The following is a 57,671-nucleotide window of genomic DNA, read 5'->3' on the forward strand; positions in this document are numbered from 1 at the left end:
TAAGCCAGCGCGAGATAACGATTATTGGGTGATATACGCATTAAGCGAACCCTGCCATTAAATTCATCGGCGACCAAACGCAGATCGGTACCATCGGTTTTAATGCTCCATACTTTATCGCGCCGCTCATAAAGATCTTTTGAAACATTGCTGCCATTGTCCCAGCGGAATACCACACGCGGTAGATCGTACGAGTCTTGGTTGTTGAGATCTTCTCGGGGCCACTCTTTGGCCTTGTAAATAGCGTAACTTGGTTTCCCTGTGTCTGGATCGTAAGTAACGTAGTTATGCTCTGTTATATACACCCGACCATCGTCCCATTGCTGGGCATTTTTGGCCGCGATCCGCTCTTCAACCGTTAGCGGTGGCGCAGCAACAGACTGCGGGGGTTGTGGTGGTTCGACGCTGGCCGTTGGCTTGGGCTGCGTTTCTTGCCACTTGCACCCTGCCAGTAAAACCAACCCCAGCAAGGGTAAGATTGAATGCGCTTTCATCATCGCCTCTTTATGGTTGTTGCCCGCGCCCATGCATTATGATTCCTCGGCCAACGCCACATCAGATTGAGATGCCAACAAGTCACTCAACGTTTTGTTGCTGAAGATCTCCGTTTGGTTGTTGCGCTTATGGCGGCTTTGTCCGAGATACACTCGCACTAAATCGACATTTTTCACCTCAGCAGGCCAACCTGAAAACTGGATAGAGCGAATCCCTTTTTGGTGGGCAACGCAATCTTTTAAGTAGTGGCGCTGACACCAGTCACCTTGGGTATCTCGTAACTCAAAGTAGTCGTCAAGCTCATCCACCGTCGTATCCATTGGATAAGTGAAGGTTAACTTGGACTTTGGTCCATTGATATAGGTACCTGCTATCGTTTTATCTACCTGATTGGCCAGCACTAAATATCGCCTGATTTGCTCTTGCGACACTTCAGGCATCACTAAGGCTCTTGTCACGCCCTCTGATTGTTTAAAACTTTGCGTACTGCTGTAGTGTTCGATATCGGTCAGTTCAGTCGCTTGACTTGGGTCCGACTCAAAGGCAGCCAACTGCTGTAAGCTCAGTTGGGTTTCGCTGTAGTAGAGTGACACACTCTGCTGTTCGCCAAGAATTTTGTAAGGTATCCATATATGCGGTAATGGGTGACCTTCGGCTTCACGGTAGTTCGGGGTTGCCCCAGTGAATGGGCTGGGCTTGGTGGTGATTTTTACCACTCGATGAGGGTCAAAATCGGTCAGCACCACTTCAATCTCTTCTTGAATGATATTGAAGACACGCGCTTCGCCGACATCATTAAGCCTTCCCTTATAAATCACGCTGCCATCGACACGGACTTGAAATGGCTCGTAGCAGTACGGGCTGCCTGTTTCTGGATGAGTAAGACGAATATCGGCGTGTCGTTTCGGTTTCTGTTCCCCTGGCTTGGCATAACGGTAATAGTCAACATCGATATCTAAAAAATAGCCACTGTCATTAATCTCTAATTCGCGCCAAATCTTATCTTTCCACAGCACGTAAATGTAACCCTTCATATGACGTGCAGCGGATTTTTCCGACTTTTCATCATTGACAAAATACATCGGCACCACAGGCACCAAGACATTATCCCATTCGTCCTTCTCGACGCTGCGATCCACAGGCTCGACACCTTTTGCCAGTAACAGCTTGAGTGGTTGTGGTAAGCCACGCATCGGCAGGGCCAAATACAGGTTTCTTGGGCTTTCATCGAGATCATCAAAAACGGAAAGGCTGCGATGGCGATTGTGAGGGTCTTGCTTCGGTTTGGCAGTTTTTTGATAATGAAACTCTGTCTTAGACAACATCAGATTCGCGGCATGATTTGGCAGCTGTCCGGCAACCTCAACCACGATCTTTTTGTCTGGAGAAGGTTCAACTGGGGTAACCTTAGGATTAGGGGCTAAATAAACGTCATCGCTGACAGCATCGTAGCTGGCTTTGAGGAATTTCTTAGCTGGTTTCGCCGCCAGCGCTTCAACACGCTTCTTGAGCATAGGGTAAGCGATCAGTTCTGCTTCTGAGAGCGGGTGTTGTCGCCTAAATGTTGAGAGCGCCAACCAGTCAGCACGCGCGAGGTGCTGTTTAATATGTTCCAGTAGGCGGTAGCTGTCTTTGTGGGCCGATTGAGGAATAGCATCAGATAGGGGCTTAGGTAGTGCTGCGAGTAAGTCCTTTGGACTGTGGGCACGCGACAGCTGCCCGATGCATTCATCTGGCGAGAGTAAGTAGTCCAGCATATCACGAGAAGCCGTGTATCCCGGCACAAATTTGCAAACCAATAACATTGTGAGTCCTCCACAACCCTTAATGTTTTTAAAGCGATAGCCAATAAACCTGAGGTTTATATAAGGATTTGGTGAACAACAAACTAATGACTATGTGGTTAAAATTCAACCACACAAAGGCAAGTAAGTTATAATGCACAGCAAAATGGTTAGAAGCACTATGATTAATGGCGGTTTTGCTGGTAAATGCGCGCTCGTGATAGTGCATTTTAGTGGCATGCGTTCGGTGCTCGCGAAGCGAGATAACCATACCACTAAAACACAGCCTGACTTCGTCGCTGGCGTAACCCGTTATGCCAAGCTTGACCATTAATGGTTATTCTACTTTTCGTTATCTGAGCAGTGCAACCTAAGCACAGTTTCTCGCTTAAACATCACATCAATATTGCCGCCATTATGGCGATATGACTCGAAAAGCGGAAGCGCACCGTCGATAATACCTCTTATGTCACTGGCAAACAGTGAGACAAATTCACTTATTCCTCATCCACTTATGCTGCGTACCTTTGCCTACCTTAATCATCGATGCTTAAGTAAACAAACTCATATTCTAAGTTCAAATTTCATTCACAAAATACTTATATTGATCTCACTATTGAGCTACATTCAACTAGAAGCTATGAAATTTGACTAATTTGCTCGCACTATATCTTGTTAGCAATCGGTATTGAGAAGTTCATTGGCTGTATTAAACAGCACATTAACGCACTGTCTGCATTTAACAGTGCAAAGTTAACGGGCTACAAATCAACAACAAAAATACGGCACTTTTAAGATGGTATAAACGTAAAGACGCGACAACAATTGGGGGAGAGGAACCAATGTATAAAAATGATGCAATTGCGAGTCTAAAACAATACAACAAACTGGACGAGGTTGACGTAGAACCCGGAGACGTACTGATATTCAAAGTCTTTCCCGGGTGGGCATTTGGTAAAATCGAACTCGGAATTACATGGGGACAAAAACTTCTTCATAAAAAATCAGCGGACGAGAAATTTGGCATAAAACTAAGAGGTTCATCATCGTCTGAGCATGCCGCCATTGGTTTGGAAAATGACACGGTCGCTGAGGCTTGTGCAGAAGTGCATGAGGTTCATGAAATAGAAAATAACCCAGCGATTGTATTTAAATGTAAAAACAAAGAATTGGCTAAAGGCGCGGTGGCGGTATCCAAGGCGTTATGTCGAATCGAGGTCGACACCAGACCCAAAGGTAGGACCATTCATAATGGGTATTATGATATGGATGGAGCCAAAAAATCTTTGTTCAAAGAAAGAGAATTTAAGTCAACGACCAATCAGTTTATCGAAGAAATTGTCGATTTCGTTTATGGTACCAGCAATACAATCCCTAACATGTTTTGTTCACAGCTCGCTGTCGCCGCCTATGAGGGTGCCTCTGTTGCCATCTATGGAAAAACGTGTTTCGGCTCAGACCCTCGAGGCGTCACCCCGAAATATTTGGAACACCTGCTGAACACCAACGGGAATTTTTATCTCGCAGGAAAGCTGAAAATCCCTCCTCTGATCCTCCACACTCATAAAGTGATAAAAAAATATGAGCATGCAAAGAAGTGGAAGCAAAGTGAAGCGTCTAAAGAGCTGATCGAAGTTCTAGAAGCGGCGTGGAGTTTGCAGGGAGACGAAAGAGGAACCGGTTACGGCCTACTCCTCGATATTTATGAGCGCTATTTCGGACTGAATGTAAAGCCAGAGTATCGGGATGACATGCTCGAACTGTCTGATGAATATCTAGATCAGTGTCCTGCAATGAAAGCAATGGCTATGAAACCAAAAAGAAGCGGCCGCTTATACAAAATGGTGTTTAAAGAGATTGCTCCGTTAAAATACTTTTTATGATACCAATGATGGTTGGGCGCTAAAGCGGTTCTGACCTCCAAAGTAACAGGTAATGCGTAACCATCATTGGGTTGCGCATTTTTTTTAGCTGCTCTAACAAGCAGCATGAGTTCGTCATTGGTCACACCAACCTAGAAGTAAAGGCAACCACAGCAAACAACTTCAGCGGCCAATTCGCAAAAGATGTTGCTTACGCTTTACCCTTTACTCCACAACCTTTGATCACTAACTGGGTGATAAATTCAGCGGCTTGTTGGTAATCATCATTATCAAGGCTATCTTTCTGCATAACGGTACCGATCTGCCAGCTAAAATCAGCGTAGGTCTGCGTCGCCGCCCAGATGGTGAACATTAGGTGGTGGGCAGGGACTTTATCCATCAGACCTTGTTCACTCCAAGTCGCGAACTTATCCAAAATCATCTGTGACTGCTTAAATAGCTCCTGCCCGATATCTTGTGGCAGCGCCTTAGCACCGGACATCACTTCATTAGCGAACACCTTGGACGCGTGTGGGTGGTCGCGTGAAATGCGCAGCTTAGCTTCAATGTATTGAGTTAAGGCTTCGACTGGGTCGTCGAGTTCTTCAATCGGGCGAGAGGCTTCCAGCAACGGCTGAGTCACCGTCTGGAGTACGGCATAGTAGAGCTTGTCTTTGCTGCTGAAGTAGTAGAACACATTGGGTTTAGGGATATCCGCGGCTTTTGCAATATCCGCCATCTTTGTCGCTGCGTAGCCATGGCTGGCAAATTGTTCACTCGCGACATCGATAATCAATCCCTGATTTTTCTGCCTGATACGAGACATTGTTATTCCCTATACATCTGGTGTAACAACATACTAAACAATATGTTAAGAGAGACAAAGTGATGAGGCTAAAAAATCCCGAAGTAAGCACACCAGAAGCCTGCAATGTGGAGCCCGAGGAAGGGACAACTCCAACCTGCTGTGTTACGACGGGAACGCGTGTAAAAGGAGACGAAAAACGACGCGGTTTAGTAATGAGTCATTTAGGAACGGCGACTACAGATTCAAGCCATGCGAGAATCAGTTAGGCCGCTACCCCATGGAAGGATACGGGAGAAGAATCCACATCGTCCCGACAGGAATTAGTCCCTTATTGAGTGGCCTGAGCGTTTCTCGATCGCTTTAATCAACGCAGAGTGATCCCAGTTCTGACCGCCCATTGCCGCACAATCTTCAAACAGCTGCTGAGCATTGGCGGTGTTGGGCAATGCGACATCCAACGCTTTAGCGCCAGACAGTGCAAGGTCGAGATCTTTCTGGTGCAGAGTAATCTTAAACCCTGGGTCGAATGTGCCTTCCACCATGCGCTCACCGTGCACTTCAAGAATCTTTGAGTTAGCAAATCCGCCAAGCAATGCCTGACGTACACGCGCTGGATCGGCGCCCGCTTTTGACGCAAACACTAACGCTTCAGATACCGCTTCAATGTTCAACGCAACAATGATTTGGTTAGCGACTTTACACGTCTGGCCCGCGCCATTTTCACCCACTAGCGTAATGTTTTTACCCATCACCTCAAACAGTGGACGCGCTTTATCAAACGCCGCTTGCTCACCACCAACCATAATGCTCAGCGACGCATTAATAGCCCCCACTTCACCGCCTGATACTGGGGCATCGAGATATTGCGCGCCGCTTTCATTGACACGTGCTGCAATAGCCTTGGTGGCGATGGGTGAAATCGAACTCATGTCGATAACCAATTTGCCAGCTGCGGCACTTTTGTTGAGGCCCGCTTCAACACCGTTGTCGCCGAATAGTACATCTTCTACCTGTGGTGTGTTGGGCAACATAAGAATAATCACGTCAGCCAGACGCGTTGCCGCTGCCGGGGAATGGCAAACCAGCGCACCCGCTTCTACGATCTCAACCGGTGGCTGATTAAAATGATCGGTCAGCACAATATCGTAGCCCGCTTTTTGCAGGTTGATCGCCATTGGCTTACCCATGATACCTGTACCAATAAATGCAATTTTCATTCGTTGTTCTCCATAACGTTAACCGCGCTTAGCGGTAGAGGTTTAGCCAATCTAAGCCTTCAGTTGTGGTGGTTTTTGGCTTGTATTCACAGCCCACCCAGCCTTGGTAGCCCAGTTGATCCAGATGTTTGAGGACAAACGGGTAGTGAATCTCTCCCGTTCCCGGTTCATGACGGCCTGGGTTGTCTGCCAGCTGCACGTGGGCGATCTGGCCGATGTTGTCACTCATGGTTTGCGCTATATCTCCTTCCATGATCTGCATGTGATAGATGTCGTACTGAATGAATAGGTTGTCACTGCCTACTTCTTTGATCACGGCTTTGGCCTGCTCAGTGGTGTTGAGGAAAAAGCCCGGAATATCACGAGTGTTAATCGCTTCAATCACCAGTCGAAGCCCCGCTTCCTGTAACACCTGAGCGGCATATCTGAGGTTAATGACAAAGGCTGCATGCGCATCCTGTTGGCTGACACCGGCAGGGGGAATCCCCGCCAAACAGTTAACCTGCGTATTACCTAACACCATGGCGTACTGGATGGCTAATGCCACACCAGACTGAAACTCTTCGATACGTGATGGGTCACATGCAATGCCGCGATCGCCAGCATCCCAATCCCCCGCTGGTAGATTGAACAACACCTGTGTCAGGTTGTTTTGCTCCAGCTTCTGTTTGATTTGCTCAGCATCAAAGGCGTAAGGAAAGAGGTATTCCACGCCGCTGAATCCAGCTTGAGCAGCAGCGTCAAAACGCTCAAGGAAATCAACCTCGGTAAATAACATGGATAAATTTGCAGCAAACTTTGCCATAGCGATGTCCTTTTCTTGCAGCCCTTTTAAGCTGCTTCAGTATTTTGTGATAAACGGATGATTAATTGGCAAGCGCAGTGGGTGCGTCATCAATGTTGTCTGCCAGAGGTTCGAACTCGTTGATGGCATCAATCTCGACACCCATAGCAATGTTGGTCACAGGCTCAAGAATCACTTCTACCACAACCGGTACTTTGTGTTTGGTCATCAACTCTTTCGCCTGCGCAAACGCGGCCTGCATTTGCTCTGGGTCTGTGACACGAATCGCCTTACAGCCTAGGCCTTCAACCACTTTCACGTGGTCTACACCGTAGCCATCCAGCTCCGGCGCGTTTTGGTTTTCAAACGCCAACTGAACACAATAGTCGATATCGAACTGGCGCTGTGCCTGACGAATCAATCCTAGATAGGCATTGTTCACCAATACGTGGATGTATGGCAGGTTGAATTGAGCGCCTACTGCCAATTCTTCCATCATGAACTGGAAATCGTAATCTCCTGAGATTGCCACGATGTTGCGGTTTGGATCCGCAGCGCGTACGCCTAGCGCGGCTGGTATTGTCCAGCCAAGCGGCCCTGCTTGACCACAGTTGATCCAGTGACGTGGTTTGTAAACATGAAGGAACTGCGCCGCTGCAATCTGAGACAGACCAATAGTGCTGACATAACACGTATCGCGGCCAAAGGCTTTGTTCATCTCTTCATAAACACGCATTGGTTTGATTGGCGCGTCAGTGTAGTGCGTCTTACGCAGCATGCTCGATTTCCGCTGCTGACATTGCGCCACCCAAACGCCACGGTTAGGCAATTTACCTGCGTCACGCCACTCACGAGCGACTTCAACCAGCAATTCCAGCGCTGCTTTGGCGTCAGAAACAATACCAAGATCCGGACAAAACACGCGACCAATTTGAGTGGGCTCAATATCGACGTGGACAAACGTGCGGCCCTTGGTGTAGACATCCAGTGAACCAGTGTGACGGTTGGCCCAGCGGTTACCAATGCCGAACACAAAGTCCGATTCCAGCATAGTCGCATTGCCGTAACGGTGCGCGGTCTGTAGCCCGACCATGCCGGCCATCAGTTCGTGATCATCCGCAATAGCACCCCAGCCCATCAAGGTCGGGATGACTGGCACGCCAGTCATTTCCGCGAACTGTTGCAGTAACTCTTCCGCACCAGCGTTAATGACACCACCTCCAGAAACAATGACTGGGTTTTCAGACTCACACATCATCGCCATTGCTTTCTCAATCTGTGCACGTGTCGCTTTGGGCTGATACGCTGCTAGCGGCTGATAGGTGTCGATGTCGAATTCAATTTCCGTTAACTGAACATCCAGTGGCAGGTCGATAAGAACCGGGCCTGGACGGCCAGAGCGCATTAAGTGGAATGCCTGCTGGAACGCTCGCGGCACCTGAGCGGGCTCAAGAACCGTCGTCGCCCATTTGGTGACGGATTTAGCAATGGACTCAATATCCACGGCCTGAAAATCTTCTTTGTGCAGTCGAGCTCTTGGCGCCTGCCCCGTAATACATAAGATGGGGATGGAATCCGCCGACGCTGAATACAACCCAGTGATCATATCTGTCCCAGCTGGGCCAGATGTACCGATACAGACACCAATATTGTCTTGACCAGTACGGGTGTAGCCCTCCGCCATGTGCGAGGCACCTTCTACATGTCGTGCTAACACATGATCAATACCGCCAAGCTTTTTCATTGCCGCGTACATAGGGTTGATGGCAGCGCCTGGAACGCCGAAGGCAATGTCTACGCCTTCCTTTTTCAATACTTCTACCGCTGCTTCGATTGCCTTCATCCTTGCCATACGAACCTCCATTTAAATTGTATACAATTTTAACTCACTTTGAATACTATGTGAGAGTTTCTAAATATAGCAACCCCCTATTGCGATATTTTTTCAACATAGAATATTTACCCTAAGTGATTGCTAACCCGATAAGACCAAGAAATCATTACTTTATATAAAATATCTTTACGTAAAAATAATTTATCAAACATGCAAATGAAAAATAAATGTTAAATACTCTTTGATTGTTTACAAATTTTCTCATATAAGTATTCATGCAAAGACATTTTGTACACAAAATCGATCAATATTGTTTAAAGGAGACGAACAATGAATTTGAACGATCCAGCCGAAAGAGAAGACACTGCCTGTCTGGAGGTTGTCAGTCATACAGACAAACCAGGCTATAAGGAGATCCTGTCAGATGAAGCCCTTTCTTTTCTGACCGTATTGATACACAGATTTGGCGCCCGTCGTAACGCTTTACTGCAAGCACGCGAGGAACAGCAAAAGCAATACGATGCAGGCGCATTGCCAGATTTCAGAACCGACACGCAAGCGATTCGTGATGACACATCGTGGAAAGTGGCCCCACCACCACCAGAGCTATTGGATCGCCGCGTAGAAATTACCGGCCCAGTTGATAGGAAAATGGTCATCAACGCTCTGAATTCCGGCGCAAAAGTCTTTATGTGCTGCTTTGAAGATGCTTCTTCTCCAACATGGGAAAACATGGTCGAAGGACAAATCAATCTCAGAGACGCCAACGCAGGCACCATCAGCTACTTTGACGATAAAAAAAATAAGCAATATAAGCTGAATGCCAACCCTGCCCTACTGATCGCTCGTCCACGCGGCCTGCACCTGCCAGAGCAATCAATCCAATTCAATCAGCAAGCGATTCCAGGCTGTCTAATGGATTTCGCTTTGTACTTCTATCACAACTACCTTACCCGAGCGCAACAAGGGCTGGGCGTTTACTACTACATTCCTAAGCTTGAAAGCATGGAAGAAGCAGCGTGGTGGGAGGACGTATTTACTTTCACCGAAGATCACTTCGGCGTGGCTCGTGGCACGATCCGCGCGACGGTACTGATCGAAACCCTGCCTGCTGTGTTCCAGATGGAAGAAATGCTCTATGCCATGCGCGATCATATTGTGGCGATGAACTGTGGCCGCTGGGATTACATTTTCAGTTACATCAAAACGTTGAAAAACCATCCAGATCGCATCCTGCCGGATCGTCATGTGGTCGGTATGGACAAAGAATTCCTCAATGCTTACAGCCAGTTATTAGTCAGAACCTGCCACCAGCGTGGGGCGTTAGCCATGGGCGGCATGTCGGCCTTTATTCCAACCAAAGACCCGCAGGAGATGGAACGCGTTACCGCCAAAGTGATCGAAGATAAAGAACGCGAATCGCGCAATGGTCACGATGGCACTTGGGTGGCTCACCCTGCTTTGGTCGACTTGGCGATGTCTGTGTTTGATAAAAATCTTGCAGGCAAAGTCAATCAACTTGATTTTGTCAGCCCTACGCACGAGATCAGCGCAGACCTGCTGCTTAAACCGTGTCAAGGCTCGCGTGACGAAGCGGGTGTGCGCAAGAACATTCGCATTGCCCTGTACTACATTGAGGCATGGATTCAGGGTTCAGGTTGTGTGCCTATCTATGGCCTGATGGAAGACGCCGCAACCGCCGAAATCTCACGCGCAAACATCTGGCAGTGGATTCATCACGGCGTCAAGCTGGATGACGGCCAGACCTTCAACAAACAATTATTCCACACGTGGTTGTATCAGGAACTCGACACTATCAAACAGGAAGTGGGTGAGGCTCGCTATGCGGCAGGCCGCTTTGAGCAAACTGCTGACCTTTTCTATCAGTTGTCTACCGCAGAAGCGTTCGCCACCTTCCTGACCTTACCGAGCTACGAGCTTCTGCAAGGAGCCGCGTAAACAGAAAATCAGGAGATAACATGGGAAGTTTAACTCTAGAACAAGCACTAGCCGTTATTGACGGTACATTTCAGGCTGGACAAAAGAGCCACAGCGCTCCTCTGACGGTCGCTGTACTCGACAGCGGCGGCAAGCTGATTACGTTGCAACGACAAGATGGCAGTAGCATGATGCGGCCAGACATCGCAATCGCCAAAGCTTGGGGAGCGCTCGCGCTCGGCTGCTCTTCCAGAAAGCTCGCTCAAGACGCAGACAACCGCCCCGCGTTTATCTCCGCTGTAAACGTTCTGGCGCACGGTAATATGGTCCCTGTTCCGGGTGGCTTACTGATCCGTGACGCGGAGCAAAACCTCCTTGGCGCAGTGGGTGTCAGTGGCGATATCTCTGACCTCGACGAAAGCTGCGCCTTGCGTGGTATCACTCACGCCGACCTGTTCTGTGACGAGAACGCGGTATAACTCTTGATAAAAAAGCGGCTCCGGCCGCTTGTTTTGTTATCACTCTTAACGGTCAACCACGATACCACCCCATCACTGCTGACGAAACAACATAACAAACTAGCGTCTGCCCTTGTTATAGAAGCATCACCCATGACCTAGGTCGTCTGACAAACATTAACATCGCCATAGATTAACAAACTAGCGTCTGCCCTTGTTTAAGAAACGATTCTTGTTTAAGAAACGATTTAAAAAAGTCAGCCTAGAGGGTGGTAATGTAAAAGCCATCATTATCATAAACACCAACGCAATATAGCTATACAAATCCGTAAAGGCTGAGTTATCTGTCTCGAATATGAATAACCAGTTTCTTACAAAGGTTTTGTAGAAGGTTAAGGAGTAGTGTTGACTACCGAATTGACCACCAACAAAAAGATAGATAATAAAGAAAATCACTTTGTCTTTGCGCAGATACAGTTCAGAGAGATAGTGGCAAATAATCACACCGAATAAACTGACAAATATGTACAGCCAAATAGACATTATTGTTCACCATTGGTGTAAACGCGGGCCAGCATCAGAGAATGGCTAGCCTTGTTATCACAACCAGTTACTTTCATCATCGCGACCATAGAGGATAGAAGCATCATCCATGATCTAGGTCGTCTGACAAACATTAACATCACCATAGATTAACAAACTAGCGTCTGCCCTTGTTTAAGAAACGATTTAAAAAAGTCAGCCTAGAGGGAGGTGTTGTCAGGAGCATAACTATCACGAACACCAATGCAATATAGCGATACAAATCCGTAAAGGTAGAGTTGCCTGTCTCGAATAAAAATAACCAGCTATTAAGGAAGGCTTTGTCAAATGTTAAAGAGTAGTGTTGACTAAAAAAGTTAACAAAAACAAAAAAATAAACAATAAAGAAAATCACTTTGTCTTTGCGCAGATACAGTTCAGAGAGATAGTGGCAAATAATCACACCCAGCAAACTGACAAATATGTACAGCCAAATAGACATTATTCATCCCCTTCAAGATAGGGGCTCATCGCAGATATAGCGGTTACCGTGTTTGCTCCCGACTCAAACCATAGCGATCCTTTTGACATCGAACGCCACCCTTTAGCGTAATCTCGTTTAAAGTATCGAAATAACAAAAGTTGTTCAGAGTCTGGCATATTGGTCCATTTTTGAACGACTCGCTTTTTAGAAACAAGGCCATATCCGCTTGAAGCGAGATCAACCACGGCATAAGCAGCGTCACCCTCTCGTTTACTGAAGCCGAGAGATGATGCAGCCTTGTGATATTGTTTGCGCAACATGCTATTCCGATTTCTATAGCTGCCGGTGAACTCCCCTTTCCAGTTTTGAATTACATTTCCTGCAATATTGTGTGAGTTTTCATAAATATTGTTACCACCATGCGCCATCATTGGCATGCCTACCGTACTACACCAAGATGCCCCCGCAATAGAGAAAATCGAGCTGGTAACACACCCCCCATAACCGACCGACAGTTGCCCAATCCCCGCCACTAGACCTAGACCATACACACCTAGCTCCAAGGCTTGATCAATCAGGCTTTGACGTTCTCGTCTGACTAGTCGGACAACCCTCTCTCCAACTAAAATACCATTCTCGTAGTCTCGCAATAGACATTTTCCAAGTAAACGATACTGCTCTCGGAACTCATGCTGAATGGTTGGGTCAGACAAGTGCGTCAGACTGTACGTGTTGGCTTGTTGAAGCAGCCCACGGACAATCATTTTCACCTCATCTTCGCCGATTTGACCTCGACTTGAGCTCATCGTTCGTCCTTCTCCCTAACGTCTGAGAATGCTTGAAGCCATGAGGAAAAAGCTCCAGTATTTGCTCCTATATGCCTCCAACTGATGTCTCGGTACGAGATCAGCATGGTTTCATTCATTTCGTTGTCGTTGAAATCAATAACATGCGGCATATGTGTCGATAAAGAACGTATCAGCGCCCCTGTCAGCTTAACTTCGTAAAACAGTTCGCTGCCACCTTTAGAGCTTGGACGGTAGAAATTTAAGCAACATTTTAGTTCATCGCCATCAGAACAAGCCTGAGCGAGAATTGGACTGGCCTTATCTATCTTTTTCACTATTTGAATCGGGTGATGAATAGCCTTGTTATCGTAATCGATGGAATGAGAGAAAGACAAAACGGTGATCTGATCTTCATGACCAGATTGGTAGCTGTTCCCCATAGATAGGGGGGTATTACAAGCATGAGACAGACATCCGTTGTCGACACTCTCTATTGAAAGAAAAGCTCTTGTTGACATGTTATACCTCCGATAAAAAAATAAACGTACCAAACCTGGTTAAAAATCGCACTATTGCATATCGAACCTAAAAACGGTCAAAAAACAACCAAATCTTAATCGATGACAGTATTTTGTACTGAAAAGCTAGATTTAATGCCGCTATTGACTGGTATATCGACAGATAGAGCCCAGCGGTGACGAAATTAATATCTTTCGGTATGTGATGCCCAATCAAAAAAAAGATTGAAATTACACCAATTCGAGGGAAATATGCGCCACGTGTCATTCTTGATATCATGCACGCACGGCTCAAAGCGCGAGTAACCGAAGGCAAGTTGGTCTTCCCTTATCTCGAGCATCGCAGGTGCGAAGAGGATAGCAGCATCATCCATGACCTAGGTCGTCTGAGAGAGTCGTGGTAAGTAAAACTGGCTAAGATTAACCCGATGAACATCCATCGGGTTGCGATAGGAGGTTATTCGAACTGAGTCTGCCAACCTTTGAGGATTTGATTAATCTGACGCTTCTGGTTTGAGTTCATGCCTTTTACTAGTTTCTGCTGAACTTGAGCATGCTCTTCAATGATTTTATCAATCAAGGTAAATCCTTCATCTGTCAGTTGCACGGTGACACTGCGACGGTCTTGTTTACTGTGCTCACGCGCAATGAGGCTTTTGGATTCCAACTTATCAAGACGATTTGTCATCGCACCAGAAGTGAGCATCATAGAATCGATTAATTCAGAAGGGGTTAGGCGAAATGGTGAACCACTGCGCCGTAATGTGGCCAGGACATCAAACTCACCCAGCTTTAAGTCATAGCGCTTGTGCAATTGCGTGACTTCCGTTTCCATATGTTTGGCAATTCTGAGCAGCCTGCCCATGATGGCCATGGGTTCAGTATCTAATTCGGGCTTTTCCTTTGCCCATTGTTCGACCACTCTATCTATAGCGTCCATGAACTGGTTTCTCCACTAAGAAAATGACGTATCGAAGTATCTTAACATAAAGATACTTTACAAACAGAACTTTTAGGCGTACATTCACGCAAAATATCTTAATGTAAAGATAAAAATTATGAATATATTACTGGCGATGATCCCCGCTTTCTTCTGGGGTACAACATACGCAGTGACACAATATAGCTTGACTGATTGGCCTCCCCTACTGCTGGGAGCGATTCGCGCACTTCCTGCCGGGCTCTTGTTACTGATGATTAAGCCGTCTCTGCCAAAAAAAGGAGACTGGCAAATTCTCTTCAGTCTTGGACTGATTAACATTGCGACCTTCTTCGGACTGATTTTTGTTATGGCATTGACCTTGCCATCGGCCATTTCCGGTGTGGGTATGGTGTCTGTCCCCGTGTTTGCCATGGTGTACAACTGGGTAGTGAACAAAACTAGCCCTAGCCCGATTCAGGCTGTCTGTGGTGCGGCCCTAGTTGGTCTGGCTTGGATACTGTTCTCTCCAAGCTCCATTAGCCTCAATCCGATTGGTTTGGGGGCGATGCTCGCTGCCATCATGTGTATCGTTGCAGGTAGCTCCCTGACCAAGTCATTGGGCAACCGCATGCACTGGTGGACAGTGCTGACGTGGCAGCTGATTCTCGGCGGCGCGATTCTGTCTATCGCGGCAGGCTTTCAAGCGGTCGTGGACCCTGCGCAATACAGCAACGCACTAGTGAATTTCTCGCTTAGTAATGGCTTAGGTTTATTGTGGGTCGTCGGTCTCAACACCGCATTGGGTTACGGCATGTATGTGTGGCTTTTGCAACGCATGACTGTGGTGGACTTTACCTTTGGCGGCATTGCCAACCCAATTGCAGGTATCGTAACGGGACTGGTGCTGCTGGGTGAATCTTTTACCCCACTCCAATACAGCCTAATGAGCGGTATGATCGTGATGTCTCTTCTACCACAGGCAATACTGGCACTGAGACAAAACAAACCGTCACCAGCGCGGTGTCAATCAAGCTAAGTCCATTCGACCTATTGCAAAGGGCCACTTTTGATGTGGCCTTTTTTGATTGTCTGCACATGTCAGGAAACAATGACTGGCTGCTCAGTTTCAGCAAGATAGTGAATCCACTCTTCAACCGGTAGAGGTTTGGCAAAGTAGTATCCTTGCGCAAATCGGCAACCAATCTGCCGCAGAGTTGCAACGTGAGATTCAGTTTCGACTCCTTCTGCAATCACCGAAAATTCAAGAATCTGCGCCAATTTAAGTACCGCTCGGGTGATCTCGTAGTCAACTTTTGAGGAATTCACATCTTCGATAAAGCTCCGGTCAAGCTTGATGCAATCTGCTGATAGATTTTTGAGTACCGATAGTGATGAGTAGCCAGTGCCAAAATCATCAATGGCAATCTTGTAGCCTTTCTCACGTAAAGTCGCAATGGTTCGAACGCATGTTTCAAAGTCACGCATCATATCGCGCTCAGTGATTTCCAGTAATAGCTGATGCGGCTGGCAGTCGGTGTCATCTAATATCTGTTGCAACTGCTGAGCTAAATCCGTTCGATAGAACATCCGCGCTGAAAAGTTAATAGAGAACAACAAGCCTTGTAATTCAATGCCATCACGTTGCCATTGGGTGATCGAATTCGCGACTTTTCTGAATACCCATGTGTCAATTTCAGTGATTAAATCCGTTTTCTCAGCCACTTCCAGAAATTCAGCTGGTGGAATCATCCCCAATTTAGGATGATTCCAGCGAACCAGAGCCTCGGCCCCAACAATGGTGTTTGAATCCAAATCCACCTTGGGCTGGAAATACACCACCAGCTCATCATTGGCTATCGCTTGGCGAAGACCGATATTGGTCTCAACTAAGTCCGTCACTTCATGGGTCATCTTATCAGCGTAGACTTTGTACTGATCGCGGCCACATCGCTTAGCATGATACATAGCCGTATCCGCATTACGAACTAAAGTTTCACCATCCTTACCATGAAGTGGAAATTCACATACACCAATGCTGGTAGATACAAAAATCAAGTTGTCTTCGATGTAATAAGGTTTGCGCAATGCTTTGTTGATTCGCTCTGCGAGTAATTCACCATCTTTAAGGCTGGCGTTAGAGATAACAATCATAAATTCATCACCGCCCATGCGTGCGACAAACCCTGAATCTCCAATTATCTTCATCAGAATTTCCGACATATTAACCAATAGGTTGTCCCCAGATGCATGACCTAAGGAATCATTGATGGTTTTGAACTCATCGGTATCAAGATAAAGCAAAACAAACGACTCGCCATTTTTGGTACTCTGTGCAATTTCACGTTTGAGCTTTTTCGTTGCGAGCAGGCGATTAGCCAGACCAGTCAAAGGGTCATGGTGTGCGAGAAAGTCGAAGTTCTTTTTCTCATCATGCAGTTCTAAGTAAGCATCTGACAGGCGTGAGGCCATGTTGTTGTAGGCGCTTTCTATGTGTCCCCATTCGTCTTGCCGTCCCAGATCGATGGGCTTTTTAATCGAGTCGGACTCGAGACGATCAAAGCCGTCTTTTAAATCATCAAGTGGTTTTCGGATATGACGACGTACCACGTGACTCACCAGCAGCACAGATAGCAGCACAGCAGCAAAGCTCATCGTCACCGCATTGAGCCGCGATGCTTCGATATCTTTTTCCAGCTTTTTAGTTAGCTCAAGCGCCTGATTGAGTACGCGCGCTTCGGTATTCTCCACCATGTTCAGTAGCTGAGTTTGTGCGTCCACCAGCGATGCCATCACTATCCAACGCTGCTCTAGGTTAGCGCGGATACGTCTCAAAGCCGAGTTATAGCGCTTGACCGTACGATGGATACGCTGCTTTTCTAGCACCACTGCTTCTGTTTTAATGTCGACGTTTTCCAGATGAAGTAGGAAGATATCAAGCTCTTTTTCGACCTCGATCAACAGCACTTTTTCTGTTTCAGGAGTAATTCTGCTGTGAATATCACCGACCATTTTACCTGCGGAAAGAAACGCTTCTCTCAGCATGTTGACTAAGTCTAACTCATTGTTGTAACGCATAAAGTCAGGCTCATTAATGTGGCGAAGCTTGCTGTCAGCAATCGCCAGTTCTAGTTTATCCAGCTGATCCGCTAAGGTTTCATCGATCTCATGAGTTTGCTTAAGTATGCGGTTTAGCGCTAGCGAACTGCCAAGAAATCGATGAAAGCTTTCGATAAACGCATCTATCCTCAACGAGAACGCTTGGTTGGTCGAGAGATCTCGTAACCTCTGTAACTGGAAATCGATGTTAAATGCTTCTTCTGACAAGGTGGTTTCACTGAAGAGAAATGTCTGTTCAAGCAGTTTTACTCTGGAGGTGAGCGCAAAAACGCGCCGACTGATCTCTGAATTGACGATAAGATCGGACACATGTGACGTAGTTTCCGTTTTTAGAGTCGACTCGACAGAATGAAGTGAGCGAATGACCATAAATACCGCGAAACTAACGATCAACAAAGAGAACAAGTTAGCAATGATCAGGCGCTGAGTTAGGTTAATAGGGCTGAATTTCATTGCGGCTTCCATATGCTGAGATACGCTTCGCGATAGCCGTTTTGTGGGTCATATATCCCGCTATCTTTTGGGCTGATTAACTCTGCAACATTGTCAGGTGTCACAAGGTGCACAGGCGCGGAGTAGCCGCTAGGCGGCATGTTGTGAAAAGATCGATTAAGCTCATCAATGATTTGCCACCCCTGTAAGTAAAGGGGCTCAGGTACAGTAGCCAGCTGAAAGGTGTCGCTATCGATACGTTTGTAGGCGGCTTTGCTGCCATCACCAGCAGAAATGTTCTGAGGCACCGGTTTATTGTCTTCTAAAATCGACTCCAAAGAAGGAATCGCATAATCGATATATAAATCATTGATAGCCAGTATGTGGGTAATCTCATCACCATGTTTTTCCCACAATTGATCGAGAACAGCAGGCATTTGTTGAGCAATTTTATCCAAGGGTAACGCTTTAAGTTCTAACACCTTACAGGTTGCACAGCGCTCAATGGCCGCAACCATAGCATCCGACTTAATCGTTGCAATCTTGTAGTTCGGATCAGTAAATACCAACGCATTAACATGGCGATTAGAATCCACAATCGCCAGCAAAGCAGCCACTTCTGCAACAGCCAATGGATCTGTGGTGATGTTAGTGAACAAGCCAATATCAGCGTTGCCCCCAGCGAGCTCCGTGGCATGCCAACCGATAACCGTAATACCTAAACTTTCAGCCAGCCTGAGGATACGCTTATGTCGGTGTGCATCAATCCCACCTAACACAATCGCATCGGGTTCAAAACCAATCGCCTTTCTTATCGCCGCACCCTGGCGAACTTCTGAGCCAAGGCCGTCAATAAATCTTAAGTGCCAATCAAGGTGAGATATCGCTTCAGACATACCTCTCGCCACTCCATATACACCGCCATTACGAAGGTCTGAAGCAACAAAAATAATGTTTCTTTCACGTACAATTTTAGGGCCTATTTTCGGACCATCCCACGCCTGATCGCTGGCTATCGCGAGCGCTACTTTCTCTTTGGCATAGGTGAAAAAATCGATGTCAGTCGAACTAGCAAATAATGGCAAGCTACAAACGGTGGTGAGCAATAGGCTCGCCACACTTAAGAATTTATGCATACTTAGTATAAAAATCTTTAACTCATAATTTTTATATATTTATAATAATGTTAATACACAATCAAAACATTTGGTAACAAGTATGCGATTTCACATCAATAAAGTGCTAACAGCCGCACTGACTGGCACTTTATGCGTTTCATCTTTTGCTTTTAGTTCCGACACTTCGCAAACTCAACAAGATCAAAAGAAGTTGGAAACGTTTCAAAAGACAGTGAGCGGCGCTGCAGTTCCTGTCACTAAAACTGCAGCCGAGAAATCAATAAAAATCGCCTTAATTTACCCAAGTGCCGATATCTCTGATTTCTGGGTACGCAACTATACTGCACTAGTCGAACGCCTTAAGGATCTCGAAGTCCCTTTTAAAGTCGTTCAATATACCTCAAAACAAATCGAACACTCATTGCAAACTCAATATACCCAACAGGTGTTAAACGCTGAGAAGCCTTACGATTTTGTTATTTTTGGCCCGTCAGAGCTTAGTCTGCAATCAGGAAACATCCAGAAGTTGTCCGCCTCTAACGATTTCAAAACCTTTATTTGGGCGTTTCATACCCCAGATTCACAGTGGCAGCACCAACCCGATGCATGGTTTGACTTTTCCAGCGCTATGGGGGCAGAAGTATTGTGTCAACATGTCGTCAAACATCTAGGCAACGAGGTCGATTTTGCTGCTAACCGAGGTATTCCTGGCATTACAGATACCCAGCGTTCCCAAGGGTTTATAGATTGTGTAAGAGAAAAAGGTGACTGGTTCACAGCCTACGAACACTTCGGCCAATACCAAAAACTGGGCGGCGCTGATGGCGTCAAACTGGTACTGGATAACTTCCCTGAAGTTACTATGATCCATAATGCGAACACAGCGATGACAATGGGCGCCATTGATGCCCTAGCTGAGGCAGGGAAGCTCTCTGACATCTATGTCACTGGTTGGGGTGGTACGGCAAAGGAAATAGAAAAGATACGCTCTGACGAACTTGATGCGACTCCGATGCGCATGAGTGACGACCTTGGTGTAGCGACCGCAGAAGCGATAAAATTTCATTTGGAAAATCGAGCCGATGAAATTCCACTGATTTACCTTGGTCGCATCAGCGTGGTACACAATGAAATGGAGAATGCAGAGCTCGATAAACTGACTCATGAAGCCTTTCGTTATTCAGGAGTCAGTAACTAGCCAAGTCTCTATAGTCCAACAAACCTCAATGCATGACGTTGTCATCGCATTGAGGTTTACACTGTAAACATCAATTCTCAACGATTAGTCAACGTAAATAGGCTTATCTGGGTTGGCCAGATAGTCAAACATCATCTCGATGTCTTCGGCCAAAACACGCCCTTGGGACAGTTGAGGAAGCTCATCAGGTGCAAAAAATTCAATTTCAGAAATCTCGATATTAGTCGTGGCTTCACCAGATACAAAATCACACAGAAAGAACATCTTATAGATATGAAACGGAAACTCTGGCTGATAGTCATGCACTGCACGATCTTTCACCGCCACCAGCCGAGGGTTATTCACCACATAACCAGACTCTTCCAATACTTCACGCACAACACCTGCTTTCGGTGTTTCACACACATCACCCCAACCTCCGGGTAGCGTCCAGCAATCATCTTCTCTTTCTCTGACTAAGAGTATTTTTCCATCCTTGATCACGGCAGCGCGTAGGTCTATTTTTGGTGTTGGGTAACCTGATTCCGGAATAAACAGTTTCTGTACCTGCTCAACTGGGCTACCACTCAAATGAGCAAACATTTGATGGGCAATCCCATCTAACTGACGGTAGCGCTCCAGATCGTACTTATCTCTACCATACGTTTCACCAGCCTGTGCGATGGCTTTAATTTGTTTAGCCCAATCTAACCACGGTTGCATTCACGATTCCCTGCAAAAATCCAAACTTAGCGCCCATAGTAACCCATTTACTGTGCAATGATTTACTTATCATCTCACTACTGACTTTTTTCACCAGATTCTGACCAAGCTCCATTGCGCAATAACTCATAGAAACACCGCGCTACTGGGCCGGTTTTCGCCCCTTTGGGTAGAGTAAGATGAAGCGGGACCTGATAACAGTCACTCTCCTCCACATTAAGTACTGACAACTATGCCTGAATTGTTCTGGAAATCACAAGCAACCACTAGGCACATCCTTCTTGTCTCGCCTTTCATCCATTTACTGCGTAGAATACGCGCTCTTTTCCATCCCCAAACATTGATAGGCAGACAAGTTTGCACACAGTAGAACAACTAAGAAATGGCCAGCTGGCAGGCATTCAGCGCCTTCAGCTTTCGGAGCAATTAACTGAGTTACCACGAGAGATCTTAACGTTATCTGACAGCTTAGAGATCCTCGATGTGTCCAACAATCTACTGTGCGAACTGCCGGAATGGCTGACCGAACTTACCCAACTCAAGATTGTTTTTGCTTCCAATAACCGCTTTACCCGTCTTCCTTTGGTGCTCGGCCAATGTGAACGGTTAGAAATGGTTGGCTTTAAGAGCAATCAAATTGTCCGTGTGGCGGAAGAATCTTTACCAGAACAACTCCGCTGGCTGATTCTGACCGATAACCAGATAAAGCAGCTACCAGAATCTTTGGGCCACAGACCACGACTGCAAAAACTGGCGTTAGCGGGTAACCAGATCACGGCTCTACCAAAGAGCTTTAAAAATTTGCTTAACTTAGAGCTAGTCAGGCTGTCAGCCAACCAACTCGATGTGTTTCCTCAAGTCTTGCTTGAGCTGCCAAAGCTGGCTTGGATGGCGTTTGCGGGCAACCCATTCTGTGAGCGTCTATCGCATAACGAAAGTGTCCCTCAGATCTCATCGGCCAGTTATTCAATCAATCACGTGCTTGGCCAAGGCGCTTCTGGGGTTATCTCACACGCAGACTGGCTCAATAGGGATTTTGATTTCCCTGCAGAAGTCGCAGTAAAAGTGTTTAAAGGCGAAGTAACCAGCGACGGCTACCCGCAAGATGAGTTGCAAGCTTGCCTGCAGGCAGGGCTACACACGAATCTAGTCAAATCGATTGCACAGGTGAACGAAGATGATCACCTTGCGCTGGTCATGGAGTTGATCCCATCGGATTATTTTAATTTGGGATTACCGCCGACTCTGGATACCTGCACGCGTGATGTATTCAAATCAGAATTTACCCTTAGTGTCGAAAAGATCGAATACATCGTTGAGCAAATGCTCAACGTTTTCAGCCACCTGCATGAGAACAAAGTCTGCCATGGTGATTTGTATGCCCACAACGTGTTGATCAATCGACAAGGTGAGATGATATTCGGCGATTTCGGCGCCGCTTCAGTGTACGACTATCTGACTGATGCTCAGCAGCAAGGTGTACGCCGCGTTGAGGCCAGAGCTTTGAGCCACTTTATTGAGGACTTGCTGTCAGTTTGCGATCATAACGACATAGGCAGCACTAGTTACCAACGCTTAAGTAACATGATGCGTTTGGCGGGCTAATCAATAGATGGGGTGAGTTGATACGACTCACCCGATTTGATCGATTTCGTCTTGTAAAGCTTCCAACTGTTCTAGAATGGCTAAGAATTTCTCTCCGAACTCTGTCACCTGATACTCCACTCTTGGTGGCAACTCGTTATAAATCACTTTATCGAGTATTCCAAACTCCACATTGCGCTTCAGACACTGATTCAACACCTTTGTCGATAGCCCCTCAACATTGCGCACCATTTCTCCCGGTCGATTAACCCCTGCAGCGAGCAATTGATAGACAGTTAACGACCATTTGCAGCCATAGATTGCTTCCACCATTCGCGCGCTGCTTTGGGGGGCAGTTTTTCTCGTAAAAAGTTTTTCTTTGTTATTCATAAAGATGGACCAAAAAGTACCTACCCTACTGATTTGTACTTACTATTCAGTGATTTACATTGCTCCTAATATTAGCACGTCACAATCAATCAGGAGAAAGAAAAATGACATACAGTAATCACGGTACCGCACTCATCATCGGTGGTTCGAGCGGCATGGGTTTTGAAACCGCCAAGCTACTGCTACAAAATCAAGTCCCAGTCACGCTAGTAGGCAGAAGTGCCGACAAGCTCGCACAGGCGGCTAGCGAGCTTGGTGAGTTGGGCATGGTAAAAACGCACCAGACAGATTTGTATAATGCTGACTCTGTCTCGCAACTTGTACAGGAAATCCAAGATTCCCAGCAAACCATCGGCTATTTAGTCAATGCCGCGGGTTACTTTAACCCCAAAGCCTTCATTGACCATACTGAACAGGATTATGATCGCTACCACCAGCTTAATAAGGCGATATTTCAAATCACGCAGGCTGTTGCGCAAAAGATGATTCAGGCCAACCGTGGTAGTATTGTCAATATTGGTTCCATGTGGGCGAAACAAGCGATTAAAGCCACACCTTCTTCAGCTTACTCGATGGCTAAAGCGGGTCTGCATGCACTGACTCAGCACTTGGCGATGGAGTTGGCTGATTACAATATTCGAGTCAACGCTGTCTCGCCAGCCGTGGTAAAAACGCCCATCTATGAAGCGTTTATTGACCCTAAAGACGTCGAGCAGGCTTTGGAAAGCTTTAACGATTTTCACCCGATAGGTCGAGTCGGAACCGCGACGGATGTGGCGAACAGCATCAGCTTTTTGCTCTCGGATCAGGCGAGCTGGGTGACAGGAGCTATCTGGGACGTGGATGGCGGCGTGATCGCTGGCCGTAACTAATGCATATCAACCTAAGGAGTAACTGATGCTCAATATGAACTTTGCCCAGCGCGTCGTCATTGATACTGAGTCGATGCCTTGGGTTGCTAGCCCAGCCAAAGGCGTTTGGCGCAAACCGCTAGAGCGAGAAGACGCAGAATCCGGCCATACAACCAGTGTCGTCCGCTACGATGCGGGCTCTCGTTTCAACACGCATCCACATCCAATGGGAGAAGAAATATTCGTCTTGGAGGGTATCTTCTCCGATGAACAGGGGGACTACCCCGCAGGCAGCTATCTGCGTAACCCACCCGGCAGTCAACACGCTCCTTTCAGCGATCAAGGCTGTACCATCTTAGTGAAACTGAATCAGTTTGATGAGAGAGATAGCGCGAGCATCAGGGTGAACACCCACACGCAAGCTTGGTTACCTGGAATTGGCGGCCTTGAAGTGATGCCATTGCATGAGTTCGAACATGAACACGTCGCTTTGGTGAAATGGCCAGCGGGAGAAAGGTTTCAGCCGCATCGACATTTTGGCGGTGAAGAGATCTTTGTCCTTTCAGGAGAGTTCGCCGACGAACATGGCCGCTACCCAAAAGGGAGCTGGTTACGTAGCCCACATATGAGCGAGCATTTTCCTTTTGTTGAGCAGGAAACAATCATTTTGGTCAAAACAGGGCACTTGCCCTTATTACGCTAAATGATTTGACAACATGGCCATCTGGTTAACCTAGATGGCCAGTTCCGTTTGCCTATTTTCCACCTGCGATATCGATGAACGAACCGGTCACAAACGATGCTTCATCAGACAGTAGCCAAGCGATCGACTGAGCAACCTCTAGTGCCGTACCACCGCGTCCAAGCGGAATTTGAGAAGCGAGTCGGTCTACACGCCCTGGTTCACCGCCATCGGCATGCATCTCAGTGTAAATGCAGCCCGGCCTGACGCCATTGACTCGAATATCACGTTCAGCCAGCTCTAGAGATAAACCTTTAGTTAAGGAATCCATCGCTCCTTTCGATGCGGCATAATCGACATATTCAAACGGTGCTCCTGTTCTTGACGCTGCCGATGAGACATTGACGATAGCTCCTGACGCATCCAGTTGATTGATAAACGCTTTGCAGCACAGGAAACAACTCACTACATTGGCTTCCATCACCTGTCTAAACCGCTCAACATCAACTTTATTCAACGTCGTTTGCTGAAACAAGACACCGGCGTTGTTCACCAGATGAGTCACCACACCAAAACGAGCCTTGACGACACTGAACATAGTTTCAACCTGATCTTCATCCGAAACATCCGCTTGATGGGCGAACGCACGACCACCCGACTGAGTTATCGCCTCCACCACCTCATCAGCACGCTGGTGGTTCTTAAGATAATTGACACACACAGCGTAGCCCTGCTTTGCAAGAAGCTTAGCGGTTTCTGCTCCAATCCCTCTTCCCGCGCCTGTCACGATGACCACTTTATCCATCTGCTCGTCCTTTCCTTATCTTTTCTATTAGGTTGGTTTTACACTGTAAAATGCGTTGGTTCCTGCATTTTCTCCACACCACTCATTAAACGCTCAACCAGTAAGGTCAACGCCTTAGGTTGGTAGCGCCTTTGTTTATACACCAGATACGCCTGTCTCACACTACGCTGATACTGAGGCAACACTCGGACAATATTCATCCCTTCATGAACATGCCTAAATGGTAAAGAAGCCACGCCTAACCCTTTTTCAACCGCGCCGCATACCGCCAGAATATCGTTAACAATCAGCTTAGGTTTGACCGTCATGACATCAACCAAACGTTCCTGTTCGTAAACCGAGATGTCTAATGCATGATCGACACTAACCCAATCCAGCTTGCTGAGCTGCTGTAAATCTTTCACATTCCCTACTCGCTTGATGTATTCAGGGCTGGCAAAGAAGGCATGGCGAGCTTTAAACAAAGGTCTGGCTATCATGTCATTCATTTCTGCCAAATCGAAGGTGATCAATAAATCTCGGTCTGTTTGGGGAACGGCTTGCTCCTGGCTCAGCACCAAGTCGAGTGAGACATTGGGGTAATCAACCAAAAACTGTTCAACGACATCGCCCACAAAAGCACAATAAAAATTGTGGGGTAGTGCAAGCTTTATCTTACCCGAGACTTGCTGAGTATCTGAAACCATCTGACCAAAGCCAGACTCGATCGACTCCATACCGCTCTGCAACACCTCAAACGCCTGTAGACCACTTGCGACCAGCTCCCTACCCTTCTTCTCAAGCAAACGGATATTCAGACGCTGCTCTAACGCCGAGAGACGGCGCGACATGGTTGATACTGGCAATTGCAGTTTCTTAGACGCAGCCAGTAAAGAACCTTCTTCGACAACGCAACAGAACAAATAAAGGTCATCAATGTTTCCAAATATGGAATTCATACTTCTAAACCTGCTTATTTTTTTCACTTATGGCTAGTTATATCCTTAGTGACAACATAAGAACAAGCAGAGGAGGCGAAATATGAGTCGCAAACATTTTTGGATTTCAGCCCTACTTTCTTCACTGACTATGGCCGTCATCATGTCTGGATTAATTTCTGGCTATAAACTTGGCTTTAGTAGCGAATGGCCAGCGATCTGGCTCGACAGTTTTATCCTTGCGTGGCCAGCAGCACTCGTACTCAACCTGACCGTACTGCCGCTAATACGTAGGCTCTCAAGTTGGCTAGCTGGGTGCGGTGTTGTATCACAGGCCCAATGATTGCTTTGTGAGCGATACGGGAGCGTCTGATTTGCTCCCTCTTTCACTGTTTTGAAATGGTTATTGAATCATGATGTCGCGCAGTTGCTTTTCTCTTTGAGCGGTGAGCCAATTCAGGCATTGCTCTTTTAACGACGGATGAGGCGCAGTCACTAAGCGACAAGTCGCATCTCGGTGCTTTAACCACTGTCTTTGTACCTCACGTAACTCGAAAGACTGAGGTTTCGGCAACATATACTCTGGGGATGGCAGCTTGAGATAATCCATCACCTCATGGTAAGTCGCATTGAGACGCCTGTCAGTTTCAGCCAACGGCGTAAGCACACTCTCGATATGACCTTGAACCGCCTTTTCCAAAGCCTCAAGGTAGCGGTTTTTCTGTTTTTGAATGGATTCACTAATCCAAGCTCCTCTCCCAGAACCGCCGTGCATTTCTTCTTGTTGCGCTTTAAGAGTAACATAGGTCGTCATTTCGTTGTAAGCGGCCTCTATCAATGCTGAATACTGCCCTGAGAGTTGCGCATTCAAAGCACTTAACTCACTTTGACGACGAGTTTCTTGTTCTAGTGCATCTCTATTTGCGCAGTACCCAGCGCCTGCGCCACTGGAAATGTAATAGCATAGGTTAAAAGGCACCACTTGGTTGTCTTTCCAATGCTGATAATAGTCTTTGACCGCATATGACAGCTCAGCGGGAACCCAACCACCACGAGTGATGAGCCAGAATATGAGCTCAGGGTCGGGTTTACCAAATACACTCCCTTCGCGCGATGCCTGTTCTGCCAACTCCCATACATCATAAAATGGCCATTTACCATCTTCATCCTTTACGTCATACATCTCGAAGAACGCTTCTACGTCCCGCTCAGGTAACTCTGCCGCATAGCGGAGCGTTTGGATTATCTGTTCTTCACCATAAAGCGATAAAGCGGGGTTGTGTTGTTTGGCCTTCTGATAGGTCTCAAGCGCACTTTTAGGGTCTGACATTGATATACTGCCCGCTCTAAAGAACACCTTCTCAAGGTAGTTGTCTAGTGCCTCTTGATGGCCCTGCAAAGCGGCTTGCTGATAGTGATAGACACTCTGCTGGTCAGACAGGATATATTGATAAGCGAGCCTAAAATGCGCCTCAGCGCTGCCTTGTTCTGCGGCGGCCATGTACAAAGATTTGGCTTGCTCCTCATCACCCTGCTCAAAGAGTATATTGGCTCGTTCAAGCGCATTCGTTTGTGCAGAGATTGCGGGAAATGCTACACAGCAGCTAAGAAATATCGCAAGTCGTTTACTCATCTGTCGTCCGGTACCTTATCTAACCAGCATCTATTGAAAGCGTTTATTACCTAAAAAACAATGCCCTATCGAATCAGATGATGAGTTTTCTCAGTGTTCAGAAACAAAAAAGGGATCACGAGGATCCCTTTTTAGCAATTTTTCAGTACACATTAATGTACCTGAGATTACAGCTCAGCGTTGTGGTAAACCTGCTGAACATCATCACAATCATCTAGCATGTCGAGGAACTTCTGGAATTTCTCTGCATCTTCACCCGCAACCGGCGTGTGGGTTTGAGGTACGAATGTAATTTCTTCAACATCAAGCGTTAGATCTGGGAAAGCACCGTTTAGAGCCGTCTTCGTTTTGAAGAACTCAGTGTGAGGGGCGAATACCGTGATCACACCATCCTCTAGTTCAACGTCTGTGACATCCACATCATCCATCATTAGCGTTTCTAGAATGATCTCGTCATCATCGCCTTTGAACTGGAATACCGCTTGGTGATCAAACATATGCGAAACTGAACCTTCAACGCCAATTTTCGCACCTGTTTTAACAAAACACTGGCGTACATCTTGGAAAGTACGGTTACCGTTATCTGTTAGACAATCAACGATCACACTAGTACCGCCTGGGCCAAAGCCTTCGTAACGTGCAGGAACGTAGTCTTCGCCACCGCCACCGTTGGCTTTATCAATCGCTTTGTCGATAACGTGTGCAGGAACTTGGTCTTTTTTCGCTTTTGCGATCAGGTGCTTAAGAGACAAATTCATGTCTGGATCTGCACCGCCATTTTTCGCGCACATGTAAATTTCTTTACCGTATTTGGAATAAACTTTAATTTTTGCGCCAGCTGTTTTCGCCATAGAGGCTTTGCGCACTTCAAAACTTCTTCCCATCGGGATGTTCTCTCTAATTCAATTTAACGCGAAGGATTTTAGCAAAAATCGAGACCATTTCAATTTCTCGATGTCTTGCACGCAGGACGTCAGGCGACACCCATCACTCGCTTGTACTTGGCTACAGATTCGAGAAAAGATGCTCGTTCATCTTCATCTCTGATTTTATCCGCTTGCTGATCAATTTCATCTGGCCCTGCTTTCACTTCACGCAGCTTCCAGACTAAAAATGAGGCCTGTTTATCAAGCTCAATTTTGTTTTTTTCATTGGCTGGGAGGGTAGATAAATTAATCGACATACAAAAGGGCTGAATCTGCAAAAATATGGAGAGGGAATATAGCACATCCGTGACTTAAATGGACATCAAAGCACGACAAGTGCGTTAACTAAGCTCAAAAAAAGAAAAATTAAGGGTGGCAATATGAGCCACCCTTACATCGATTATCACTGTCATCACACTAGTGCAGAATGCCTAGGTCTTTCGCTTCCTCTATGGTTAAGCCGCTTTCGCGAATCTCTCTTAATGCTTCAATACGACGACGAGCCTCCGCCGACTTAACACTTTTGGTTGGCTTCTGTGATTGTACTTCTTCCGTGAAGTCCCACTTGTCTGTGATTTTCGTCATTTCATCATGGTCAATAGAATTAATGGACATTGTAACCTCCGAACAAACCATGCAAGGGACAGCTAATCTGTAGCAAAAGTGCGCCGCCCTTGTTAAGAATTTTAGCTTGATAATGTGATTGTGCTAATAGTTCGCACACAGTTAGTGTTTTTTGTATAAATAAGCTTTGCGCATGGCCAAATGGCGAAGTACATTTAAAAGATTACCCCTAGCCTTTTTAAGGCGATCCAGCTCTCACTTTCCACGCTGACGCCAGTGGAATTTCGCCTTCACAAATGACAACTCTGTTCAGATACCAAACGTTTTTCGAGTCACTTCACTGTTTTCATCACGACTTCTTTTCAGTCAAAAATTAACAGTTAATGATAATCATTCTCCTTTATTTTTAGGTAAGTGTGATTATGAGTGATAAAGAGCTAACGCATGCGGTACATCACGACCCGATCATTCAGGTTCGTAATTTGTGCGTCGACTACATAACGGACAACGGCGACTTTCGCGCCGTGAAATCGGTCAGCTTTGATATAGGCAAAGGTGAAATATTTGGTCTTGCGGGCGAATCTGGCTGTGGTAAAAGCACGATCGCTTTTGCTATCAATCGCCTCCACAAGCCACCCGCGTTCATCTCTGGAGGGCAAATCCATTTCGACGGTCAGGATCTGCTTAAACTGTCAGATCGCGAGATAAACGCGATTCGTTGGAGCGAAATTGCGATGGTTTTCCAAAGCGCAATGAATTCGCTGAACCCAGTTCTGCCCATTCAGGAACAGTTTGCCGACGTGTTGCGCCACCATAAAGGCATCAGTGACCTTGAGGCGAAAGACCGAGCAGAAAAGCTGCTGGACTTGGTCAACATTCCACGTGAACGATTAAGCGAATATCCTCACCAGTTCAGTGGCGGCATGCGCCAGCGACTCGTGATTGCGATTGCTTTATCGCTCAACCCAAAGCTGATCATTATGGATGAGCCCACAACCGCACTGGATGTCGTGGTACAACGTGAGATTCTACAGCAAATCTATCAATTACGTGAAGAGTTTGGTTTCTCAGTCCTGTTTATCACTCATGACCTGGCACTAATGAGCCAGTTGTGTGATCGGATTGCCATTATGCGCCACGGAGAAATCGTTGAAATCAATCAGTCGACGCAGATCCGTAACCATCCTCAGCATCCTTACACAAAGAAGCTTTGGGCGTCATTCCCCAACATTCATCAAGGTAAGCATCACGCGCAAGGAGCCACGGTATGAACCAGCCTATTATCCAACTCAACAATGTTGTCAAAGAATTCACGATTGGCGGTGGTTTCGCCTCACAAGATAGGTTTAAAGCACTGCAAGGCGTCAGCTTTAGCCTCCACAAAGGCAAAACTCTGGCTCTGGTCGGTGAGTCCGGTTGTGGAAAAAGCACCTGTGCCCGCTTGATCACCAAAGTCCACTCGGCCACATCAGGAGAGATCCTGTTTAACGGCAACAACATTGAACAGATCCAGAGCCGAAAAGCCCTGCTTGATTATCGCAGTAAAGTGCAAATGGTGTTTCAGGACCCGTTTGGTTCACTTAATCCAACTCATACCATTGCTCATCACCTCACCCGCCCTCTTAAGATCCATAAGCAGGTAAAGAGCAACCATGCCATCCCACAACGATTGAATGAGTTATTGGACTTAGTCGAACTCGCACCAGACACATTAGAAAAGTACCCTCACCAGTTAAGTGGAGGCCAGCGACAACGGGTGAATTTAGCGCGAGCACTAGCAGTTGGCGCGGAAGTGATATTGGCTGATGAGCCAACATCGATGCTTGATGTTTCGATACGGCTTGGCGTGCTTAACCTGATGCAAAGAATGAAGAAGGAGCTGGGTATCGGCTTTTTGTATATCACACATGATTTAGCGACCGCTCATTACATCGCGGAGGAAACCGCCGTCATGTATAAAGGTCAGATTGTTGAGTGGGGTGACACACAGGCGATCTTAACCGATCCGCAACATCCTTACACCAAGCTGTTGATCTCTGCGGTACCGGATCCTGATCTGCCGTTTGGCAATCTGGTCAAGAGTGAACCAAACTACTCTGTGGACGCTGATCAAATTCGCGCGACTAGTGCAGTAGTGCAACAAGGCTATGATCAAATTGGTCCAAATCATTTTGTAAAACATTGGGTTAAAGCAGCATGATGACGCTTGATAACTGGGTTTCACACATCGACAACTGGTACCAAACACAGAAGCATGATCAAGGTATTGAAGCTTTAGTACTCGGTGTGCCTGACGAAGTTTGGGGTCCAGAGATTAGCGAATTACAAAGTAAAGCTATTGCCTGCTGGTTGGATGCTTGTCTGCGAGTTTTCCATTTTGAGCGCTACTCACAACCTGATAAGGCTTACCAGTATCTGCAACTCGCCTACAGCAAACTCCAATTGTGCGCCTGCAAAAGCAATACAGAGTTATTGTTAAAAGATTGGAGCATGAGACGACTGCAAAACCTGGCGGTGCTCAGTTTAGAGTTTTGTAATCAACGTCCCGAAGCACACTGGCAAACTCAGTCAAATCAGATGATTGAGTCACACGTCCAGTTTATGGCCGCACAAAGCTGGAATGAACCTCGGAACGATGATCAAGACTTATCCGCACAGTGTCATTGATCGTTTGAATGGCAGTGTTGCGGAGACCGTGGTGATATTGTTGAGATTTTCAAACACAGCGATCTTCTTGGTTTATCTGCGGTTGATTCGGATGATCGCAAAACCAATAGCGCTCACAACAAAACTCACTGTTTTTAGACTAACGGAACAATGATCAAGGTTTTACCATGATCATGCTTTCAGTGGTTGAGGAATAGCAGGCAAAAAAAAGCGAGTTCTTAAGAACTCGCGAAATATTCAGAATGAATGTAACAATATGAGCCAATCTATCAGGGATAATCCAGATCCCTTATTCATCAGAAAGGACAAAAGGTTGTCTATTCGGGGTAAATGTTATCCAACTCAGTTACAACCAATGTCAGTTCACTGTCAGGGGAATGTAGTAGATTTGTCTATTCACTCTAGGTGTGTAACAGGCTGTGTCACTGAGTAATCAAGGGTAAAAAAGCCAGCAATGAATGGCTGGCTAATACGAAAGTGAGCGTTATCTTTAATCAGACTGCAACTTCGTCAAGCACTCTAAATACAGCTTCATCAAGATGTCCTTCATAAACCTGTTTACATATCTTACGTCTCACTGCTAAGCCGGCGATGAGGCGTTCAATGGATAAATGCTTGTTTTCACTTTGGCCATTGTAAAGTTCAATCAGCTTGCTAAGTGTCTCGTATGGAATGATCTTTTCCCCTACTCGAAGGAAATCAAGCTTCTCTATGAGCTCCTGACACTCTTCTTGAATTGAATTGTGAGAATGGCCAGTCATCGCTGCTAAAGCCGTTATAGAGCGTTCTAGAGCCTCTGGTGAGGTATATTTAGATAGAGTAATAGTGATTTCATCCGCGTTAATCTCAACAAGATGCTTGCGAACTTTTACTCGACGGCCCAATTTCCCTTTAGGCGATCTTTGTTTACGTTGAATTGGCTCGAACTCGCCATCAATGATCTGAGACATTTCATCCAATTGCTGTTTTGTCACCATTTCATTACGTAGCGGGTTTGGTAAAGTGGGAGCCATATTGCGCTTACCAGCATTGGTCGTGCGGGCACGAGAATAACGAAGGACTTCTTCGGCATCGCACTTAATGTCAAGCTGATAGTCTTTGATCTTACCGCCCTCTTCAATCGTCGAGATCGTCAGGTGGTAACCCCAGAGGTTTACCTCAAACAGTTCCTCTGCCTTCTCTCCTTCAGATAATCTCTTCAATTCGCGGATCAAATCCATAGAAAATCGACGCCACTCTATGTTGCGCGCCAATTTCTGATTGAGCGTGCTGAGTAGCATAACATCCGTATGACGACGTGACATTCGGCTTCGGAAATAGCTATAAAGCTGGAAAACTAACGTATGTTGTTTCAGGATTTCCGGTGGAAAGAGGAAAAAATAGTCCCGAGTCAGCAATTCTTCGTAAAAGGACGGCTCCCAGACCAAGATATAGAGGTTTGGCTTAATACGAATTTCGCCATCTGCACCTTCTGTTGGCGCTTCCTCTGAGGCAGTAATGGTTCGGGCTAAGAAACGAAAACGATCACTCTTAAAGCCTTCTGGCATGTTCTCACTCAACCAGCGCCCTGTGAGTTCATGCAATTGAAAATCGGTAAATTCGATCCTATCGATGCTGTCGCGGATCGAATCACGCGCCGGACCACTGTCTTTCTTGCCACGCAGTGACAAAATATCGGTAATGTAGAGTGGTGTTTTATTTGGTGCCTGCTTCGCATCTAACTGGTACTGATGCTGATGATGATCGTGATATTGAACGGTCAGAGTAAACAAGGCAAACAACGTCATAAGATCATCTACTGTCATGATGTTCTTCGAAGAGCGGGTTTCGATCACGGCTTTAGTGCCCGAGATCGACACCATACTTTTCTGATACTGCTTGCGCGTACGAGGAGGAGCTAAAGCCTGATCAATAATGCCAGCCCAGTTGGTGGGTGACACAACAAACTGGTCTGCTTCATCTTTCATTGCTGGTGGAGTGTTCAGACCATATTCATTCAACAAACGTTTGTTAACGTGAGTCTGCGCTAACGCTTTAGAGCGTTTTTGCTTTTCGCTCTGTTTTACCGATTCGGTCATAAGGCTAGTTGCGCCAAGTACTGAGATCAGTTGGTTGGGGTTCACAAAACGATGTAGCATTGTTTTTCCTGCGAGCCCCTCTTCAAATCGAACTGGAATTTGCTGGAACAAACCGATGTTCACAGCAGCGCGTAATCGTTGCTGGATCGCTGCTCTAGTCAGTTGGCCATCTGTTGCTTCAATCAGTTCTGTCGTGGAGACTAGGCCATCTTTACTACTGAAGCCTTGTAGAGAGATGAGATTCAGAAGTTCAACTATGCTTTTAGTGACCCCTTTGAAGTGTTGATACTGTTCAATCCAATTGACTGCGGCTTCAGACACTTCAAACATGTGCCCATCTTTATGGCTCCTAGGAGCTTTGATCAATACTTTTTCTTCTGAGCTCATTTATTATGATCCGTATCACAATGGCCGTAATATCGCTATGGTTCCGAAAGGATAAAGAAAAATCGATCATAAATAAAGGGAAAACTTATTGTTTTAATAAGCTGATCTTTATGATTAAAGTGATCTTAAATGATTATATGATCTATTGATCTGGTTGTGTTTCCTCTTTTAAGTTTATGTAATTTAAAGTATTTTTTTATACACCGTTGAAAGCATGATCATGAGTAGTTCGAAACGATGATCATAAATAGAGTGAAAGCATGATCAATATTATCCAGAACGATGATCAATAGCAGCTCGAATGCATGATCATTAGTTCTTCAGAAGCATGATCATCGTGCACTCACACTTTATCCACAACGCATATTCACGATTAACTAGACATGCATACAGAGTAATGCATTTTCGTACAAATAAGTACGAAACGATGATCAAGGTGTTATTGATTCGTGTGAAAAGTGGCTCATAAATGTCGCTTTATTCATCAACGTGAAATCCATTTGACATCTTTGTGTTGATTGACATCGACTTTATTCTCTGGCTTAGCGTATGAAAGCATGATCAAGATAAAAGCCGATGTACAATACATCACGAAGTTGGTTCCTCGATTGATGTTGAGAATTGGTCATATTAGCTTAATCCCTTAGTTCATCTGCACTCTGCCGTAACTTAGTAAGATATTTTCATGCTTCCGAGGAACAAACGAGCTTGATCATTGATCCGTACTATGATCATTTTAAATTATGCGTACGAGTCCTTGAATCATGTCTAATTTTACCTTGATCATAGTTCCTCTCTCATGATTTACATTCGAAAGCATGATCAAAGGAGTTACCTTGATCATGCTTTCAGAGAGTGAATTTATCGCTCATCTAGAGTACTAATTCGAAATGTTTGTTTCAGTCGTACTCTCTGTATGCATCAGCAAGTAAGGTTATTCGCAATCGAAATTACACTGGCCGTAAATCATACGCAGATATCAATCGTTCCGAGAAAATAAGACGGTTTTTAGTGGCTATCAAGTTTACAATGTAAATATGTGACCTTGTAACACTTTTATTGTGGGAGATTCTTACAGGGTTATTTCACTATATTTATGGTTAAATATTGACAGGTTTTATTGAGGATTCATTAAATCGATTGAAAATTCTCTTATTAATGTGATTGCTGTCGATAAATGTATGTTCACCTTTTCGTTGTTTTTGGTTTCTTATGCTGTACAATTGATAACAGTCACTAATAATGGAATTTGGCAATGAAAAGAGAACAGACAATCGAAAGTCTCATTCAGCTGGCTGAGCAAACGGCTCAGGTTCAGGCCGACCGCATTGAGATTGTTTTAGAAGAGCGCAGTGATGAGCATTTTCCACCAATGTCGAAAGCTTTGATGGAAACTCGTTCAGGTCTGACTCGCCGTAAACTGGATGAGGCCATCAGTAAACTTGAAGAATCCGGTCATCAGTTTACTAAGAATAATGCAAACCATTATTCAATTTCGCTGCAAGAAGCACATATGCTGATGGACGCTGCAGGTGTAGCAAAATTCCATGAGCGTAAGAAAAATAATGATAACAAACCTTGGATCATTAACGTTCAAAACCAGAAGGGCGGCACTGGTAAATCTATGACGGCCGTACATCTAGCTGCATGTTTAGCGTTGAATTTAGACAAACGTTACCGCATCTGTCTGATTGACTTAGATCCTCAGGGCTCGCTACGGTTATTCCTAAATCCGCAAATTAGCCTGACTGACCACGATAACATTTACTCAGCTGTGGATGTCATGCTCGACAACGTGCCTGAAGGCGTTGAAGTCGACAAAGAGTTTCTGCATAAAAATGTGTTGCTTCCCACTCAGTACCCGAACCTGAAAACCGTATCAGCGTTCCCAGAAGACGCAATGTTTAACGCAGAAGCGTGGCAAAACTTGTCACAGAATCAGTCGTTGGACATAGTAAAACTGCTTAAACAAAAGCTGATTGACCAAATTGCTGACGATTTCGATATCATTATGATTGATACGGGACCACACGTTGATCCTTTAGTCTGGAACGCGATGTACGCCTCCAATGCTTTGCTGATCCCATGTGCGGCAAAACGCTTAGATTGGGCGTCAACGGTTAACTTTTTCCAACACCTGCCAACTGTCTATGAGATGTTCCCAGAAGACTGGCAGGGACTAGAGTTTGTTCGCTTGATGCCGACTATGTTTGAAGATGACAACAAGAAGCAAGTGGCAGTTCTTACTGAAATGAACTACCTATTAGGCGATCAAGTCACAATGGCCACTATTCCACGTAGCCGTGCTTTTGAAACTTGTGCTGATACCTACAGTACTGTGTTTGACCTGACAACGGGCGATTTCGAAGGTGGTAAAAAGACTTTGGCGACAGCGCAAGACGCTGTTCAAAAGAGTGCGCTGGAACTAGAACGTGTCCTTCACAGCAACTGGTCATCACTAAATCAGGGGTAATTAGACTATGGCAATTAAGACTTCAGATTTAAACGCAAGATTGTTTGGCAAGGCGAACAAACGCCACGTTGCTACCCCTCAGGAAGCACAAAAGGCGGCGAAAGATCAGGCTCAGGTTATTGAGCTCTCTGTCGCTGGTGAAGATGTAGTGACCTTTGAATTAGTGCGTATTCCGGCTAATCAGGTTGCAGAAGATACTGTCGTGTTTGCTGAAAATGCTCGTGAGCAATCGTTTCTGAATGAGCACGCGTTATCCGATGTACTCGCTACGTTGAAAGAGCGCGGTCAGCAATATCCGGCAGTCGGTCGTAAACGTGATGATGGTAAAATCGAAGTACTCGATGGTAGTCGTCGTCGCATGTCATGTATCTTGGCTGATAAAGATTTTTTGATTTACGTTGCTGAAAACATCAACGGCGAGCATGCAAAATTCCTGTCTGATGTCGCTAACGCGCACAAGCCGCTGTCTTTGTATGAGAAAGGCAAAGAGATGCAGGCTAAATTGGAAAGTGGCGAAGCGGAAGATCAGAAAGCACTGGCAAAAATGTTCCAATGCAGCGAGGCTTTGGTGAGTGGGGCATTAAAAGCAGCCGATTTGCCGCTCACTTTACTTCAAGCTTACCCAAATGTCGCAGACTTAGGCCGTCCTACTATTGTTAAGTTGCATAAGCAGTTTAATGAGCTGAGTAGCGCGAACCGCAGTAAACTTTTGGACAAATGCCAGTCAACCGATGGTTTCGTCTGGCAACGTAGCCAGGCTCAGGGTGTGGCTCGTATCACTAAAGAAGTATCCGAGACCATTGAGCAATGGATTGAAGCGCTTGCACCAAGCAAGCGGCCTACCACTCGTAAAGTTGATCTCATTAAAGGAAGAGCGAGCTATAGCCGCAAAGGCGCTGATTTAGCGCTCAACCTGAAGAAAGTCGACGATACCACTATGCAGGAAATTCTAGATTTTGTTTCGTCTAAATTGAAATAACATCAGTCAGCACATGAAAGCCGCGAAGAGCGGCTTTTTTCTATCTCTCATTTCTAGTTCCAAGTTGTTATAATTCGCATACATTCTGAAACCGGACAACGGTCCATGCGCGATTATTTCTCTCAGCTAATGCATTCTGCTCGTACGGCTAATCATAGATTCGGTGTTGTGCTCAAAGGTGATGAGCTTTGGCAAAAGCAAACTCTATCGACGATTAAAGACTTGTATGCAGGAGCCAATATCTTTCAGCTTGGTGGTGACCTTTGTGTTGACAGTGACCAGCGCTATTGTGTGTCTTACAAACACGGGCTGCGGTTATTGGGGCAAGAGTGTTCACTTTTGGTGTGTGATTTGTCCTCAGAATTTGATGCTAGCTCATTCAGTGCGGTACTAGGTTGTGTGAAAGGTGGGGGCGTAGTGGTGATTTTTCCACCGCCATCTGACTCTGCTTCCCTAGCCACACAGTGGCTAAATTCCGCATTAGAGCGTTTGATTTGTATCGAACAGGCTCAATCATTTCCGTCACTTCCTTTGGTTGAAAAGATTGAAGCTACTCCCTTCCTGCAGCAAAACATCGCTGTTGAAAAGATTCGCAAAGTTGTCGAAGGCCATCGCAAACGTCCATTGGTCTTGACTGCTGATCGCGGAAGAGGAAAAAGTAGTGCGTTGGGCATAGCGGCTGCTGAGCTGATGCAAACTCGCACCCTTCGTATTCTAGTGACTGCACCTAGCTTAGCTACAGTCACCCCTGTGTTTGAGCATGCTCAGCGATTGTTGCCTAGTGCGTCGTTGAGCAAGGGGAACCTTCGCTATAATGCTTCCTCACTCACGTTCATAGCACCAGATGAATTGATCAGACAAGAACCAAAATGTGATTTTCTTTTGGTTGATGAAGCTTCCGCGATTCCAATTCCTATGCTGAAAAAAATGGTTGAGCGACATCATCGCTGCGTCTTTTCTACCACGATTCATGGTTATGAAGGGTGTGGCAGAGGGTTTACGCTCAAGTTCCAACAATGGCTGAAACAACAAAGAGCTGGAACCGCATTTTATCATCTTGAACAACCTATACGCTGGAGTAAGGATGACCCTTTGGAAAATTGGTTGTTCGACACATTTTTGCTGAATGCGGAACTGACCCCGACGGAAACGGTTCTTTCATCTGATGTTAAGCTCAGTAAGATTGATAAGACTCAATTGATAAGCAACCCCGAATTGTTGCGAACTTGTTTTGCTTTGCTAGTGAATGCGCATTACCAGACATCGCCGAATGACTTAATGTTGTTGCTGGAAGATGAGGCGATCCAGCTTTTTGCTGCATTCAATCATGGTGACTGTCTTGGGTGTATGCTCACTGTTTGCGAGGGGGAACTAGAGCCCACCTTGATAGAATCGATTCAGCAGGGCAACCGGCGACCTAAGGGGCACCTAGTGCCAGTGATGCTGGCAAACCAAATCGGAGTGGGGGAGGCTGCTCGCCAAGCCAGTTTACGAATCATGCGAATTGCTACTCATCCGGATTATCAGCAGCAAGGGATCGGCTCATCTATGGTAGAGCAGCTGTCTCTAGGTAGTGACGCGGCATTTATTTCTACCAGTTTTGGAGCGACTAGCGAATTGCTCCAGTTCTGGTTCAAGAATGGATTCACAGCGGTGAAGCTGGGTATCCAACGTGACCAAGCAAGTGGCTGCCACTCTGTCGTGATGATAAAAGGGCAGCCAACCTGGCTACAAACTGCTGAGAACCACTTTGAGCAATCAATGCCCTATCTGTTAGGTGAAGCTTTTAATGATATTGAAACCGACATTGTACGTAATCTATTGCGTAAGGAAGATGCTTCCGACGAATTCGGAGGGTTCTTTGAGTTGATCGCTTGTTATTGCAAGGGAGGTGCTGGGTACGAATGCGTGGCTCCTTTTATTGCAAATATGTTGCTAGCCTCAAATACGGCATTGCAAAACAGCTCTGATTTAATGATTAGAAAATTATTGCAGCAGCGAAGCTGGCAAGAATGCGGTGACGAGTTCAGTTTGAGTGGAAGGAAGCAAACCGAGCAGCAATTGAGAGTTGATATTCAAGTAATGCTCGATTTGATGATAGTGTAAAATGGACCAATTTACACTGTAAAAAGCCTCAAGCTCATTCACTGTTATGGCAAGTCAGTAGTAGCATTCAATTAAAAGAGGAGAAACTTCTCCTCTTTTTTCATCGGTTACTTCATTTAGTTAGGGTAGTTACTTAGCTTTAGAACGGTCGAATTATTGGTTTCTCTTCTTGACGAAGGAGAGGCGTCTTCAATCTTAAAATTAGACAGTTGCTGAATGACACTTTTTACTTGTTCTTCCATTGATGTACTGTTACCTGACGCTTGTTCTACCAAAGCTGCGTTCTGCTGAGTCATACCATCCATTTCTTTGATCGTTTCATTTACTTTAGTAATGCGGTCACTTTGAGTAGAGGAACTGGCAGAAATGTCAGAGATCATGGTGTTGACTTTCTCTACGGCAGATACAATATCTTTTAGAGTTGAGCCAGATTCGTTAACTAATTCAGTACCTTCTTCTACTTTAGAGACGCTGTCTCGTATCAACTCTTTGATTTCTTTAGCCGCTTGAGCCGAACGTTGAGCAAGGTTTCGAACTTCTCCAGCCACAACCGCAAAACCCCGACCTTGTTCGCCGGCTCTTGCCGCTTCAACGGCTGCATTGAGTGCAAGTAAATTGGTTTGGAAGGCTATTTCATCAATTACGCCTATGATGTCTGAGATTCGCTTACTGGAACTATTGATTTCCGCCATGCTGACTACTGCCCGGTCAACCACCTCGCCCCCTTTCTGCGCTTTTGTCTGTGCGTCGCGAGCCAGTTCGGTGGCTAGGTTAGCATTGTCAGCATTTTGCTTCACAGACTCTGTCATGTCTGACATGGATACGGAAGTTCGTTCTAGTGACGTCGCCTGATCTTCTGTTCGATGACTAAGGTTTACTACTCCACTTGATAGTTCACTGACAGAACTGCGAACAATTCCAGCAGACTGGTTGATGTTCTTAATCAATCCCATCAGGTTTTCAATACTGGCGTTCACCGCTTGCTTTAATATAGAGAACTCGCCTTTGTAGTGGCCGTTGACTGTACAGGTTAAGTCCCCATTTGCTAGTTTTGCTAGGACATTCTTGCTCTCATTGATAGGTTCCACCATGGCATCCAACGCTTGGTTCATTCCTTGTACGATTTGTTTAAAATCTCCCTGATGGAGTGAGGTATCAGCGCGGCTGTCTAGATTACCCTCTACGGCTGATGAGGCTAATGAGTTGGCGTCGACGATCAGTTGGTTAATGGCCGAAATACAGGTGTTTAGATTGTTTTTAAGTTTATTGAAATCACCGTTGTAGTTTTCATTGATGGGTTGTGGTACGCGACCTTTCGCTATTTGGTCAACACAATCGGCAGCAACGGTAAGTGGTGTCACGACCGCGTCCAAGGTATTGTTGACACCTTGGATGATGGAGCGAAAATCACCTTGATGTTGAGAGACGTCTGCTCGTGCAGATAGATTGCCTTTGACTGCGGCATCCGCAAGCCCATTTGCATCAGTGATTAGCAAATTGATCGCAGAGATACAGGTATTGAGGTTATCCTTCAAACGATTGAAGTCACCTCGATAGTCATCCGTGATAGTCTCTGGTATCTGGCCTGCCGAGATTTTTTCGATACAATCTGCTGCCATGGTTAAAGGGCCCACAATTGCGTCGAGCAGCTCATTAATGCCATCGCCCAGCTCATGCATGAACCCGGATAAGCGCGTTGTATCCAAACGTGTACTTAGCTGACCCGATGTGGCGGCTCGGATGACATTTTCGACTTGTTGCTCGGCGTCTCTCTGCTCTGTGAGGTCCGTCCATTCAATAACGGTTCCTAGTCTCGCTCTGTTATCACCCAGAACAGGGTTAGCGATAACGTTGTAGGTGCGATTATCTAGGCTTAGTTCAACATTGACCCTAGCCTCTGAGCTATTCAGAATACGTTGATATTCGTTCGTCTGATTGAAGTGACCGATGTTTGCCCCTAACAAATTAGTGGGATCAAATCCGCTGATGGACTTTCTAAAACTTGCCGCATTAGTATTGAACTCATTGAGCATTGCGTGATTGAGGTAAATGAGTTCATTGTTGTTATCCGCTACCATGACATTGGCTGAAACTTGGTCCAGCGCTTGTCGTATCCGGCTATTTTGTTCAGCTAAAACTCGCTCCTGTTCCATTCTCTCTTCTAGGCTATGTTGCGCTTGACGCAGATTTTGTTGCATTTTGGATAGCGCCTTGAGCAACATGCCCGACTCATCATTAAAGTTATAACTTACCTGATTGTTCAGTTCTCCAGATGCAATAGAGTTAGCAATTTGTACAGCACTTGAAATGGGGGTAGTGATTCTTTTTTGTACAAAGTAGACGGCCAAAGCAGTAAGAAGTATTGAAACTAAAGTTAGAATAATATCTTGTATTAACAAGTATCTCGCTTTGTCTGCATAAGCTTGGGTGAGGGCAATAACATCGTTTGCTAATTTATCTTCAACTTGCTTTAGCATGTTGATTTTTGATGTTTGTGCGGTGAACCAGACGGAAGCATCAATACCAAAATTACCAAAAGTCCCCTTTCTTATCGCCACCTGACGATAAGCAAGTGTTTCATCAATAATTGGTCCAGTCATGATCTTTTCGTAGACAGCCAATTGAGAGGGAGCGGCGAGCGTTTTAAAGACGTTCAAATAATTATTTTGAGCCGATACCAAGTTGAGGAAACGCTCGTATTGGCGTCCTCGAAATGTATCTGTTGAAAAGACATTCGTTAATACGGTCCGTTCTAATCCTGCCCGTTCTTTGCTTTGTAAGAAATTCACATATGCCGCAGCCATGGAACTGAGCTCACCACTTGAGCTGGCTTTAGATAAATGAACAATATCTGCAAGAAACAGGGCGTTCAGCTCGGTATAGAAACTAACAGCTTGGCTACTAGGAATATTTAGTGTGTCAATGGCAGATCTTGTTGATGCGATGTTGCCGAGTTCAGTTATTGAATGATTCAACTGACTTTCAAACGCCGAACCGTAGATGGCGGGATCAAACCTATCCATAAACTGCCGGAGTTGTTCTCTCTTCGCATTGACACTCTCACGTTGTTGCTGGAGTTCTTTGAAGAATCGTTGACCCCGGCTGTTGATGAAACCAGCGGATACATCACGCTCGTTTTGCAATTCATGAACAAGGGCGCTTGCTTTAACGGAAAACTCAGACAGCATCAATATATTGTTGTCTTCCTTGAGCAATGCCATATTTCCCATTACTTGAGTTTGGGAAAAATACACCAAACAAACAACGGGAATGACAACAATGGCTATTAACTTCCAACGTAGTTTTAGATCAGCAAAAAGGCTCATAGATTTATTCCTATGTTTCGTCTTCCAAATCGCCAAGTGCGAATGTCTGTTATGTAAACGTAACGTAATAATAAAATATGAGCTTAGTTTAATAGGGTGTGGATTGCGTATTGCTTGTCTTGGAAATGTTACTTCTATCGACTACAGCTTGAGAAAACATCACACTCGTATGCGCAGATTTACAATGTAAACTTACCATATCACTGGTTGTTCGCGTATGTCGTAGAGAACCACTAACTGATGACAAGCTTAAAAAATGTTTTTGATTTCTATGTCAATTGTCATTTATCTACAAAAAGAGTGTGGAAATTATTTCTGAGGTGCACACAAGGCTAAGTGACTAAAAAATAGAGTGTTTAGCTATAGTTTAACTAGCGATATATGATTTTTGATTCATAAAATACTCGAGTGCGTTTGCTAAATGACTATTCCTTCCTAAACTCAAAAATAAGCGAACAGCTTCCATAACGGCTAGGAAAATATAAGAAAAGTGTAGGTAGAAACATGGAATGTTTACTTCCTGAGTCTCTAGACATTTCTACAGTGCTAGATACAACAACTCAGTATCAAGAATGGCTTGCAAACCAAGATACTATTCACTTAGACGCCACAGCAGTGGTGAGGGTGGATGCTGCAGGTATACAACTCCTCTCTTCTCTTTTTATTTCCGCAAAGAAGAATCAACGAGAAATTCAATTGCTTAAACCTAGTGAAGTTTTGCTCGAAGGCATTGAGACGCTGGGTTTACAAGACGTATTTGATTTAAAACTAAAGTCGGAGAGTAATCAAAATGACTAAGATTCTTGCAGTAGATGATTCTGTATCAATTCGTCAGATGGTAAGCCACACATTACGCGATGCCGGATACGAAGTAGAAACCGCCAACGACGGCCAAGATGCATTAAACAAAGTGGCGAGTAGCAAATTTGATGTGGTTATTTCAGATGTCAATATGCCCAACATGGGAGGGTTTGAATTAGTCAAAGCGCTTAGGGGCAAGCCACAATATAAATTTGTTCCAATTTTAATGCTCACGACCGAAACCAGTACCGAGAAAAAGCAGCAAGGTAAATCGGCTGGTGCGACTGGGTGGTTGGTTAAACCTTTCAATCCAGAAACGCTACTCAAAACACTAAAACGCGTTATTTAAATAAGATTAGTATTCATTAACAACGTCGTTTGGCAGGGAACCGCTCATGGCTTTAGATATGGAACAGTTGCGCAAGATGTTTTACGAAGAGTGTCGTGAAAATCTTGAAGTGTTGGAAGATGTGCTGCTTAATTTGGATGTGACCTCTATTGACGAGGAGTCCATCAATACTATTTTTCGGGCTGCTCACTCTATCAAGGGAGGAGCGGCTACGTTTAATTTGTTCGATATCAGTGAATTCACCCATTCCGTCGAAGCTTACCTAGATCGCGTCCGTAATAACGAAAAAGAGCTCACAGCTGGGACGGTGGATCTTCTTCTTAAAAGTGGTGACTGTATTCGAAGTATGCTCGAGGGGCATGAGCAGGGAAGCGAGGTTAATAGCGAATTACAACAAGAAGTCAGTGCTGAACTTCATCAATTGTTAGGCGAAGACGTTTCTACGCCAGATTGTCAAACCACACAAAATAAGGCTTCAGTCGATGAGGTGGAAGAGCCTGAGACTGACTCCACTCAAGGTGATTGGCATGTCATCTTTGAGCCTCATCCCGAGATGTTCTTTAGCGGCAATGATCCACTCCGAATTCTAAGAGAACTAAACGAACTTCATCCTTCCTGTGTGATCACTGTGATCACTGAATCTTTGCCTGATATTGAGGCCATAGAAGCTGAGCTTTGCTATCTCAAGTGGCAAGCGCAACTAGCTGCCGAGGTCGAAGAAGCAGACATTCGAGAAATTTTCGAATGGGTGGAAGATGAATGTGAGCTGTCGATTGAATTCGTCTCACAACCTTCGACCGTAGAGGAGAGCAAACCATCAGAGTCGGTGGAGCAGGAAGCGGCTGCTGCCAAAGATACACACCCAACTGTGATGGCAAAAGCCGAACAGAAATCAGCCAAAGTGGCTAAAACGGAGTCTAGTGTCAGTTCTATTCGTGTTGATATCGACAAGGTAGATAGTTTGATCAATTTGGTTGGTGAGCTGGTGATTACCCAATCAATGCTTACTGAAATTGGCAATGACTTTACGATGGAAAAGCTTGAGAAACTCAAGGTAGGCTTGGCGCAGTTGCTCCAGAATAGCAAAGATCTGCAAGAAAACGTGCTCAACATTCGAATGTTACCAATGAGCTTTGCTTTCAGCCGTTTCCCTAGGCTAGTTCGAGATTTATCCAATCGCCTAGAGAAGCAGGTCGATCTACAAATTCAAGGTGAGCAGACTGAACTGGATAAAACCGTATTAGAACGCATTGTCGACCCTCTGGTTCATTTGGTGAGAAATGGGATTGATCACGGAATAGAACAACCTCAAACCCGATTGGAAAGAGGCAAAGAAGAGCAAGGTGTGATCAAGTTGAATGCCTATCATCAAGGTGGGTCAATCGTGATTGAGATTAAAGATGATGGAGCGGGTTTAGATTGTGACAAGTTGTGGAACAAGGCGACTGAAAAAGGTGTACTCGCACCAGATGCGCGCCGTGAAGACATGAGCGATAAGCAGATCATGAACTTGATCTTTGCGCCGGGTTTTTCGACCGCAGAAGAAGTGTCTGATATCTCTGGACGAGGTGTTGGAATGGATGTAGTCAGAAGAAATATTGAAGAACTCGGTGGTCACATTGAAGTCGAATCGGAATTGGAAGTGGGCAGCTGCTTCACGATCAGCTTACCTTTAACGTTGGCGATTTTAGATGGTCAGTTGGTCAAAGTTGCTGGTGAAGTGTATGTCATCCCGCTCTTAACTATAGTGGAGTCGATACAGATTGACCCTGAGTGTATCAAAGTTGCCTCTGGAGGTATTGAGTTATACCGCTTGCGCGAAGAAAACATTCCAATCCTGCGTCTCCAAGAAGAATTAGAGATGGGTCAGAGTGGTTCGCTAGATGAACGTATTCTTTGCTTTGTTGAGGCTGCTGGTAATCGGGTTGGGCTACTATTGGATGAGTTGCTTGATCAGCAACAGGTGGTCATTAAGAGCTTGGAGTCGAATTACAGTAAGGTGGCTGGTATTTCAGGCGCCACTATTCTTGGTGATGGTTCAGTATCGTTAATTCTCGACATACAAGGGCTGATCACCAATTTCCTCAATCGAGCATCAGACTCAACGCATAGCGGCTTGGCTGCATAAGGAAGTATGATGGAATCGATGGCAGCGGAACAAGTAGACTCTCGCCAAGCAATTGAAGCTAAGGCTCAAGCGGTATTAGAGCAAGTCAGCGAAGAGGGAGTGTCTGAAAGTGCGGACTTCTTAAGTTTTAAGCTTGCAGGTGAGTTATATGGTGTTGAGATAAAAGATGTTGAGGAAATTCGTGTCTGGGAGCGTCCAACACCGATACCAAGAGCACCACAGTACGTGAAGGGAGTAATAAATCTACGTGGAATGATTGTTCCAGTTGTGGATTTACGAAGTCGATTTGAAATTGGTGAATGTGAATATCTGCCAACTACGGTTGTGATTGTTTTGCGTTTTCAGACAGAAGAGAACGAGCGTTTGATGGGCCTAGTGGTTGATGCAGTGAGCGATGTCGTTAGCCAAGGGCAAAATGAGCTTTATCCAGGAGTGGGTGAATCGGCCGTGACTCCTTATCTTCAGGGATTAATCAACGTAGGTGAGCAAGTCATGTCGCTACTCAATACCGAAGAGCTCCTCAATATAGACAGAATTTTGAGGGGCGTTTCATGAGTATTCCATATGAATTTTTGAGCTTTGTCTTAGGGGGAGATGAATATGGCGTGCCTATTTTGGATGTGCGTGAAGTTCGTGGTTGGAGCTCTGTACGAGAAGTCCCTAACTCTCCAGATTACATGCTCGGTGTTTTGGAGATTCGTGGAGAGTATGTCCCCATTGTTGATTTACGAGCTCGCTTTGGATTGCCCCCAGCAGAGATCAGCGCCACCACGGTGGTGATCGTTCTCAATGACGCAGATATGCATCCGCTTGGCATCATTGTTGATGGTGTCTCAGAGGTTTATCCATTAACCGATGAGCAGATAAAGCCCGCACCGCATGTATCTCATACCGTTGATCATAGCTATATCAGAGGTATCGCCTCTGTTGAAAATGGTCATCTGATTTTAATAAAACTTGAGGCTCTGTTTGATGTTTCAGAGCTTGTTGTACCTGACCAGAACGAAGAGAGTTGGGCCTAAATACGTCAAACGAAGCAACCAGTGAGAGGTGACTCATGGCATTTTGGAATCGGAAACCACAACCTGCTGCAGAGCAATTTTCATCCATTGCGCAGGATAGTTTAATGGAAGACTACGAGCCGGAAAGTAATCAAGGGTTATCGAAAGATCAACTCTTCTCTGCATTGAACGCTGCTCAAACAGCACTGATGATGATCGATAGGGATTTTAACATCACCTACGTGAATCAAAAATCACTGGACTTACTGAAAATGCACGAGACGCTGTTTCAGTCGCTGTGGCCAAACTTTCGTGCCGATGAAAAGTCTTTAATCGGCTATTGTATTGACGGTTTTCACTCCAATCCAGCGCATCAGCGCCAAATGTTGTCCAATCCTTCCAATCTGCCTTACACCACGACCATTGACGTCAAAGATGTAAAAATTGAGTTGAATGTCGGCGCCATCATAGACGGACAAGGTAACTACGTTGGTAACACACTAGAATGGGCTGATGTGACGGCTTCGGTTGCCCAGCAAGATGATATTGCTAGGTTGCAAGCAGCGGTTGACCAAGCCCAAACGGCTATGGTGATGATCGATCGTGATTTCAACATCACGTATGCCAACCAAGAAACCCTCAAGTTATTTGGTAAACACGAAGCGACATTACGAACAGTATGGTCAGGCTTTACGGCTTCAGAAGAGTGGCTGATGGGGCGTTGTATTGATGAATTTCATAAGAACCCCGCTCATCAAAGGCAATTGCTGTCGGATCCGTCGAATTTACCATATAAGACCGATATTCAGATTGCAGAGTTAACCATAGAGCTGAATGTCGCTTCGATTACTGATTCGCAGGGCAATTACATAGGTAATACTTTAGAGTGGTCAGATGTCACCGCGATACGTGCTCAACAAGATGATGTGGCAAGGCTGCAAGCGGCGGTTGATCAAGCTCAAACCGCGATGGTAATGATTGATCGTGATTTTCTTATCACTTATGTCAACAAAGAAACCATTGATCTTTTTGGCCAACACGAGTCTAAGCTGCGTACGGTTTGGTCTGGCTTTAGGGCATCTGAAGAGTGGCTGATGGGCCGTTGTATTGATGAGTTTCATCACAATCCAGCCCATCAAAGGCAGCTCCTTTCTACACCAAATAATCTTCCCTATAAAACGGATATTGATATTGCAGGTATCAAAATAGAGCTCAATGTTGCTGCGATTACTGACGCGCAAGGCCAGTACATTGGTAATACTCTCGAGTGGCGTGACGTCACCGAAGAGCGTGAAAAAGAGCAGGAAGTCGGTCGTTTAGCCTCGGCGGTAAAAGGCATGACGACGAACCTAATGATGGCTGATAAAGATGGCATTATTCAGTATCTCAACCCAGCATTGGCCACGTTACTCAAGTCCAGAGAGAGTGATTTACAACAAGCGCTACCAGGATTCGATGCTAGCAATTTGGTCGGAAAAAATATTGATGTATTCCACAAGAACCCGAGTCATCAGCGAAATATTATCAATAACCCCGACCGCTTACCCTTTAGCTCAAATATTGCCGTGGGTGGTCTTGAGTTTAATTTGACCTGTATTGCCATGCATGACGCGCAAGGCAATTACATTGGCCCAGCGTTGCAGTGGGAAGATATTACCGAGCAGCAAGATGGTCAGCGTCAGGTTGAAGCATTAATCCAACGTGCCATCTCCGGTGAGTTAAACGAGCGAATTGATACCTCTGTTTACAGTGGCTTTATGAAAGAGTTGGGGGATGGGATCAACAACCTACTTGATACCATGGTTGAGCCAATAGGCCAGTGTATTGATGTGATGAGCCGTGTGGCGGATGGGGATCTGAATACCAATATGTCGGAAGACAACAAAGGCGAATTCGGTCGTCTATCGGATGCCGTCAACACGTCGATTCTGAATCTACGCAATATGGTTGATAAGATCACTCAGGCCTCGGCACGAGTTGCTACCGCTTCTACTGAAATAGCTGAAGGCAACAATGATCTTAGCCAACGTGTAGAAGCACAGGCTTCCAATCTAGAAGAGACAGCAGCAAGTATGGAGCAAATGACGGCCACGGTTCGTCAAAATGCTGATAATGCGAAAGGAGCAAACTCTCTTGCGGAAGATGCGACTAAGAAAGCGAGTAAAGGCGGTGAGGTGGTGGGCCAAGCGGTTTCAGCAATGTCGGAGATCAATACCGCGAGCAAGAAAATTGCTGACATCATTGGTGTTATCGATGAAATTGCCTTCCAGACAAACCTATTAGCACTGAATGCCGCAGTGGAAGCTGCACGCGCTGGTGAACAAGGGCGCGGCTTTGCCGTTGTCGCGGGTGAAGTGCGTAATTTAGCGCAACGCAGTGCGGCTGCGGCTAAGGAAATCAAAGGCCTAATTAAAGACAGTGTTGAAAAAGTAGACGAAGGCTCACGATTAGTAGACGAATCAGGTGACACCTTGAGCGAAATTGTCGAGGCCGTGGAGAAGGTGACTGAACTCATCGCACAGATAGCGTCGTCTAGCGTTGAGCAATCGACTGGTATTGATGAGATAAACCGAGCGATAACGACCATGGATGAGATGACTCAACAGAATGCATCGTTGGTTGAACAAACCTCGGCAGCTAGCCAGTCGCTTAAAGATGAAGGTAAGCAACTCATTCACTTAATGAACTTCTTTGCTTCTGATGACAACGTCGCGAGTTTTGATACATCGACGAAAGAGACTAGGCAGAATGACAATGTTAGGGAGATAAGAACACAGCGTGTCGTTAACTCTGGTTTTAAAGCCAGCGAGGAAGGGGACGAATGGGAAGAGTTCTAAACCGAGAGGGCGGCGGACTGTCTGGGGAAGAGTTTGAACTGACAGATAAAGACTTTAAGTTTATCCAGTGGTTCATGCACAAACATGTGGGCATCTACTTTGCAGATAGAAAGCGGGCAATGGTTTATGGACGAATTAGTCGTCAGCTTAGGCGACTGGGGCTTACTCGCTTTGCCGATTACAAATCTGTGATCGAACAAGACAGCAACGAGCGAGTGAGGTTCATCAATAGCCTAACGACCAATAAAACGCAGTTCTTTCGTGAATACCATCATTTCGAGTTTCTCGAGAAGGTACTACTGGAAGAGTGGCAGCAGCAGGGGACGGAAAACATTAAGATTTGGTCTGCGGGATGCTCAACAGGAGAAGAGCCATACAGCTTTGCCTCTTCTCTTTACTGTGCAAATGCATTCGAGATGTTTGAGCGAGTCTCGATTACTGCCACCGATCTTGATAGCAAAGTATTGTCGCATGCAAAAGTGGGAATTTATAACGATGAAGCCATTTCTTCAATCCCCAAGCAATACCTGAAGCGCTGTTTTTTTAAAGGTAAGGGCGACCAAGAAGGCAATATCAAAGTGGCCAAAGGGCTGCAGAATTGTATTCAGTTTGCTCAGCTGAACTTGTTGGATAAATGGGATTTCAAACAATCTTTTGATTTAATTTCTTGCCGCAATGTCATGATTTATTTTGATAGGCCAACTCAAGAAAAACTGATCAAACGGTTTCATCAACAGCTTGCACCGAATGGAATTTTGTTTATTGGACACTCTGAAAGTGTAGGAGCTTGTAGCAATATTTTTCGTCACTTAGGCAAAACCATCTATGTAAAACAATAGGGACAGCTATGATTGGGCTAAAAAACGGGAAGCCGAAAAACGAAAACAGCCATTTCAATCGCTTTTATCATCCTCAAAAAGATAAACACATGATCAAAGTGTTTCCTGGAGGCGTATATTGCACTCGAGAAGACGAACTCATTGCTACGGGGTTAGGCTCGTGTATCGCGGCGTGTATATGGGATGAATATGCCGCCATAGGAGGGATGAACCACTTTTTGTTGCCTTTCCATAACCACTCTGAAATTAACGCCTGGCGTCCAAATGAGGTGGTGTCTACAGCATCACGCTACGGTAGCCATGCAATGGAAATGCTAATCAATACTTTGATCACCCATGGTGCTAGACGATCATCCCTCAAAGTGAAATTGTTTGGGGGTGCACAAATGCTGGGTCGCCACTCTATGATCGGAGAAAAAAATATCGCCTTTATTCTTAATTATGTCGAGCAGGAAGAACTGTCGGTCGTGGCGCAAGACTTAGGAGGCGTTGATCCGCGCAAAATCATCTTCAACCCACTAACAGGACAAGCGTGGATGAAGCGGATCCCCTACAACGAAATCCACCACTTGCAGCACGAAGAAGATAAGTACGCTAGTCAATTGGATAAAGAAAGTCACCGCCCTCATGATGATGATGTGGAGCTGTTCTAATGAAAAAAATAAAAGTACTGGTGGTTGATGATTCTCCTGTTTTTAGAGCCTTATTGGCTCAAATGATTAATGCTGATCCTTTGCTGGACGTTGTCGCTATGGCTGAAGACCCTTATCAGGCGAGGGATCTAATCAAGATTCACAACCCAGATGTGCTGACGTTAGATATCGAAATGCCCAAAATGAATGGCGTCCAATTCTTAAAAAACCTGATGCGATTGCGCCCAATGCCCGTGGTGATGATATCCACTTTAACTCAGCATGGTGCGGAAGCCACATTAGCTGCACTTGAGTTAGGTGCTGTGGACTATTTTCCCAAACCTGCTGTCGATAACACGGGTGAAATGGTCAATTACAAAGATCAAATTACCGACAAAATCAAGATGGCGGCAGGCGCCAATGTTTTCTTGGACCGCTCTGCACATACTCCTGCACAGAAAGTGGCCCATACTAGTTTAAAAACCAAAGTTGAGCTGATTGCTATTGGCGCCTCTACGGGAGGAACCGAAGCGGTAAGAAATGTGCTGTCAGCCCTTCCTTCTGGTTTGCCCCCGATTGTCATTACCCAGCATATCACGGCGATGTTTAGTGCGTCTTTTGCTCAGCGCCTCAACGATCACAGCGACATTCAGGTACAAGAACTGTCGGCCAACACCGCGCCTTTAGTCAATGGATGTGCGTATGTCGCTCCAGGCGACAAGCATCTGGTGGTGGTAAAGCGTGGAGCGCACTTGTATTGCCAGCTCGATGATCGGCCCGCGGTTAATCGTCACAAACCGTCAGTGGATGTGATGTTTGATACGGTGGCAGAAACGGTTGGACAAAACGCGCTTGGCATTATTTTAACCGGTATGGGACAAGATGGTGCTCGCGGTATGCTCAAAATGCGTCAAGTGGGTGCAATGACCATTGCTCAGGATAAAGCCTCTTCCGTTGTCTGGGGGATGCCAAGAGTGGCGGTAGAGATGAACGCGGCTCAGAAGGTATTGAGCCTGAAGCAGATACCTCAACAGATATGTGATTGCTTAAAAAAATGAGACCTAGAAAGGGCATGACGTCAGGGATGTACTATGAATAAGAAAACTATCACCGCAAAAACTCGCTATAGTTTAGCAATAGGAACACAGATTGTGTTGTTATCCATAGGCATGACTTTGTCTTCATCTATTGCCCATGTCGCCGTGATGGTGTTAGCCGCAGCGGTTCCTTGGCTTGTTTTTCCACGTACGGCTTCAGTGCCTAAATCGCTTGAGAAAGAAAAACAAACATTGGCCAAACACAAAAAGGTTGCGATGCATAGTGTCGGTGAATTACTACACAAGATTTCTTCGCAGCTCAATGAACCGCTAGATCATCAACATGGTGTGGTGAGTGAATCTGCCGAAACGTTGAATGAGAGTTTTTTTGAGTTGCAGAGTCTAGCGGAAAGCCAAAATGCGATTGCTGAAGAATTAGTGACAAGCATGATGGGAAATAAAGACAGTGCATACGATATCACCCAGGTTTTACCAAAGACCGAAGGCATTATTCGCCAGTTTGTCGATACATTGATTAACGTGTCGGAGAGGAGTATCTCTGCGGTCCATAGCATTCATGATATGTCGGACAAATTGGATACGGTATTTAAGTTACTCGCTCAGGTTCGTGGCTTGTCTGAGCAGACCAACCTCTTGGCGCTGAATGCGGCCATTGAAGCCGCCCGGGCTGGTGAAGCAGGGAGAGGTTTTGCAGTCGTGGCGCAAGAGGTGAGGAACCTGTCGGTAAAGGCCGAGGAGCTGAATAGCGAAATCGAGAAAGAAATCAATATTGCCCAAAATACGGTCAAAGAGGCCAATAAAACGGTTGGTGAAATGGCCTCGATTGATATGACTGAAGCGATTGAGTCAAAAGAAAAAGTGGATGATATGCTTCAGGGAGTCCAACAAGCTAACGTCGCGGTTGAACAAGAAGTTCAGAAAATTAAATCGATTGGCGCCACGTTACATGGGCGTGTCGGGGACGGTATTCGTGCATTGCAATTCACAGACATCATTGTCCAGCAAGGGGATTATGCCAAACACAGTGTGGTGTTTTTAGAGCAGATAACAGACTACCTGACGGCTTATGAAAATGGCACCATTGACGAGCAAGCATTTAGTCAAGCAGTCGCAGAGTTGAAATCTAGTATTGAGCATCGAGGCGCTCCAGCCGCTTCTCAGGAAAATATTGAAGAAGGTGAAGTGGAGCTATTTTGATGCCCAAACATAACCTATTGGTCGTGGAGGCGTGCTCGCCTTCGTTGTTGAAAAGGAGACATCATGTCGATAGAAACCCAAATAGATTCGCAATCTAAGCAAGTGACCATCTCAATTGAAGGGGCTTTTGGCTTCAATTTAGTTCAAGAATTTCGTCGTTGTTACTCTGACAAGAAGGACTTTCGTTTTACGATAGATTTGCGCAAAGTCGATTATATTGACAGTGCTGGGTTGGGAATGTTGCTCAATATGCACAACTACCTAGAGCAGGAAGATGGAATGATCCGTATAACTAATACGTTGCCACAGGTGCGTAAAATACTGACCATTTCTCGTTTTGATAAGAAGTTTCTGATCGAATAGCGGTCAAGGAGGGTCGTATGCATGTCATGATAGTTGACGACCACGCTACGAATCGAGAGCTTTGTCGTTTTATGCTTGGGGAGATGGCGGAGGAAATCACGGCATTTGAAAATGGTGAAGGCGTGGTTGACGCCATGTCCCAAATGTCCTCTTTACCAGATGTGATCTTACTTGATGTAATGATGCCTGTTAAAGACGGGTTTACTACGGCGAAGGAGATCCGTGAGGCATTTCCTAAATTGCACATCCCAATCATCTTCCTGACCGTTTTAGATGATCACGATTCTTTTGAGCGATGCCTGACTTTGGGTGAAGACTTTATACCTAAACCTGTCGAGAGAAGTGTCCTTGTTGCAAAGGTACAAGCGCATTATCGAACTTTGAAAATGCACAATGAGGTAAAAATTCAACGAGATGAGTTGAGTAAATTTCACGAACAAGTTCGCTATGATTATGCAATTGCTGAGTCAATTTTCTCCAATCTGATGGATGAAATGAGTTCTCAAGTAAAAAGCATTTATGGCATCAACTATATTTCTACCCCATCTACCGTTTTCAACGGCGATTTAATCGTTGTGGCAAATCGGCCGCACGGGGGAGTATACGTGATGATCGCTGATGCGACAGGGCATGGACTACCGGCTGCAATTTCAGCTATTCCTGCGACCCGAGCGTTTTTCTCTATGGCGTCGAAAGGTCTGTCTCTAGGAGAGATTGTCCGTGAACTCAATGATGTGCTGGTGCGCTTCCTTCCAATGGGCATGATGCTGGCTGCCAGTGTCTTTGAAATCCGAGCAAATGGTTTCGAAGTTTCTTGGTGGGGCGGTGGCCTACCAGATGGTTATCTGCTCGACAGAGATGGCTCAATTAACAGAAAGCTCGTCTCTACACATATGCCTCTAGGCGTGCTAAAGGCACATGAATTTGAAGCTGATCTGGTTCACTTCAAGATGGAGCCCGACCAAAAGATAGTCTGTTATACCGATGGGGTTATTGAAGCAGAAAATAGCCTCGGAGAACAATACGGCCAAGAACGTCTTGAACAAGCCTTAACGACTGGTCGTGCACTGATTCCAACCTTATTTGAATCAGTGCGGAAGTTTGCGAGTCGCAATGTTGGCGATGACTTATCAATCTTGGCGATGGAGTTTCCCATCTCCAACAGCAATGACAAAGTTGTCCAGCAAAGCAGTTACTATATGAGCAAAACGCCCGCTCAATCGAAAATGCATTTTCCAGCTGGTGTGCTTAAATCGGTCACGATCATGAATGAAGTTAGGCAGTTTCTGACAGGGGTGATAACGGGGCCGCATTTAGATCTGGTTTGTTCCGTTCTGTCTGAGCTTTTTGCCAATGCGATTGAACATGGACTATTGCACTTAGACTCGACAATCAAGGAAGAACCTGATGGCTTCTTTACCTTTTATCAATTGCGTGAAGAGAAACTGAAAGAACTTTCTGAGGAGTTTTGGGTGACTCTGCTGATTGATTTCAAACCAGAACAAAAACAGCTTGTCTTGGAGCTAGAACATAATGGTGTAGGGTTCGACTACCGTAAGTTGCAGCACAATATTGATAAGTCTTTAACGCATGGACGGGGGATTGTATTGGCTTCAGAACTCTGTGATTCGTTAAATTATTCGAAACAAGGAAAGCGTGTTAAGGCAGTGTACAGTTTAGATGCGAAACACCACTTCCCAAGCTCAGCTTAGGTCTATTTACAGTGTAAAAGCGCCTGAGAAGTGACCTAAGCCGTACTTTGTCACAAATTTAATACTGTATTTTGCGAGGATTATATAAACTAAAGTTATAGAGACGGGATTAAGTAGGCTGTAAATGTGGGACAAGTTAGTCAGCTTATCTGATGATAATCAACAGGTTATTGCTAAACTACGACCAGATATGAATATCGATGGTCGTTTTGATAGTAAAGGTGTTGAAGAAGCGATAGCAGGCTTAGGTGCGACCGGTTTTTGCGTATTGAGCGATGAAATCACTCGATTCATTAACTGTGCCAAAGAAGGAAAAAGCGAAGCTTTGGTGGGTTTCGCTATCGCTGAAATTAGAGATGCTGTGGTTGAAGTGGTATTATCGGAGCATGATATGCTAGCCAGTATGGTGGTCACTGGGGCTTATCGTGGCTCGCCGCTTAAAGGCCCGCAAATTGTACATGCATTAGCTCAAGCACACGTAACCAAGGGCATAAATAAACTCGCACTGAAAAAAGTGTTGATGATGAGCCATCAATTAAAGCCAGGGGATACCTTTACCCAGCCTGTCGCTAAAGGCAAAAACCCTATTCAAGGACAAGACGCCAAATTCATTCCCTTAGTTAAAGATATCACCAAACAAGTGCTTGCTCCGTCTCAAGATGAAGATGGTAAAGTGGATATGCTCGATCTTGGCGAGACGGTCACTGTCGAAGCAAATTCACGCCTCATGAAGCGTATTCCTGCGACGAAAGGATCACCAGGAATGACGGTTCAGGGTAAGCCTATCCCACCAAAGCCCGGCAATGATGCCATGCTTAAAGCGTCTAAAGGCTCAGAAATATCACCCGATGATCCGAACTTGCTTATTGCTGCGGTTTCAGGGATGCCAATGATTAAAGAACGTACTGTAGAAGTTGAAGATGCTCTATGCCTACCAACTATTGGGGTCGCAACAGGGCATGTCAAATTTAAAGGCAACGTGATAGTTACTGGTAATATCGAGTCCGACATGATGGTTCGTGCTACTGGGAATTTGACGGTTGGTGGCTTTATTGAATCTGCAGATGTTCAGGCTCAAGGGGATATTGACGTAGCTAAAGGTATCATCGGTCACAATGTGTCAGAAGACGAAGAAAAAAGCTGCCACGTAAAAGCGGGAGGGTCAATAACCGCGAATTATGCTCAGTTTTCAGAACTTCAAGCCGCAGAGAATATCAACTTGGCTGTACATTGTATGAATAATGAGATTCGTTGTGGTAAAGATCTAACCGTATCAGACGCTGCTGAAAAGCAAGGTACTTTAAGCGGTGGCAGCGCTAAAGTTGGTGGCAAAGTGACCTGTGTAAACCTTGGTGTTGAGGGGGATACAGCAACTTATATCAATCCATTTGCCCGCTATCAAAAC

The 57,671-nt window shown here is 45.5% G+C and carries 50 protein-coding genes and 2 pseudogenes (1 of these 52 running past the window's edge); 29 read left to right on the top strand and 23 right to left on the bottom strand.

Features of this window, described 5'->3' with window-relative positions:
• Nucleotides 1-494: pseudogene (locus TW84_RS18510) on the bottom strand (Tricorn protease domain-containing protein); the annotation flags it as partial.
• Between the two features lie 36 nt (nt 495-530).
• Nucleotides 531-2,300 carry a hypothetical protein gene (locus tag TW84_RS18515; protein ID WP_045977109.1) on the bottom strand — a complete coding sequence of 590 codons (1,770 nt, stop codon included), beginning with the start codon at nt 2,298-2,300 and terminating at the stop codon, nt 531-533.
• A gap of 145 nt (nt 2,301-2,445) precedes the next feature.
• Here TW84_RS18515 and TW84_RS18520 point away from each other — a divergent pair, with 145 nt between their 5' ends.
• Both TW84_RS18520 and TW84_RS18525 read left to right on the top strand, forming a co-directional pair.
• Nucleotides 2,446-2,613, top strand: coding sequence for a hypothetical protein (locus TW84_RS18520; RefSeq protein WP_157634065.1), 168 nt, complete (start codon nt 2,446-2,448; stop codon nt 2,611-2,613).
• A gap of 508 nt (nt 2,614-3,121) precedes the next feature.
• Nucleotides 3,122-4,162 carry a hypothetical protein gene (locus TW84_RS18525; RefSeq protein WP_045977111.1) on the top strand — a complete coding sequence of 347 codons (1,041 nt, stop codon included), beginning with the start codon at nt 3,122-3,124 and terminating at the stop codon, nt 4,160-4,162.
• Between the two features lie 190 nt (nt 4,163-4,352).
• On the opposite strand, the gene TW84_RS18530 is transcribed toward TW84_RS18525, so the two are convergent.
• The 4 genes from TW84_RS18530 to gcl form a co-directional block, all read right to left on the bottom strand.
• Complete coding sequence (locus TW84_RS18530; RefSeq protein WP_045977112.1) at nt 4,353-4,967, bottom strand: TetR/AcrR family transcriptional regulator; 615 nt, start codon at nt 4,965-4,967, stop codon at nt 4,353-4,355.
• A gap of 302 nt (nt 4,968-5,269) precedes the next feature.
• Nucleotides 5,270-6,166 carry a 2-hydroxy-3-oxopropionate reductase gene (locus tag TW84_RS18535; protein WP_045977113.1) on the bottom strand — a complete coding sequence of 299 codons (897 nt, stop codon included), beginning with the start codon at nt 6,164-6,166 and terminating at the stop codon, nt 5,270-5,272.
• 28 nt (nt 6,167-6,194) lie between these two features.
• Nucleotides 6,195-6,971 (bottom strand): hydroxypyruvate isomerase, encoded by a 777-nt coding sequence (gene hyi, locus TW84_RS18540; RefSeq protein ID WP_045977114.1) that lies wholly within the window; start codon nt 6,969-6,971, stop codon nt 6,195-6,197.
• 61 nt (nt 6,972-7,032) lie between these two features.
• A complete protein-coding gene (gene gcl, locus TW84_RS18545; protein ID WP_045977115.1) occupies nt 7,033-8,802 on the bottom strand; it encodes a glyoxylate carboligase in 1,770 nt (589 codons plus the stop codon).
• A 312-nt stretch (nt 8,803-9,114) separates the two neighbouring features.
• Here gcl and aceB point away from each other — a divergent pair, with 312 nt between their 5' ends.
• Both aceB and TW84_RS18555 read left to right on the top strand, forming a co-directional pair.
• Nucleotides 9,115-10,743, top strand: coding sequence for a malate synthase A (aceB, locus tag TW84_RS18550; RefSeq protein WP_045977116.1), 1,629 nt, complete (start codon nt 9,115-9,117; stop codon nt 10,741-10,743).
• A gap of 20 nt (nt 10,744-10,763) precedes the next feature.
• A complete protein-coding gene (locus TW84_RS18555) occupies nt 10,764-11,201 on the top strand; it encodes a GlcG/HbpS family heme-binding protein (RefSeq protein WP_045977117.1) in 438 nt (145 codons plus the stop codon).
• A 521-nt stretch (nt 11,202-11,722) separates the two neighbouring features.
• Here TW84_RS18555 and TW84_RS25225 read toward each other — a convergent pair.
• The 4 genes from TW84_RS25225 to TW84_RS18580 all read right to left on the bottom strand — a co-directional run bounded on the left by TW84_RS25225 (nt 11,723) and on the right by TW84_RS18580 (nt 14,432).
• Nucleotides 11,723-11,857, bottom strand: coding sequence for a hypothetical protein (locus tag TW84_RS25225; protein WP_269980588.1), 135 nt, complete (start codon nt 11,855-11,857; stop codon nt 11,723-11,725).
• Nucleotides 11,858-12,203: 346 nt separating this feature from the next.
• Nucleotides 12,204-12,992 (bottom strand): DUF4225 domain-containing protein, encoded by a 789-nt coding sequence (locus TW84_RS18570; protein WP_045977120.1) that lies wholly within the window; start codon nt 12,990-12,992, stop codon nt 12,204-12,206.
• Nucleotides 12,989-13,492, bottom strand: a complete 504-nt coding sequence (locus TW84_RS18575) for an Hcp family type VI secretion system effector (RefSeq protein WP_045977121.1) — start codon at nt 13,490-13,492, stop codon at nt 12,989-12,991. Before TW84_RS18575 ends, TW84_RS18570 begins: the two co-directional genes overlap by 4 nt.
• A 457-nt stretch (nt 13,493-13,949) precedes the next feature.
• Entirely contained in the window at nt 13,950-14,432 is a 483-nt protein-coding gene (locus TW84_RS18580) for a MarR family winged helix-turn-helix transcriptional regulator (protein WP_045977122.1), read from the bottom strand.
• A 118-nt stretch (nt 14,433-14,550) separates the two neighbouring features.
• On the opposite strand from TW84_RS18580, the gene TW84_RS18585 reads away from it, so the two are divergent.
• Entirely contained in the window at nt 14,551-15,450 is a 900-nt protein-coding gene (locus TW84_RS18585) for a DMT family transporter (protein WP_045977123.1), read from the top strand.
• Nucleotides 15,451-15,512: 62 nt separating this feature from the next.
• Here the strand turns inward: TW84_RS18585 and TW84_RS18590 are convergent, their stop codons facing one another.
• Nucleotides 15,513-17,984, bottom strand: a complete 2,472-nt coding sequence (locus TW84_RS18590) for a putative bifunctional diguanylate cyclase/phosphodiesterase (protein ID WP_045977124.1) — start codon at nt 17,982-17,984, stop codon at nt 15,513-15,515.
• Nucleotides 17,981-19,099: a substrate-binding domain-containing protein gene (locus TW84_RS18595; protein ID WP_045977125.1), complete on the bottom strand. Its 1,119-nt coding sequence runs from the start codon at nt 19,097-19,099 to the stop codon at nt 17,981-17,983. Before TW84_RS18595 ends, TW84_RS18590 begins: the two co-directional genes overlap by 4 nt.
• Nucleotides 19,100-19,181: 82 nt before the next feature.
• On the opposite strand from TW84_RS18595, the gene TW84_RS18600 reads away from it, so the two are divergent.
• Entirely contained in the window at nt 19,182-20,279 is a 1,098-nt protein-coding gene (locus TW84_RS18600; protein ID WP_045977126.1) for a substrate-binding domain-containing protein, read from the top strand.
• A gap of 84 nt (nt 20,280-20,363) precedes the next feature.
• Here the strand turns inward: TW84_RS18600 and TW84_RS18605 are convergent, their stop codons facing one another.
• Both TW84_RS18605 and TW84_RS25120 read right to left on the bottom strand, forming a co-directional pair.
• Nucleotides 20,364-20,981 carry an NUDIX hydrolase gene (locus TW84_RS18605; RefSeq protein WP_045977127.1) on the bottom strand — a complete coding sequence of 206 codons (618 nt, stop codon included), beginning with the start codon at nt 20,979-20,981 and terminating at the stop codon, nt 20,364-20,366.
• Between the two features lie 77 nt (nt 20,982-21,058).
• Nucleotides 21,059-21,211, bottom strand: a pseudogene (locus TW84_RS25120) (LysR family transcriptional regulator); the annotation flags it as partial.
• A gap of 127 nt (nt 21,212-21,338) precedes the next feature.
• Between TW84_RS25120 and TW84_RS18610 the strand changes: the two are divergent.
• Nucleotides 21,339-22,586: a leucine-rich repeat-containing protein kinase family protein gene (locus TW84_RS18610; RefSeq protein WP_045977128.1), complete on the top strand. Its 1,248-nt coding sequence runs from the start codon at nt 21,339-21,341 to the stop codon at nt 22,584-22,586.
• Between the two features lie 27 nt (nt 22,587-22,613).
• On the opposite strand, the gene TW84_RS18615 is transcribed toward TW84_RS18610, so the two are convergent.
• Entirely contained in the window at nt 22,614-22,955 is a 342-nt protein-coding gene (locus TW84_RS18615) for a winged helix-turn-helix transcriptional regulator (protein WP_019277418.1), read from the bottom strand.
• Between the two features lie 104 nt (nt 22,956-23,059).
• Between TW84_RS18615 and TW84_RS18620 the strand changes: the two genes are divergently transcribed.
• Nucleotides 23,060-23,827 carry an SDR family NAD(P)-dependent oxidoreductase gene (locus TW84_RS18620; RefSeq protein WP_045977129.1) on the top strand — a complete coding sequence of 256 codons (768 nt, stop codon included), beginning with the start codon at nt 23,060-23,062 and terminating at the stop codon, nt 23,825-23,827.
• A gap of 25 nt (nt 23,828-23,852) precedes the next feature.
• Nucleotides 23,853-24,509 carry a cupin domain-containing protein gene (locus TW84_RS18625; protein WP_045977130.1) on the top strand — a complete coding sequence of 219 codons (657 nt, stop codon included), beginning with the start codon at nt 23,853-23,855 and terminating at the stop codon, nt 24,507-24,509.
• Between the two features lie 52 nt (nt 24,510-24,561).
• Here the strand turns inward: TW84_RS18625 and TW84_RS18630 are convergent, their stop codons facing one another.
• Nucleotides 24,562-25,293: an SDR family oxidoreductase gene (locus tag TW84_RS18630; RefSeq protein WP_045977131.1), complete on the bottom strand. Its 732-nt coding sequence runs from the start codon at nt 25,291-25,293 to the stop codon at nt 24,562-24,564.
• Between the two features lie 38 nt (nt 25,294-25,331).
• Nucleotides 25,332-26,231 carry a LysR family transcriptional regulator gene (locus TW84_RS18635; RefSeq protein WP_045977132.1) on the bottom strand — a complete coding sequence of 300 codons (900 nt, stop codon included), beginning with the start codon at nt 26,229-26,231 and terminating at the stop codon, nt 25,332-25,334.
• 82 nt (nt 26,232-26,313) lie between these two features.
• On the opposite strand from TW84_RS18635, the gene TW84_RS18640 reads away from it, so the two are divergent.
• A complete protein-coding gene (locus TW84_RS18640; protein ID WP_045977133.1) occupies nt 26,314-26,553 on the top strand; it encodes a DUF2798 domain-containing protein in 240 nt (79 codons plus the stop codon).
• A gap of 60 nt (nt 26,554-26,613) precedes the next feature.
• Here the strand turns inward: TW84_RS18640 and TW84_RS18645 are convergent, their stop codons facing one another.
• The 4 genes from TW84_RS18645 to TW84_RS18660 form a co-directional block, all read right to left on the bottom strand.
• The gene (locus TW84_RS18645) at nt 26,614-27,843 is read right to left on the bottom strand and encodes a lysozyme inhibitor LprI family protein (protein ID WP_045977134.1); all 1,230 of its coding nucleotides are present in this window, start codon (nt 27,841-27,843) and stop codon (nt 26,614-26,616) included.
• Between the two features lie 167 nt (nt 27,844-28,010).
• The gene (locus TW84_RS18650) at nt 28,011-28,727 is read right to left on the bottom strand and encodes a YebC/PmpR family DNA-binding transcriptional regulator (RefSeq protein WP_019277412.1); all 717 of its coding nucleotides are present in this window, start codon (nt 28,725-28,727) and stop codon (nt 28,011-28,013) included.
• An 89-nt stretch (nt 28,728-28,816) separates the two neighbouring features.
• Nucleotides 28,817-29,026: a DUF3283 family protein gene (locus tag TW84_RS18655; RefSeq protein WP_045977135.1), complete on the bottom strand. Its 210-nt coding sequence runs from the start codon at nt 29,024-29,026 to the stop codon at nt 28,817-28,819.
• Between the two features lie 160 nt (nt 29,027-29,186).
• Complete coding sequence (locus TW84_RS18660) at nt 29,187-29,384, bottom strand: PA3496 family putative envelope integrity protein (RefSeq protein WP_006959890.1); 198 nt, start codon at nt 29,382-29,384, stop codon at nt 29,187-29,189.
• A 371-nt stretch (nt 29,385-29,755) separates the two neighbouring features.
• On the opposite strand from TW84_RS18660, the gene TW84_RS18665 reads away from it, so the two are divergent.
• Genes TW84_RS18665 through TW84_RS18675 form a run of 3 tightly spaced genes read left to right on the top strand, consistent with a single transcriptional unit; the run spans nt 29,756 to nt 32,000 of the window.
• Nucleotides 29,756-30,604 (top strand): ABC transporter ATP-binding protein, encoded by an 849-nt coding sequence (locus TW84_RS18665; RefSeq protein WP_045977136.1) that lies wholly within the window; start codon nt 29,756-29,758, stop codon nt 30,602-30,604.
• Nucleotides 30,601-31,533 (top strand): ATP-binding cassette domain-containing protein, encoded by a 933-nt coding sequence (locus tag TW84_RS18670; protein ID WP_045977137.1) that lies wholly within the window; start codon nt 30,601-30,603, stop codon nt 31,531-31,533. The genes TW84_RS18665 and TW84_RS18670 overlap by 4 nt, the downstream gene beginning before the upstream one ends.
• Nucleotides 31,530-32,000 carry a hypothetical protein gene (locus TW84_RS18675; RefSeq protein WP_045977138.1) on the top strand — a complete coding sequence of 157 codons (471 nt, stop codon included), beginning with the start codon at nt 31,530-31,532 and terminating at the stop codon, nt 31,998-32,000. Before TW84_RS18670 ends, TW84_RS18675 begins: the two co-directional genes overlap by 4 nt.
• A gap of 494 nt (nt 32,001-32,494) precedes the next feature.
• Here TW84_RS18675 and TW84_RS18680 read toward each other — a convergent pair whose 3' ends face one another.
• Nucleotides 32,495-34,465, bottom strand: coding sequence for a replication initiator protein RctB domain-containing protein (locus TW84_RS18680; RefSeq protein WP_045977139.1), 1,971 nt, complete (start codon nt 34,463-34,465; stop codon nt 32,495-32,497).
• A 1,255-nt stretch (nt 34,466-35,720) separates the two neighbouring features.
• Between TW84_RS18680 and TW84_RS18685 the strand changes: the two genes are divergently transcribed.
• The 3 genes from TW84_RS18685 (at nt 35,721) to TW84_RS18695 (ending at nt 40,023) form a co-directional block, all read left to right on the top strand.
• Entirely contained in the window at nt 35,721-36,938 is a 1,218-nt protein-coding gene (locus tag TW84_RS18685; protein ID WP_045977140.1) for a ParA family protein, read from the top strand.
• Between the two features lie 7 nt (nt 36,939-36,945).
• The gene (locus TW84_RS18690) at nt 36,946-37,917 is read left to right on the top strand and encodes a ParB/RepB/Spo0J family partition protein (RefSeq protein ID WP_045977141.1); all 972 of its coding nucleotides are present in this window, start codon (nt 36,946-36,948) and stop codon (nt 37,915-37,917) included.
• A gap of 105 nt (nt 37,918-38,022) precedes the next feature.
• Nucleotides 38,023-40,023: a tRNA(Met) cytidine acetyltransferase TmcA domain-containing protein gene (locus TW84_RS18695; protein ID WP_045977142.1), complete on the top strand. Its 2,001-nt coding sequence runs from the start codon at nt 38,023-38,025 to the stop codon at nt 40,021-40,023.
• A gap of 116 nt (nt 40,024-40,139) precedes the next feature.
• Here the strand turns inward: TW84_RS18695 and TW84_RS18700 are convergent, their stop codons facing one another.
• A complete protein-coding gene (locus TW84_RS18700) occupies nt 40,140-43,349 on the bottom strand; it encodes a methyl-accepting chemotaxis protein (RefSeq protein ID WP_045977143.1) in 3,210 nt (1,069 codons plus the stop codon).
• A gap of 504 nt (nt 43,350-43,853) precedes the next feature.
• Between TW84_RS18700 and TW84_RS18705 the strand changes: the two genes are divergently transcribed.
• The 13 genes from TW84_RS18705 to TW84_RS18765 form a co-directional block, all read left to right on the top strand.
• Nucleotides 43,854-44,147, top strand: a complete 294-nt coding sequence (locus TW84_RS18705) for an STAS domain-containing protein (protein ID WP_045977144.1) — start codon at nt 43,854-43,856, stop codon at nt 44,145-44,147.
• Nucleotides 44,140-44,499, top strand: a complete 360-nt coding sequence (locus tag TW84_RS18710; protein WP_045977145.1) for a response regulator — start codon at nt 44,140-44,142, stop codon at nt 44,497-44,499. The genes TW84_RS18705 and TW84_RS18710 overlap by 8 nt, the downstream gene beginning before the upstream one ends.
• A 46-nt stretch (nt 44,500-44,545) precedes the next feature.
• Nucleotides 44,546-46,627, top strand: coding sequence for a chemotaxis protein CheA (locus TW84_RS18715; protein WP_045977146.1), 2,082 nt, complete (start codon nt 44,546-44,548; stop codon nt 46,625-46,627).
• Nucleotides 46,628-46,633: 6 nt separating this feature from the next.
• The gene (locus TW84_RS18720; RefSeq protein ID WP_420806557.1) at nt 46,634-47,182 is read left to right on the top strand and encodes a chemotaxis protein CheW; all 549 of its coding nucleotides are present in this window, start codon (nt 46,634-46,636) and stop codon (nt 47,180-47,182) included.
• Nucleotides 47,179-47,649: a chemotaxis protein CheW gene (locus tag TW84_RS18725; protein WP_045977147.1), complete on the top strand. Its 471-nt coding sequence runs from the start codon at nt 47,179-47,181 to the stop codon at nt 47,647-47,649. Before TW84_RS18720 ends, TW84_RS18725 begins: the two co-directional genes overlap by 4 nt.
• Before the next feature lie 104 nt (nt 47,650-47,753).
• Entirely contained in the window at nt 47,754-50,465 is a 2,712-nt protein-coding gene (aer2, locus tag TW84_RS18730) for an aerotaxis transducer Aer2 (protein ID WP_045977179.1), read from the top strand.
• Complete coding sequence (locus TW84_RS18735; RefSeq protein ID WP_045977148.1) at nt 50,450-51,304, top strand: CheR family methyltransferase; 855 nt, start codon at nt 50,450-50,452, stop codon at nt 51,302-51,304. Before aer2 ends, TW84_RS18735 begins: the two co-directional genes overlap by 16 nt.
• Before the next feature lie 8 nt (nt 51,305-51,312).
• Nucleotides 51,313-51,957 (top strand): chemotaxis protein CheD, encoded by a 645-nt coding sequence (locus tag TW84_RS18740; protein ID WP_045977149.1) that lies wholly within the window; start codon nt 51,313-51,315, stop codon nt 51,955-51,957.
• Nucleotides 51,957-52,994 (top strand): protein-glutamate methylesterase/protein-glutamine glutaminase, encoded by a 1,038-nt coding sequence (locus TW84_RS18745; protein WP_045977150.1) that lies wholly within the window; start codon nt 51,957-51,959, stop codon nt 52,992-52,994. The genes TW84_RS18740 and TW84_RS18745 overlap by 1 nt, the downstream gene beginning before the upstream one ends.
• Nucleotides 52,995-53,027: 33 nt before the next feature.
• A complete protein-coding gene (locus TW84_RS18750) occupies nt 53,028-54,191 on the top strand; it encodes a methyl-accepting chemotaxis protein (RefSeq protein ID WP_045977151.1) in 1,164 nt (387 codons plus the stop codon).
• 63 nt (nt 54,192-54,254) lie between these two features.
• Nucleotides 54,255-54,554: an STAS domain-containing protein gene (locus TW84_RS18755; protein WP_045977152.1), complete on the top strand. Its 300-nt coding sequence runs from the start codon at nt 54,255-54,257 to the stop codon at nt 54,552-54,554.
• A 17-nt stretch (nt 54,555-54,571) separates the two neighbouring features.
• Nucleotides 54,572-56,266 carry an ATP-binding SpoIIE family protein phosphatase gene (locus tag TW84_RS18760; protein ID WP_045977153.1) on the top strand — a complete coding sequence of 565 codons (1,695 nt, stop codon included), beginning with the start codon at nt 54,572-54,574 and terminating at the stop codon, nt 56,264-56,266.
• A gap of 124 nt (nt 56,267-56,390) precedes the next feature.
• A protein-coding gene (locus tag TW84_RS18765) for a DUF342 domain-containing protein (RefSeq protein ID WP_045977154.1) crosses the window boundary here: on the top strand, nt 56,391-57,671 show its 5' portion. The gene runs 393 nt beyond the window's last position; the window shows 1,281 of its 1,674 coding nt (coding positions 1-1,281); its start codon is at nt 56,391-56,393; the stop codon falls past the right edge of the window.

The organism is Vibrio neptunius, from assembly GCF_000967495.1.
GTDB classification, from domain to species: domain Bacteria; phylum Pseudomonadota; class Gammaproteobacteria; order Enterobacterales; family Vibrionaceae; genus Vibrio; species Vibrio neptunius.

Excerpts from the sequence above, each read along its gene's own strand:
- TW84_RS18515 (WP_045977109.1), bottom strand. The coding sequence starts at position 2,300 with ATGTTATTGGTTTGCAAATTTGTGCCGGGATACACGGCTTCTCGTGAT.
- TW84_RS18520 (WP_157634065.1), top strand. The coding sequence starts at position 2,446 with ATGGTTAGAAGCACTATGATTAATGGCGGTTTTGCTGGTAAATGCGCG.
- TW84_RS18525 (WP_045977111.1), top strand. The coding sequence starts at position 3,122 with ATGTATAAAAATGATGCAATTGCGAGTCTAAAACAATACAACAAACTG.
- TW84_RS18530 (WP_045977112.1), bottom strand. The coding sequence starts at position 4,967 with ATGTCTCGTATCAGGCAGAAAAATCAGGGATTGATTATCGATGTCGCG.
- TW84_RS18535 (WP_045977113.1), bottom strand. The coding sequence starts at position 6,166 with ATGAAAATTGCATTTATTGGTACAGGTATCATGGGTAAGCCAATGGCG.
- hyi (WP_045977114.1), bottom strand. The coding sequence starts at position 6,971 with ATGGCAAAGTTTGCTGCAAATTTATCCATGTTATTTACCGAGGTTGAT.
- gcl (WP_045977115.1), bottom strand. The coding sequence starts at position 8,802 with ATGGCAAGGATGAAGGCAATCGAAGCAGCGGTAGAAGTATTGAAAAAG.
- aceB (WP_045977116.1), top strand. The coding sequence starts at position 9,115 with ATGAATTTGAACGATCCAGCCGAAAGAGAAGACACTGCCTGTCTGGAG.
- TW84_RS18555 (WP_045977117.1), top strand. The coding sequence starts at position 10,764 with ATGGGAAGTTTAACTCTAGAACAAGCACTAGCCGTTATTGACGGTACA.
- TW84_RS25225 (WP_269980588.1), bottom strand. The coding sequence starts at position 11,857 with ATGTTTGTCAGACGACCTAGATCATGGATGATGCTTCTATCCTCTATG.
- TW84_RS18570 (WP_045977120.1), bottom strand. The coding sequence starts at position 12,992 with ATGAGCTCAAGTCGAGGTCAAATCGGCGAAGATGAGGTGAAAATGATT.
- TW84_RS18575 (WP_045977121.1), bottom strand. The coding sequence starts at position 13,492 with ATGTCAACAAGAGCTTTTCTTTCAATAGAGAGTGTCGACAACGGATGT.
- TW84_RS18580 (WP_045977122.1), bottom strand. The coding sequence starts at position 14,432 with ATGGACGCTATAGATAGAGTGGTCGAACAATGGGCAAAGGAAAAGCCC.
- TW84_RS18585 (WP_045977123.1), top strand. The coding sequence starts at position 14,551 with ATGAATATATTACTGGCGATGATCCCCGCTTTCTTCTGGGGTACAACA.
- TW84_RS18590 (WP_045977124.1), bottom strand. The coding sequence starts at position 17,984 with ATGAAATTCAGCCCTATTAACCTAACTCAGCGCCTGATCATTGCTAAC.
- TW84_RS18595 (WP_045977125.1), bottom strand. The coding sequence starts at position 19,099 with ATGCATAAATTCTTAAGTGTGGCGAGCCTATTGCTCACCACCGTTTGT.
- TW84_RS18600 (WP_045977126.1), top strand. The coding sequence starts at position 19,182 with ATGCGATTTCACATCAATAAAGTGCTAACAGCCGCACTGACTGGCACT.
- TW84_RS18605 (WP_045977127.1), bottom strand. The coding sequence starts at position 20,981 with ATGCAACCGTGGTTAGATTGGGCTAAACAAATTAAAGCCATCGCACAG.
- TW84_RS18615 (WP_019277418.1), bottom strand. The coding sequence starts at position 22,955 with ATGAATAACAAAGAAAAACTTTTTACGAGAAAAACTGCCCCCCAAAGC.
- TW84_RS18620 (WP_045977129.1), top strand. The coding sequence starts at position 23,060 with ATGACATACAGTAATCACGGTACCGCACTCATCATCGGTGGTTCGAGC.
- TW84_RS18625 (WP_045977130.1), top strand. The coding sequence starts at position 23,853 with ATGCTCAATATGAACTTTGCCCAGCGCGTCGTCATTGATACTGAGTCG.
- TW84_RS18630 (WP_045977131.1), bottom strand. The coding sequence starts at position 25,293 with ATGGATAAAGTGGTCATCGTGACAGGCGCGGGAAGAGGGATTGGAGCA.
- TW84_RS18635 (WP_045977132.1), bottom strand. The coding sequence starts at position 26,231 with ATGAATTCCATATTTGGAAACATTGATGACCTTTATTTGTTCTGTTGC.
- TW84_RS18640 (WP_045977133.1), top strand. The coding sequence starts at position 26,314 with ATGAGTCGCAAACATTTTTGGATTTCAGCCCTACTTTCTTCACTGACT.
- TW84_RS18645 (WP_045977134.1), bottom strand. The coding sequence starts at position 27,843 with ATGAGTAAACGACTTGCGATATTTCTTAGCTGCTGTGTAGCATTTCCC.
- TW84_RS18650 (WP_019277412.1), bottom strand. The coding sequence starts at position 28,727 with ATGGGAAGAAGTTTTGAAGTGCGCAAAGCCTCTATGGCGAAAACAGCT.
- TW84_RS18655 (WP_045977135.1), bottom strand. The coding sequence starts at position 29,026 with ATGTCGATTAATTTATCTACCCTCCCAGCCAATGAAAAAAACAAAATT.
- TW84_RS18660 (WP_006959890.1), bottom strand. The coding sequence starts at position 29,384 with ATGTCCATTAATTCTATTGACCATGATGAAATGACGAAAATCACAGAC.
- TW84_RS18665 (WP_045977136.1), top strand. The coding sequence starts at position 29,756 with ATGAGTGATAAAGAGCTAACGCATGCGGTACATCACGACCCGATCATT.
- TW84_RS18670 (WP_045977137.1), top strand. The coding sequence starts at position 30,601 with ATGAACCAGCCTATTATCCAACTCAACAATGTTGTCAAAGAATTCACG.
- TW84_RS18675 (WP_045977138.1), top strand. The coding sequence starts at position 31,530 with ATGATGACGCTTGATAACTGGGTTTCACACATCGACAACTGGTACCAA.
- TW84_RS18680 (WP_045977139.1), bottom strand. The coding sequence starts at position 34,465 with ATGAGCTCAGAAGAAAAAGTATTGATCAAAGCTCCTAGGAGCCATAAA.
- TW84_RS18685 (WP_045977140.1), top strand. The coding sequence starts at position 35,721 with ATGAAAAGAGAACAGACAATCGAAAGTCTCATTCAGCTGGCTGAGCAA.
- TW84_RS18690 (WP_045977141.1), top strand. The coding sequence starts at position 36,946 with ATGGCAATTAAGACTTCAGATTTAAACGCAAGATTGTTTGGCAAGGCG.
- TW84_RS18695 (WP_045977142.1), top strand. The coding sequence starts at position 38,023 with ATGCGCGATTATTTCTCTCAGCTAATGCATTCTGCTCGTACGGCTAAT.
- TW84_RS18700 (WP_045977143.1), bottom strand. The coding sequence starts at position 43,349 with ATGAGCCTTTTTGCTGATCTAAAACTACGTTGGAAGTTAATAGCCATT.
- TW84_RS18705 (WP_045977144.1), top strand. The coding sequence starts at position 43,854 with ATGGAATGTTTACTTCCTGAGTCTCTAGACATTTCTACAGTGCTAGAT.
- TW84_RS18710 (WP_045977145.1), top strand. The coding sequence starts at position 44,140 with ATGACTAAGATTCTTGCAGTAGATGATTCTGTATCAATTCGTCAGATG.
- TW84_RS18715 (WP_045977146.1), top strand. The coding sequence starts at position 44,546 with ATGGCTTTAGATATGGAACAGTTGCGCAAGATGTTTTACGAAGAGTGT.
- TW84_RS18720 (WP_420806557.1), top strand. The coding sequence starts at position 46,634 with ATGATGGAATCGATGGCAGCGGAACAAGTAGACTCTCGCCAAGCAATT.
- TW84_RS18725 (WP_045977147.1), top strand. The coding sequence starts at position 47,179 with ATGAGTATTCCATATGAATTTTTGAGCTTTGTCTTAGGGGGAGATGAA.
- aer2 (WP_045977179.1), top strand. The coding sequence starts at position 47,754 with ATGGAAGACTACGAGCCGGAAAGTAATCAAGGGTTATCGAAAGATCAA.
- TW84_RS18735 (WP_045977148.1), top strand. The coding sequence starts at position 50,450 with ATGGGAAGAGTTCTAAACCGAGAGGGCGGCGGACTGTCTGGGGAAGAG.
- TW84_RS18740 (WP_045977149.1), top strand. The coding sequence starts at position 51,313 with ATGATTGGGCTAAAAAACGGGAAGCCGAAAAACGAAAACAGCCATTTC.
- TW84_RS18745 (WP_045977150.1), top strand. The coding sequence starts at position 51,957 with ATGAAAAAAATAAAAGTACTGGTGGTTGATGATTCTCCTGTTTTTAGA.
- TW84_RS18750 (WP_045977151.1), top strand. The coding sequence starts at position 53,028 with ATGAATAAGAAAACTATCACCGCAAAAACTCGCTATAGTTTAGCAATA.
- TW84_RS18755 (WP_045977152.1), top strand. The coding sequence starts at position 54,255 with ATGTCGATAGAAACCCAAATAGATTCGCAATCTAAGCAAGTGACCATC.
- TW84_RS18760 (WP_045977153.1), top strand. The coding sequence starts at position 54,572 with ATGCATGTCATGATAGTTGACGACCACGCTACGAATCGAGAGCTTTGT.